The sequence below is a fragment of the Sphingobium sp. B11D3D genome (assembly GCF_025961755.1).
Lineage (GTDB): Bacteria > Pseudomonadota > Alphaproteobacteria > Sphingomonadales > Sphingomonadaceae > Sphingobium.
On the sequence record NZ_JAOQOG010000001.1, the window covers coordinates 3,062,826 to 3,118,467 of the forward strand.

Sequence of the window (55,642 nt, forward strand, 5' to 3'; positions counted from 1 at the left end):
GACTGGATCGATCGCTTCAGCCGGCTCGCGCCGCTTCCTTCCTGACCGGAGAAACACCCCCGCCCATGACTCTCACCCTCATGCTTGCTGCCGCAGCGCCGGACAATGCGCTCACTTTGTCGCCGGTGGACATGTTCCTCCAGGCGGATATCGTCGTGAAGGCGGTGATGGTCGGCCTGCTGCTAGCCAGCGTCTGGACCTGGGGCATCATTTTCAGCTTCGCCGGAAGGCTCCGGCGGATGCGCAAGGGATGCGACGAGTTCGAGCGCGCCTTCTGGCAGGCCAAGGACATGGACGCCTTCGCCAAGGAGCGCGGCCGCGAAGACCTGCCGAGCGCGCAGGTGCTCAATGCCGGCATCGCCGAATGGCGCCGCTCCACCGCCCAGCGCGGCATGAATCCGGATGGCACGCGCGACCGGCTCGCCACCGCCATGGGCTCCGCTCTGGCTGGCACCATCGACAAGATTTCGGACCGGCTGAACATCCTCGCGACCGTCGGCTCGGTGGCGCCGTTCGTCGGCCTGTTCGGCACGGTGTGGGGCATCATGCGCGCGTTCATTGCCATTGCCGGCGAGCAGAACACCAGCCTCGCGGTCGTGGCACCCGGCATTGCCGAGGCTTTGTTCGCGACCGCCATCGGCCTGTTCGCGGCCATTCCGGCGGTGATCGGCTACAATCGCCTGAGCCATGGCGTGAACCGGCTGGAAGCGCGGGTCCAGCGCTTCTCGGACGGACTCTACACCACCTTCAGCCGCGAGCTTGAATCCTGATGGGCATGAACCTGCCTTCCAACCGGCGGGGCGGGCGACGCGCGCCCATGGCGGACATCAACGTCACGCCGCTGGTCGACGTGATGCTGGTGCTGCTCATCATCTTCATGGTGACCGCCCCCTTGCTGGTGACCGGCGTGCCGGTGCGCCTGCCGGAGAGCCGCGCGAGCGCGCTGGATCAGGACAAGAAGCCCGCCATCGTCTCGGTCGATCCGGAGGGCGCGGTCTTCATCAATGACGATCCGGTGAGCGACGATGCTCTGCCGGACCGGCTCAATGCCCTGCGCGCCGGCCTGGGCCCGGACGAGCAGGTGTTCCTGCGCGCCGACGCCGCGCTCGATTATGGCCGCGTCATGCGCGTGATGGGCGAGCTCAATCGCGCCGGGCTGGACCGGGTGGCGCTCGTCACCACCGGGATCGGCATGGGCGGATCGGATCCGTCCACCGTGCGTTCAGTGACGGGCGAATAAGGGCGGGGAATGGACCAGCGCGAGCGTCTAGGACTGGGAATTTCCACGGCGGGCCATGTGCTTCTGCTCGGCGCGCTGTCGCTCGGCCTGTTCCAGAAGAGCGCCGATTTAAAACCGCCGTCGACGATCGACGTGACCTTCGCGGATGCAGTCGCGCTCGAAAGCCTCACCCGCGAGCATGCGCCGGACGTGCCGCAAACCGCCACCGCGCCGGAAATCGGCGAGGTCGAGCCCGATGCTGCGCCGCCGCCGCCCGCCGCTGCAGCGCCCACGCCGCCGGCACAGCCCGAACCGGTTGCACCGCCACCGCCCCCCCGAGCGCAGGCACCGACGCCCAAGCCGGCTCCGCCCCCGCCGCCCGCGCCCAAGCCGCGCGAACAGCGGGCCAGCACGCGCGAGACGCCGGCCGCCAAGCCCGCGCCCTCCCGCCCCGCGCGCGAGGAAGCGCCGCGTCAGCGTGCATCCCGGCTGGGCGACGATTTCCTCAAGGGCATCGACGCCGAGACGGCCTCCAGCCGCGCGACGCCCAACACCAGCGGCTCCAACGCCAAGCTCAGCCCGGTCGCGGCCCGTGCACTGAATGCGGAGATCACCCGCCAGATCAAGCCGCACTGGCGCCCACCCTCGGGCGCCGATGCCGAAAAGCTGGTGACGCTGCTCAGTGTCCACCTGACACCGGATGGGCGCATCGATGGCCGGGTCGAGGTCGTCGGGCAGGAGGGCGTGACGGCCAGCAATCGCGCCCAGGCCGATCTTCATGCCGAGCGGGCCGTGCAGGCCGTGATACGCGCCGCGCCGTTCAAGAACCTGCCCGCCGAATTTTATGAACAGTGGAAGTGGCTCCGGCCGCTCCGCATTTATGCGAGTCTGTGACCATGATGATGCTCAGCCTTCGACGCAAAACCCTGCGCGGTGCCAGCGCCCTGCTGGCCCTGCTCATCGCGATGCCCGCCACGGCGCAGCTCAGCGTGGACGTCACCAATCCGGTCGAGAGCGATCTGAGGATCGCCGTTCCGGCCATGCCGACCCAGCAGAATGTCGAAACGCCGGCCGGCTCCACCCAGTCGCTTGGCCAGCGCATCGCCGAGGTGATCGCCAACGATCTGCGCGGCTCCGGGCTGTTCACGCCACTCGGCCCCAATGGCGTGCAGGCGCCCTCCATGGCGGAAGTCACCAGCCCCGTCTTCGCGCGCTGGTCCGCGATGAATGCCGAGGCGCTGGTGCAGGGCTTCGTGCGCTCAGCGGGCGGCGATTCGCAGATCACGGTCGGTTGCTATCTCTATGACGTATCGCTCGGCACCGAACTGGCCCGACAGGGTTATGTCGTCGCGCCCCGCGACTGGCGCCGGGCTGCGCACCGCTGCGCCGACCTTGTCTATTCGCGCCTGACTGGCGAGAGCCCGTTCTTCGATAGCCGCATCGCCTACATCGCCGAGACCGGTCCCAAAGACAATCGCGTCAAGCGCCTCGCCATCATGGATAGCGATGGCGCCAACCATCGCTTCATCACCAACGGCCAGAGCCTGGCGCTCACGCCGCGCTGGTCGCCGGATTATCGCTCCATCGCCTATGTGAGCTATGTCGGCCGCAATGTGCGCATCTACATCTATGATGTCGATCAGGGCCGCCAACGCGTGCTGCTGGAAGGCAGCGGCGCCATCTTCGCCCCGCGCTGGTCGCCCGATGGGCGCACGCTGCTCTATTCGATGGCGAGCGGCGCCAATACGGACATCTACAAGATCCCCGTCGCAGGTGGTCGCCCGACACGGCTGACCAACACGCCGGGCATCAATGTCGGCGGCTCCTTCTCGCCGGATGGCACGCGCGTCGTGTTCGAGAGCGATCGCTCGGGCGGGCAGCAGATTTATGTGATGAATGCGGATGGCTCGGGACAGCGCCGCATCAGCTTCGGCGGTGGCCGTTACGCGACGCCGGAATGGAGCCCGCGCGGCGACCTCATCGCCTTCACCAAGATCGCCGGCAACTTCCGGGTCGGTGTGATGGATGTGAACGGCAGCAACGAGCGTCTCCTCACCAATGGCTGGCAAGATGAAGCGCCGACCTGGTCGCCCAATGGCCGCGTGCTGCAATTCTTCCGCACCGCAGCCGGCCGATCGGGCAATTCGTCGATCTGGCAGGTGGACCTGACGGGCGTGAACGAGCGCAAGATCGTAACGCCGGTGGACGGCTCCGACCCCGCTTGGGGGCCACTGCTTCAGTGACGGGGAACCAATAATTCATCTTTGTTTTCATATCTTCAGGTTGACTTGTCGGCAAAACGCCCCAACCATACGACGAACCGGTTTGTGTTCAGGACAGTAGGAGAAGCCCCCATGCGTACCACACCCCTGTTGCTGCTGGTTTCCAGTGCCGCGCTCGCCCTTTCGGCCTGTGCCAAAAAGGCGCCGGAGACTCTTCCCCCCGCCCCGGCTGACACGGCTCCGCCGCCAGCCACCACGCCGACGCCCACGCCGAGCGGCCCGACCCCGGGCAGCCAGGCGGACTTCGTCGCCAGCGTGACCTCGGACCGTATCTTCTTCAACACGGATGAGAGCGACATCGACGATGAAGATCGCAACGTGCTGCGCAGCCAGGCCGAATGGCTGATGCGCTACCCGCAGAAGCGCGTGACCGTCGAAGGCCATGCCGACGAACGCGGCACCCGCGAATACAATCTCGCGCTCGGTGAGCGTCGCGCCAATGCCGCCAAGAACTATCTGGCGTCGCTCGGCATCGATGCCGGCCGCATCAACACGATCAGCTACGGCAAGGAGCGCCCGGTCGCGCTCGGCTCGGATGAAGCCAGCTGGGCTCAGAACCGTCGCGCAGTCACCGTCACGGTCGACTGACACGCGCCAGAACGCCAAACAGAAAGGGCAGCTTCCAAGCGGGAGGCTGCCCTTTTCTATGATCTGCCCTGCTGGCGGACGGGCCGTCAGCCGCGGCGCGTACCCGTCATCGCCATGGTGCCGAAAGCGCCGGCATCGATGGTGCCGCTGATCTTGCCGTCGGTCACGATTGCCTCGCAGGTGAGCGTCATCGGCATGGGCATGGTCATCTCCATGGTCCAGGTCAGCCGGTTGCCATCCACCTTGCCGTTCTTCACATCCAGCGAGCCGAGCGGCCCCGCATTGGTGCCGTTGAACGTGTCTCCGTCCGTCACGACGGTGAACACGCTCGCCTGATCCCCCATCGGGGTCTTGGTGGTGCAATCATAAGCGCCGTCAACTTTGGCCATTTCATCTCTCCTTCCGGAATGAACGTTCTTCAGCGAGCGGGGGCTGCGCCGGGGGTGATCTCCGTCACGGGCAACCCCAGCGGCTTGAGCTGGTCCGCAATCTGGCTCTTGTCGCCGACCACCACCCAGCTCAGCTGCGCGGGGTCGATGAGTTGCTTCGCCGCCGCGTCGAGTTGGGCCGGGGTGAGCGCCTGATAGCGCGCCCGCAGCGTCTCGACATAATCGAACGGCCGGCCGAACAGCGCATCCGCCTGCATCTGCCCGAGCACCGCGCCGGTCGTCTCGAACTGCCCCGGCAAGCCGGCGATCTCGCCATTGACGACGCGCGCGAATTCCTGCGGCGTCACGCCCTTTTGCCCAAGGAAGCTGACGATCTGGTCCCGCATCGCCGCGATGGCGGGGCCGGTCTTGTCCGCCTGCACCGGCGCGCTGACCAGATAGGGGCTGCGCTCCAGCCGCCGGCTGAGCGCGCCGCGCACGCCATAGGACCAGCCCTTGGCCTCCCGAATGTCCGCGTTCAGCCGCGAGAGGAAATCATCGCCCAGCACGGTGTTCGCCATGTTGAACGCGACCAGGTCATCGCGCCCGGTCGCCTTGGTGACGACCCCGCCCAGAATGACGGACTGCGGCGACTGCGGCCGGTCGATGAGGTAGATGCCCGGCTTGGGCGTCGGCACCGCCACGGAGAAATCCTTGACCGGCGAGGCCATGCGGTTCTGCGGCCAATTGCCGAAGCGCGCCTCCAGCAGGGGCTTGATCTCGGCCATGGTGATGTCACCGGCGACGAAGATCTCAGCCTTGCTCGGGACGATCCAGCCGCCATGGTAATGCAGGAGGTCATCGCGCGTGATCGCCTTCACCGTGGCCTCCTCGCCCCGCGCGCTGACGACGCCATAAGGATGCTGCGGGCCATAGAGCAGCGGTGAGATTGCCCGGTTGGCAAGGCCACTGGGCTGCGTCTTTTCCGCCGCAATGCCGGCAAGCTGGATGGTCCGCAGCCGCTCGATCTCGCTCGGGGCGAAGGCGGGATTGCGGATCACGTCCTGCAGCAGGTCGAGCGAAGGCGCCAGATTGGGCTTGAGCGCGAACAGGGAGATGGACGTGCGGTCCATGCTCTGCCCGGTCGAGATGCTGGCGCCGAGCCGCTCCTGCTCCTCGGCGATCTGGATGGTCGAACGACTGGTGGTGCCGGCCTCCAGCAGGTCGAGCATCAGCGTGCCCAGCCCCATCCGGTCCCGCCGGTCACTGGCAAGCCCAGCGTCGAAATTGACCGCGATGCTGACCGTCGGCACGGTCGAGCGGGTCGCGACGTGCAGCTTGATGCCATTGCCGAGCGTCGCCATCTCCACCGTGGGGAAATCGAGGTCCGGGTTCTGCGTCACGTCCGGAATCGCCAGCGTCGGCTTGGGCGCCGCGACATCCGCCGGCGCATTCTCGCCCGGCGCTGCGACGCTCGCATCCTCATAGGCCTCCCGCTCACCGGGCTCGACCGTCAGTGCAAACACGGGGCGGGTGAGCCAGCGCTGCATCGCCGCCGTCACGGCCGTGGGCGTCGCGGCGGCGATGGCCGCCAGGTCCTTCTTGTACTGGGCAGGATCGTCCGAATATAACAGTCCCTCAGCCAAGGTGGACGCCTTGCCGCTGAATCCGCCGACCACTTCAAGCGCGGCAATCTCGCCGGCCACCTGCCGGGTGGCCACGCGGGTGACTTCGTCGGCTGTTGGGCCAGTCTTGATGAAATCGCCCATAATCTCATCGAGCCGGCGGGAGACCAGCGCCGGATCGGTGCCGGGCTTCACATCCGCCGTCGCCATGAAGAAACCGAGTTGCTCGAACTGCTGCACGCCCGCGGTCACGCTCACCGCGATCTGCTCATCGCGGACGAGGATATTGTCCAGCCGCGAGCTGGCGAGGCCGCCGAGCACCGCGCCGCCCACGGAGAGCAACGGCGCATCCTTGTCATTGCGGCCCGGCGTTACCCACATGCGATAGATGCGCGTGGTCGCCACGCGGTCCTTCATCACCTTGTCAACGCGTGCAGGCAGCGTCGGGATGGGCGCGGCAACCGGCTTGACCGCCGGCCCCGCCGCGATGCCGCCGAAATATTTCTCGACCTTCGCCTTGGCCGTGGCGACGTCGATATCGCCGGCGAGCACCAGGATCGCGTTGTTCGGCCCGTAATGATCGCGGAACCAGCCCTTCACATCCTCCAGCGAGGCGGAGTCCAAATCCGCCATCGAGCCGATGGTCGAGTGGCCATAGGGATGGCCCTTGGGCAGCAGCGTCTCAAGCTGCACATATTCCACCAGGCCATAGGGCTGATTGTCACCCTGCCGCTTCTCGTTCTGCACCACGGCGCGCTGGGCGTCGAGCTTGCCTTGCGTCACCGCGCCGAGCAGGCGGCCCATGCGATCCGCCTCCATGAACAGCGCGCGATCGAGCGTGCCCGTCGGCACCGTCTCGACATAATTGGTGCGGTCGAACCACGTCGATCCATTGGTCGGGGTGGAGCCGGCCGAGACCAAAGGCTCGTCGAAATTGGGCACATTCTCCGACCCGCCGAACATCAGATGTTCGAAGAGATGCGCAAAGCCGGTCTTGCCTTCCGGCTCATGCTTGGAGCCGATACGGTAGTAGACGGTGACGCCGACGACCGGCGCCTTGCGATCGGTATGCACGATCACGCGCAGGCCATTGGGCAGCGTGAACGTCTCGTAGGGAATGTCGACTCGCTTGATGAGATCGGCGAGCGGCGCGGGCTTGACGGCTGCGCTGGCCGTCGCGGTGGCTGCTGGACGGGGGGCGGGCTGCGCTTGCGACCAGGCCGGCACGGATGCCGTAAGGGCAAGGCTGCAAACGCCCAGATACATGAGGGCAGTCGAACGACGAACAGTCAGACGCATAGAATCTCCGACGAATATCAACAGGTCGCCACCCGTAGCAGCGACGGCCTGAACCATGGCCGGACCATAGCGGCAGGCGGCGGCCAAGCCTAGCGCCGGATCGAACCGGCCCCGGATTGAGGACCCGCCAGCGAGCTTGAGCGTTGATCATATCGAAGCTGGCATGGCATATTGGCAGCGGTCGATCATGCTGCCCGGATCGCGCCGGAGAAAAACGCACCGCCCTCTTGTGTTGCGAAATAGCAACACCATCTGTGGCGGGCGAAGGGAGATAGTATGAATCTCGAAAAGTTCACAGACCGGGCCAAAGGCTTCCTGCAGAGCGCACAGACTGTTGCGATCCGCATGAACCACCAGCGCATCAGCCCGGAGCATCTACTCAAGGCGCTGCTCGAGGATGAGCAGGGCATGGCCAGCGGCCTCATCAAGGCGGCGGGGGGCGATGCCGCGACCGCGCTGCGCGAGACCGACGCGGCGCTGGCCAAGGTGCCCGCCGTCAGCGGATCGGGCGCGCAGCAAACGCCGGGCCTCGACAATGACGCGGTGCGCGTGCTCGATTCCGCCGAGCAGGTCGCGCAGAAGGCGGGCGACAGCTATGTCACCGTCGAGCGGCTGCTGCTCGCTCTGGCACTGGCGACGACGACCGCCGCCGGCAAGGCGCTGGCCACCGCCGGCGTGAAAGCCGAGGCGCTCAATGGCGCGATCAACAGCCTGCGGGGTGGCCGAACCGCGGACACCGCATCCGCCGAAGACCGCTATGACGCGCTCAAGAAGTTCGCCCGCGACCTCACCGAGGCCGCGCGGGAGGGCAAGCTCGATCCGGTGATTGGCCGCGACGAGGAAATCCGCCGCACCATCCAGATCCTCGCCCGCCGCACCAAGAACAACCCGGTGCTGATCGGTGAGCCCGGCGTCGGCAAGACCGCCATCGCCGAGGGCCTCGCGCTGCGCATCGCCAATGGCGACGTGCCCGACACGCTCAAGGACCGCACGCTGATGGCGCTCGACATGGGCAGCCTGATTGCCGGCGCGAAGTATCGCGGCGAGTTCGAGGAGCGCCTCAAGGGCGTGCTCGACGAGGTGAAGGGCGCGGACGGGCAGATCATTCTCTTCGTCGATGAGATGCACACGCTGATCGGCGCGGGGAAATCCGAGGGCGCGATGGATGCCTCCAACCTCTTGAAGCCGGCTCTGGCGCGCGGCGAGCTGCACTGCATCGGCGCGACCACGCTCGATGAATATCGCAAATATGTCGAGAAGGACCCCGCCCTCCAGCGGCGGTTCCAGCCCGTGTTCGTTGGCGAGCCGACGGTGGAGGACACCATCTCCATCCTGCGTGGCATCAAGGACAAATACGAGACGCACCATGGCGTGCGGATCGCGGACGGGGCCATTGTCTCGGCCGCGACGCTCTCCAACCGCTACATCACCGACCGCTTCCTGCCGGACAAGGCCATCGACCTGATGGACGAGGCCGCGAGCCGCATCCGCATGGAAGTGGAGTCCAAGCCCGAGGAGATCGAGAATCTCGACAGGCGGATCATGCAGCTCCAGATCGAGCGCGAGGCGCTGAAGAAGGAGACCGATCAGGCGAGCAAGGACCGGCTGGCGGCGCTGGAAGGCGACCTCGCCAATCTGGAGCAGCAGTCGGCCGAGCTCACCGGCCGCTGGCAGGCCGAAAAGGACAAGATCGCGGGCGAAGCCAGGCTCAAGGAACAGCTCGATGCCGCGCGCATCCAGCTGGAGCAGGCGCAGCGCACCGGCGAATATGCCAAGGCTGGCGAGCTGCAATATGGCACCATCCCGACGCTGGAGAAGCAGCTCGAAGAGGCGCAGTCCGCCTCCAAGGGCGCGATGCTGCGCGAGGAAGTAACCAGCGAGGACATCGCCAGCGTCGTCTCGCGCTGGACCGGCATTCCGGTCGACAAGATGCTGGAAGGCGAGCGCGAGAAGCTGCTGGCCATGGAGGAGGAGCTGGGTCGCCGGGTGATCGGCCAGGCCGATGCGGTGAAGGCCGTCTCCACCGCCGTGCGCCGCTCACGCGCGGGTCTGCAGGATCCCAACCGGCCGCTCGGCAGCTTCCTCTTCCTCGGCCCGACGGGCGTCGGCAAGACGGAGCTGACCAAGGCGCTCGCCGAATTTCTGTTCGACGACAGCAATGCGATGGTGCGCATCGACATGAGCGAGTTCATGGAGAAGCACAGCGTCGCGCGGCTGATCGGCGCGCCGCCGGGCTATGTCGGCTATGAGGAAGGCGGCGTGCTGACCGAAGCCGTCCGCCGCCGGCCCTATCAGGTCGTGCTGTTCGACGAGGTGGAGAAGGCGCATGGCGACGTGTTCAACGTGCTCCTCCAGGTGCTCGACGATGGCCGCCTGACCGACGGGCAGGGCCGCACCGTGGACTTCACCAACACGATCATCGTGCTGACCAGTAACCTCGGCAGCCAGTTCCTCACCAGCCTTGGTGACGATGAGCCGGTGGAAAAGGTGGAGGATCAGGTGATGGACGTGGTGCGTGCGCACTTCCGCCCCGAATTCCTCAACCGGCTGGACGAGATCATCCTGTTCCACCGCCTGGGCGCAGAGCATATGGGGCCGATCGTCGACATCCAGGTCGCCCGCGTCGGCAAGCTGCTCAAGGACCGCAAGGTCACGCTCGACCTCACCGACGGCGCCCGCGCCTGGCTCGGCCGGGTGGGCTACGATCCGGTCTACGGCGCCCGCCCCTTGAAGCGCGCGGTGCAGAAATATCTGCAAGACCCGCTCGCCGACCTCATCCTGCGCGGCGAAGTGCCCGACGGCGCAACTGTGCGCGTCGATGAGGGCGATGGGGCGCTGGTGTTGACGGTGGGGTGAGGGTGCGAACGCACGTAATAAAGGAAAGGGCGGCCAAATGGGCCGCCCTTTTTGTTTCTGGCAATGGTCAGGAGGTCGTTAGAAACCGACCTTCACGCCCGCATAGAGGTAGCGTCCAACGCCCGATACCGGATAGCTGAGCTGACCGGGTTCCGGCTCGTAGTCGAACAGGTTGTTCACGCCGCCATAGAACTCGAACTTTTCGTCCACGGTAAATGCCGCACGGATATCGTGCTCCCAACGCTCCTTGAAGAAGAAATACTTGGGATCAGAGATGTCCGGATCGCCCGCAAGCTGCTCGGTCGTGTAACGACGTGTCTTGCTCCAGTAGCTCAGGCCGTAGTTGATCGAGAAGTTCTCGAGCGCCCAGGTCAGGCTGACACTCCCGCGCCAGCGGGGATTGTACCGCTCCAGCAAATCATCATCGACATCAGCTCCGAGCGTCGGCACGAAATTGATCGAGTCGAGGTAACCGCCAGCCAGACTGAACTGGAACCGACCGATGTTCGCTGCCGGCGTAACCACGTAGTTGATCGTGAAGTCCGCGCCGGCAGTCCGGAACGCCGCGACGTTTTCAGGACGTACAAGGAAGGCGTTGCGACGCAGCGGGTCGTTGCCTTGACCCAGGAAGAAGCCAAGCGTCGATCCGGGTGTCGTTTCGCGGAAGAGGTTTGGACAGTAAGGATTGTCCAACGTCGGCTGATCAACGCAAAGCTCGGCCAGTTCGGTCGCGGTCGGCGTGTTGATGGCATCGGTGATACGAATATTGTACCAGTCGAACGTTATGGACAGTCCCGGGATGAAGCTCGGCTGGAGCACGACGCCGGCCGTCCAGGTCTTGGCCGTCTCCTCCTGCAGATCCTGATTACCGCTGTACAGGCCGCGACGCGACGTATTTTGCTCAGGCACGCTGCTTGGGCTAAACGTCGCGATCTGCGTCGGCGTCAAACCAAAACCAGCGAGAAGAGCTTCGCAGTTTGCTGCCCGGTACTGGGTGCCCTGATTACGACGATTGATGTCGCACGGATCGGTAATGAAGAGGAACGTTCCGGTTTCCGGCCGGAATAGTTCTCCAATATTCGGTGCACGGACAGCCTGCGAATAGGTCGCACGAAAACGGATATCGCGGATCGGCGCATAAACACCGTCGATCTTCCAGGTCGTCGTGCTACCCACAGTCGAGTAATCCGAGAAGCGGATGGCGCCCCCGATCGACAAGCGTTCAGCGAACGGAAGATCAGCCAGAATCGGAAGATTGATCTCGCCGAAGACTTCCTTCACGTCAAATTCACCGCTGCTCGGCGCGATGGCGCTGAAGTCTCGGAAATCACCATTTTGAATCCGCACGTCAGGCGTTTCGCTGCTCTTTTCGCGACGATACTCAGCGCCGATCGCAAAACCGACGGGTCCACCTGGCAGATTGAAGAAGGCTTCCGTATCGCCCGAGATATAGCCGCTAACGACTTCCTGAGCGACGCGTGAGCGACTGACATTGTCCGCCAGGACGAAGGCGAGTGCCTCCTGGCTTGCAACACCTTCACCAAGGAGATTGAGTGGGCGACAAGCGCTGTTCGCTCCGGGCGTAAACGTCGTTGCAGGCGCGTCGAAATTCTCGGGATCAATGTTCGACGTGGGATCGAGGGTCGAACGACACACGATATTGCCCGAGACCGGATCGCGCACTGCATCAAGTGCGGCGAAGAAGCGGTCGCCAATCAGGTTCGAGGTCTGAACGAACTGCGACTTGGTACGACCGAATACATAGGAGATGTCGTAGCGCAGGTTGTCCGTAATCTCACCTTCGAGACCGACGACGATGCGGAAGGTTTCGCGTTCGGTCGTTTCACCGCGAATGCCCAAATCGAAGTTATCGCGATAAAGCCCTGCGCCGCCCGCCGCCTCATCAGCACCAAAGCGCTCAATGAGATAGGCGTTGTCAGGAGCAAGGTAGGTGCCGAAGTCAAAACTGGGCTGACCAACCGAGAAGGACTCGTTCTTTACGTATTTGCCTTCAAAGTAGAGACGGGCTGCAGGCGAGAACTCAAAGCTCGACATCATGTTGAACGAGTGACGTTCTGTCTCCGGCTGCAAGTCACCATAATAACCGGCGACGGGTGTATTCGTCCCCCCAATGGCAAAAGCGGTGCCTGGCAGCACGATGCCTTCATCATATGCTCGACCGTCGCCCAGATAGAGACCGCTATCAAGTGCGACCATCCCCGGGCGAGCGCTATAAGCCCAAGTCAGGTTATTCTGGCGAATGTTGTCGAAAACATTGGGATCGTCGACTGGATCGCCGTCTTCATTTTCAAGGAAATCATTTGGGTTCTGAACCATCACCGCCCAGCGCGACGGATCGCCTGAGTAGAGGCGTTTGGAACTGTGAAGCCGATCGGCCCGGTTGTACTCATATGCAACCGTCAGGTTTGCGCGATCATCCAGAAAATTCTTACCGGCGACCACCGAAAACAACTGGCTGCCGGCATCGCCTTTGCTGGAGATACCAGCCTGTGCACGCGCGGAGAACCCGTCATAGTTGCGCTTCAAGATGAAGTTCACCACGCCGGACACGCCGTCCGCACCGTAAACGGCAGACGCGCCGCCGGTGAGCACGTCAACCTTCTCGATCAGTTCTTGCGGGATCGTGTTAATATCGACCGCTGCCGAATTGGCGACGCCTGCGACGTGACGCTTTCCGTTGACCAGCACCAGCGTGCGATCGGTACCGAGGTTCCGCAGGTCGAGCAGGTTCACGCCCGTCTCGCCGAACCCTGCATCTGCACCGCCCGAAAGAGATGAGCCGATCGATGCGGTCAAAGCAGGGTTCCGGATCAGAATGTCCGCGATATTGGTTTGACCGGTATTCTCGATTGCAGCCGCTGTGATCGCAACAATCGGGTTGGCAACTTCGAGCTCAGGTCGCGCAATGCGCGATCCGGTAACGACGATCACCTCGCCCTCCTCAGCGGCATCCGCGTTCTGCGGCTCCTGCGCATGTGCGGCGGAGCTCAGCATGGCGAGGCCGAGCACGGCAGGTGCAGCTGCCAGCTTCAGCAATGTTTGCGATGTTATTTTCTTCACGATCCAGTCCCTTGCTCTGGAATTTGCGAACTGCGGCCGGGAACATCCGGTCGCACGAAACGCGGGGATCGTGCGTCGTCCTCTCGGTCTCCCGACGACAACACGCGTGGCCCCTGCGCTATATGGCCGTGAAACTGTGCGGATTGGTTAAAGGTGTAAAGCGCAGGTGCAGCATGAACGGGCTATTTTCCCGTACATGTCACATTCATGCAACAAGATCGTCGGTCCGGTGCCTCCGCGCCCTGCGGTCCGCTGTAACAATATTAGCGGCGATCTACACAGCACGACACAAATCGTCCCGAACCGCAGTTTTCCTAGAAACTATTTGTTAATCTTCTCACACCGCAGTTCGAATGAACATGGAATTCGTGGCGAAATCGGAGCGACCCAGGGGGTAGCTTTCCGTAGCGTCCGATGCGCCAAGAGGCATTTTAGGTCTGCCTCACCCGCCCCTGTGGCCTTGGCACATCGTGTTGCAATGCAGCAAAAGAGCCCGACGGCCGGACGCTACGGCATCCAGCCTGATTGTCGATCAGCGGGCCGCTTGACCCTGTACCAGCGGTAACGGATCAATCCGCGCATCGTTCCACTTCATGCTCCAGTGTAGATGTGGACCTGTCACCCGGCCCGTCGCGCCGATCTCGCCGAGGGGCTGGCCCTGGCGCACGACATCGCCTTCCTTCACCAGCAGCCGATCACTGTGCAGGAAGGCGCTGTTGAGGCCCATGCCATGATCGATGATGAGCAGCTTGCCTTCCAGCGTGAACGGCTCTTCGCTAGCCAGCACGACGACGCCGTCCGCCGGCGCGACATAGACCGTGCCCTGCCCCCCGGCGAGATCGAGCCCGCTATGGTAGCTGCCCGGCGTGCCCCGATAGATGCGCTGCGAGCCGAACACGCCGGAAATGCGCGCCTTCACCGGCCAGATGAATGTCTGCCGCCAGCCATTGCTCAGTTGCGGATCAGCCCGGGCGGCAACGATGCGCGCCAGTTCGCCCGCCCGCCGTTGCTGGAACTCCTCGCTGGTGGCGCTGCCCGTGATCGAGGCATTGACGTTCTGGATCTTCCAGTCGCCGCGCGCGATGGTCAGCACGCGCCGTTGCTTGCGCCCATCACGCCCGGTCGCTTCCAGCGTCATGGTGGCCGGGGCATCGCGGTCCAGCCCGATGATGAAGTTGCCCTCGGCGTCCACTGCCACCGGCACGCCATCGAGCGTAAGACCCAGCGTGCCGACGGGGACGAGACCGCGCAGCAGTGCCCCTTGCCGGGGGGCGCCGCGAACCTGCAACGTGGCCGGCCCTTGCGGTAGCGCGAGATCGGGCACGTCCTCGATGGGCAGCGCGCTGGCTTCCGGCGGCGGTGCCTGGACCGTCGCACAGCCGGCCAATGCGGCGAGCAGACCTCCCGCCAGAACAGAACGAGAGCGGAAGCGGAAACCTGTCATGCCGCACTCATGGCCGCGCGGCTGGCGCGATGCAAGGGCGCGCCGTCAGTCGAACAGGTCGGTCTGCCGCGCTGGCGTAGCGGAAGGGGCCGCCTTGCGCACCGGCCGGGGCGCGGGCGGTGGCGGCGCGGAGGACGGGAAGGCCGGCGCCGGAGAGTCGCCACCCGCCGCATCGGGCTGCGTCAGTGCGGTCACCTCATCCTGCTCGAACTTGAGCGTCACCCGCCCCGCCGCGCGCGCCTCCTCGGCGGAGCGCACCAGCCGGCCTTGCGCCATCACGCGGGCGAAGCCACGCTTGAGCGGCGCATCGGGATTGAGCGACTGCGCCAGCCGCCACAGCCCATCCAGCTGCCGCCGCGCGTCGCCCAGCCGGCGCTCGAGCACCAGCGGGGAGAGCCGGACGTTGGCAAGCTTCTGCCGTTCCCGCGCGAGGTGGCTCTGCAGCAATGAGGGTCGCAATGCGCCGGATGCGTCCGCCAACTCGTGCCGCGCCCGGCTCACCCGGTGGGAAAGCCCCCGCCGCAGCCGGTCGCCGAGATCATCCGCGCGCTGGCGGGCCTGGGCCAACAGCACATCCGGGCGCGGGAGGAGCCGCCGCTGTGCTTCCAATCGCTCGCGGCTGCGGTCCAGGCCGCGCGCCACGCAGCGCTGCATCCGCGCGCGTAGCTCAGCGACCTGCACGGCGAGGTCGGCGCGCACCGGCACGGCCATTTCCGCAGCCGCCGTGGGCGTCGGCGCGCGCAGATCGGCAGCGAAATCGCACAAGGTCGTGTCCGTCTCATGCCCCACGGCGGAAATGACCGGAATCGGCGACTCCGCCACCGCCCGCACCACGACTTCCTCGTTGAACGACCACAGATCCTCGATGGAGCCGCCACCGCGCGCCACGATCAGCACGTCGGGGCGCGGAATCGGGCCATTCGCCGGTAACGCGCCAAAGCCGCGCACCGCCGCTGCCACCTGTGCCGCCGCGCCCTCCCCCTGCACCAGCACGGGCCAGAGCAATACGCGGCTCGGAAAGCGATCGGCAAGCCGGTGGAGAATGTCGCGAATCACTGCGCCGGTGGGCGAGGTCACCACGCCGATCACATCGGGCAGCATCGGGATCGGCCGGCGCTTGGCGGGATCGAACAGCCCCTCGGCGGACAAGCGTGCCTTGAGCTTCTCGAAGAGCTGCATCAGCGCGCCCTCGCCGGCCAGCTCCATGCTCTCGATGACGATCTGATATTTGGAGCGTCCGGGATAAGTCGTGACCTTGCCGGTGACGATCACATCCAGTCCATCTTCGGGCCGGAAGGCGAGCCGGCCCGCCGTGCCTTTCCACATCACCCCGTCGATCACCGCCGCATCGTCCTTGAGGCAGCAATAGACATGGCCGGAGGCGGCCCGCTTGAAGCCCGAAATCTCGCCGCGCAGGCGCACGAAGCCGAAGCGGTCCTCCACCGTGCGCTTGAGCTGGGCGGACAGTTCGGAAATGCTGAGCGCGGTCAGATTGTCCCCCGCGCGCTCCTGCGCTAACAGGCGGCCGGACGCATCCTCACTGACGGAAAAATCGCTCATGAATATCCTTTTGCTCGGCGGTGGCGGGCGCGAACATGCCCTCGCCTGGAAGCTGGCGCAATCGCCGCTCTGCACCGGCCTGTTCGCCGCACCGGGCAATCCCGGCATAGCCGAGGCGGCGCGCCTGGTCGATATCGACATTGCCGATCATGCCGCCGTGATCGATTTTTGCCGCGCTAACAACGTCGGTCTGGTGGTCGTCGGCCCGGAAGCGCCGCTGGTGGACGGGATTGCCGACAGCCTGCGCGCCGTGGACATCCCGGTGTTCGGGCCGAGCGCCGCTGCCGCCCAGCTTGAAGGCTCCAAGGGCTTCACCAAGGATCTCTGCCGCGATGCCGCCATTCCCACGGCCGGCTATGTCCGCTGCACCAGTGCTGAGGTGGCGCTGGCGGCGCTGAGCGATTTCAGCCTGCCGGTGGTGGTGAAGGCCGATGGGCTCGCCGCCGGCAAGGGCGTCATCATCGCGCAGACGCGCGAAGAGGCCGAAGAGGCGATCCGCGACATGTTCGGCGGCAGCTTCGGCGCATCGGGCGCGGAAGTGGTGCTGGAAGAATTTATGGAGGGCGAGGAAGCCAGCTTCTTCGCCCTCACCGATGGCACGCATGTCGTCGCCTTCGGCTCGGCGCAGGATCACAAGCGGGTGGGGGAAGGCGACACTGGCCCCAATACCGGCGGCATGGGCGCCTATAGTCCGGCCTCGGTGCTCACGCCTGCCCTGCAGGATGCCGTGATGGACCAGATCATCCGCCCGACGGTGACGACGCTCGCCGCGCGCGGCACGCCTTATTCCGGTGTGCTGTTCGCGGGGCTGATGCTCACTCCGGACGGCCCCAAGCTCATCGAATATAATTGTCGCTTTGGCGACCCTGAATGCCAGGTGCTGATGATGCGGCTGACCAGCGATCTGGTTTCGCTGCTGCTCTCCGTCGCGCAAGGGGCGCTCGACGAGGCCAGCGGCCCCAGCTTCGCGCCCGACGCGGCGCTCACCGTGGTGCTGGCCGCAAACGGCTATCCCGGCACGCCCGAGAAAGGCGCGCCCATCGCGCTTCCGATGGCGCCCGAAGGCGCCAAAATCTTCCACGCCGGCACGACGCTCAAGGACGGGCAGCTCGTGGCCAGCGGCGGCCGCGTGCTGAACGTCACCGCGCGGGGGGCCACGGTCACGCAGGCGCGCGACGCCGCTTATGCGCTGGTCGATCAGGTCGATTTCCTCGGCGGCTTCTGCCGGCGCGACCTCGGCTGGCGGGAAATCGCGCGGGAGAAAGACGCGGCGGCAGGCTAGGCGCCGCCGTTCAGACGCGCGCGATCCTGTTTACGAAAAGGGTCAATACATCACGAACGCGCGCCGCCTGCTCCGGCCCACCCGGAGCGGATTGGAGAACGGCAAGGCCATGAACCAGCGCCCAGCAGGCGAGCGCAACAGCCTCGGCGTCCTCGGGCGCCAGAGCCACGACCCGATCGTACAGGACGCCGAAGGCACGCTGCCTCGCCGGACTTTCTTCACCGGCGCGTGTGCCTTCGCGGAACATCAAATCGAACAAACGTCGGTGCGTTATTGCAAATGCAAAGTAGGCCAAGCCCTGCGCAACCAGCGCAGGAGCGCCGGCCTTTGCGGCATCCGCAGCCTTGAGCTGTGCCTCAAGCATAGCAAATCCGCGCTCGGACACGGCCTCCATCAGTGCCGCCTTATTCGGGAAATGCCGATAAGACGCCATGGCGGATACGCCAAGGCGCGCCGCGAGATCGCGCAGACTGGGTTCCGGCTCGCCTGCAACCAACGTCGCCACTGTTTCGTTGACGAGGCAATTCCTCAAGGACGCGTCTTTCAAGATTGTTTACACCGTAAGCTTGATGAAGTATGTTTACACTGTAAGCATACCTTCGCGCCTTGCAACACGATTTGCCATGGAGCCTCTCAATGATCGTCCACCATCTCAACAACTCCCGCTCGCAGCGCATCCTGTGGATGTTGGAGGAGTTGGGCCTCCCCTATGAATTGCGCCGTTATGAGCGCGATCCCGAAACGATGTTCGCGCCCGCTGCGCTCAAGGCGGTGCATCCGCTCGGCAAGTCGCCGGTGCTCGAAGACGAGGGCCGCACGCTGGTCGAGAGCGGCGCGATCGTCGAATATCTGGTCGAGAAATCCGGCCAGTTCGGGCCGCCCGATGACGCTGACGGTAAGCTGCAATACCGCATGTTCCTGCATTATGCGGAAGGATCGATGATGCCGCCGCTGCTGCTCAAGCTCGTGCTCTCCCGCATTCCGCTGGTCGGCAAGGTCGCCGTCAAGCGCATCCAGCCGATGATCAACGTCCATCTCGATTATGTCGAAGCCGAGCTCAGCCGGCGTCCGTGGTTTGCCGGCAACCAGATCAGCGGGGCCGATGTGATGATGAGCTTTCCACTGGAAGCCGCGCGGAGCCGGGGCGGGCTGGACGAGAGCCGTCCCGCGACCATCGCCTGGCTGGACCGGGTGCAGTCACGGCCTGCCTATCAGCGCGCGCTGGAGGCGGGCGGGCCTTATGCCTATACCTGATCGAACGGGCGCGGGCGCGCCGGTCAGTCTTCCGCGCTGACCAGCAACTTGTCGATCTTGCGCCCGTCCATATCGACGATTTCGAACCGCCAGCCCTGCTCGCTGAAATGCTCGCCCTCTTCAGGCAGGTGGCGCAGCACGGCCAGCGCAAAGCCGGCAACGGTCGCGTAGTCGCGGTCTTCGGAGAGATCGAGGTCGATGCGCTCGGCCAGCGCGTCGATGGCCATCTGGCCGGAGACGAGCAGGCTGCCATCCTCCCGCTCCGTGACCATCGGCTGGGTATAGAGATCGCTGTCCGACGCAAACTCGCCAGCGATGGCGGACATGAGATCGGCCGGGGTCACAATGCCTTCGAAATGGCCATATTCGTCATGCACCATCACCATGGGGGCGTCGGCCTCCCGCAGGCGGTTGAGGGCGTCCATGGCATCCACCTGATCGGGCACGATGGAGACCGGGCGCATCAGCACCCGCAGATCCAGTGCCTCGCCCCGGAACAGTGCCGCCATCACGTCACGCGCCTGTACGACGCCAATAATGTCCTCCACGCTGCCCTGCGCGACCGGCAGGCGGGTGTGCGGGGTGGCGAGCAGCTTCTCGCGCAATTGCTCGGCGCTGGCATCGGCATCCAGCCAGTCGACATCGCGGCGCGGCGTCATCACTTCGCGCACCGGCCGGTCGGCCAGCCGCACCACGCCGGAAATGATCGCGCGCTCGCTTTCCTCGATCACGCCGTGCCGGCTCGCTTCCGCCACGATGAGCTGCAGTTCCTCCGCCGTCACATGGTCCGAGCCTTCGCGCTTGAGGCGCATCAGCTTGAAGATGACCTCGCTGGACTGATCCAGCACCCAGACGATCGGCGCGGCAACGCGCGCGAGCATGATCATGAATGGCGCGACGACGCAGGCCAGCGGCTCGGGATTGCGCAGCGCAAGCTGCTTGGGCACCAGCTCGCCGATGATCAGCGAGACATAGGTCGTCGCGACGATCGCAACGCCAAAACCGGTGTTCTGGGCCAGGTTCGCGGACATGCCCAGATAGGCGAAGATCGCGCCGAGCGGGCCACCGAGTTTATCGCCCGAATAGGCACCGGCGAGAATGCCGATGAGCGTGATGCCGATCTGGACGGTAGACAGGAAGCGGCCCGGCTCCGCACTGAGGCCCAGCGCCGCCCGGGCCCCATGCTTGCCATTGCGGGTCATGGCCTCCAGCCGTGGCCGGCGTGCCGAGACAATGGCCAGTTCGGACATGGCAAAGACGCCGTTGAGCGCAATCAGCGCGAGGACGATGGCGGCATCGAGCCAGGGAAAAGGCGGCATGGTCTCTTCTAAAGGGGGTTGTTGGCTGAAAGCTTAGCGGCTTTCGCTACGGAAAGCCACTTGCAACATTGCCGGGCAACATCGCAGGCCGGCAAGAGTTCCCTCGTTCAGGAACTAATCAGGTTCCCGCGCCGTTAATGGCTGGGTTCCCGCGTAACAGCGTGGGAGGCCAGACTTGAGGAGATAATCATGAGCCTTCGCAGCCATTCCCCCTTCGCCCTTGCCGGCACCGCTTTGGCGGCGCTGGCCCTCTCCGGCTGTGTGACCGATCCTGAAACCGGCAATCGGACCATTTCGAAGGCCGCCATCGGCGGCGTCGGTGGTGCGCTCGGCGGCTATCTGCTCGGCGACATTTTGGGCGGTCGCAACGACCGCACGGAGAAGATCGTCGGCGCGGGCATTGGTGCCGTGGCCGGCGCGGGAGTCGGCGCTTATATGGACGCGCAGGAGAGGAAGCTGCGCCAGCAGACCGCCGGCACCGGCGTCGATGTCGTCCGTCAGGGCGACGAATTGCTGCTGCGCATGCCCTCCGGCATCACCTTCGCGACCGACCAGGCCACGGTGCAGCCGCAGGCACAGTCCACGCTGGATCAGGTGGCCTCGACCCTTGCGGAATATCCCAAGACGATGATCGACGTGCTGGGTCACACCGATTCCGACGGCAGCGAGGCCTATAATCAGGCACTCTCCGAGCGTCGCGCGCAGGCCGTCGCCAATTATCTCGGACGTCGCGGCGTCGATCCGATCCGCATGGCGACGATGGGCTATGGCGAGACGCGCCCGGTCGCCAGTAACGAAACCGCTGACGGCAAGGCGCAGAACCGCCGCGTGGAAATCAAGATCGTGCCCGCCGTCGCGAGCTGAACGGTATGATGGGAAGGGTCGGGGAGCGTGTCTCTCCGGCCCTTCGCTTTCAAATCAGAGAATGCTCTGGCGCAAACCGTCGATCACGAACTGCACCGCGAGCGCCGCGAGAATCACACCCAGCAAGCGGGTAATGACCGCCTCCACCTGACCGCCAAACACCCGCATGATCGGGCCGACCGCCAGCAGCGCCGCCAGCATCAGCAGCAGATTGGCCGCGAGCGCGAAGAGCACGATCGCCGTCTCCTGCGGACCCGTCGCCCGCGCCATCAACAGCATGATCGTCGCGATCGACCCCGGTCCCGCAATCATCGGCATCGCCATAGGGAAGATGGCGACATCCTCGATTTCCGGCGTTTCCTTGATCTTCTGCGCACGGTCTTCGCGCCGCCGCGTCCGCGTCTCGAACACCATGTCCATGGCGATGAAGAACAGCATGATGCCGCCCGCGATGCGGAACGCCTCCAGCGTGATGCCGAGCGTCCGCAGGAACGCTTCTCCCGCCAGCGCGAAGGCCAGCAGGATGCAGGCCGCCACGATCACCGCCCGCACCGCCATGCTGCGACGCTGGGCGCCGCTCGCGCCCATGGTGAGGCTGCTGAAGATCGGCGCCGTGCCCGGCGGGTCGATGACGACGAACAGCGTGATGAACGCCGCGAGGAACAGCTCCATCATCGCGCGCCCTCCGCCGCCGTCTCCTGAATAACCCGCTCCTCATCGGCACCGCGACGCAGGAAAACCTCCAGCGTCCGCGCGTCACCTGTCACCGTCCATGTCCAGCGCAGCGACCCGTCCTCGGACTGCGCCGACCCGCTGGCCGGCGGCGGGTCCGGCAGGCGCACAATGTCGCGGTCGCGATCGCGCCGCTCCGGCCGCTCACCCCGTCGCGCGCAATCGGCAACGGAAGCCTTGATCATGCCGTCCGCCTCGCCGCTCCATGGCGTGTCGCTGGTGGCCGTCATCACCCATTTATAATCGCCCTTGCGCTGCAGGCGCCAAAGGGTGACGAACCGCCCCGCTTGCCCGTTTGCGCGCTCCAGCGACCCGGTCGCGGCGGCATAGCTGCCATCGCAGGCGATGAAGATCTGCTGCGGGCTCCAGCGCACCGGCTGGGCGGGGTCCGATTGCTGCTTGAGCCAGGCCTGCGCATTGAGCGGGCCGGGCGCGAAGATCACGGCGTCCTTGTCGGCCAGCTTGCGCAGCGCCGTCCATTGCCCCTCCTCGCGCGCCTGGCGGGCCATGCCCAGTTCGGCAGCGACGATGGCGCTCGGATTGGCGGTGCCGACGCCGACGCTCGGCATCATCTGGCGCTGACTTTGCGCAGGACCAGCCGCCACGCCCAAGGAGAGCGTGGCGAGCAAGGCAAAGGCAGCGCTGCGGATCAAAGGCCCTTGGGTGCGGGCAGACCCGCGCGAACGTGCGCGGCGACCAAAGTGTTGCGCAACAGCACCGCGATGGTCATCGGACCGACGCCACCCGGCACGGGCGTGATCGCCGCGACGTGGTTGATCGCCTCGGCGGTGGCGACGTCACCGACGATCTTGCTCTTGCCGTCCTCATCGCCCTTCACGCGATTGATGCCGACGTCGATGACCACGGCGCCCGGCTTGATCCAGCTGCCCTTGACCATTTCCGGCCGGCCGACCGCCGCGACCACGATGTCCGCGCGGTGGACCACGCCGGCCAGATCGTGCGTGCGGCTGTGCGCGACGGTCACGGTGCAGCTTTCCGCCAGCAGGAGCTGCATCATCGGCTTGCCGACGATGTTCGAACGGCCGATGACGACCGCTTCCTTGCCGGAGAGGTCGCCCAGCTCGTCCTTGAGCAGCATCAGGCAGCCAAGCGGCGTGCAGGGCACCAGCGCGGTAGGATCGCCCACCGCCAGCTTGCCGGCATTAACGACATGGAAGCCGTCGACGTCCTTGGCGGGATCGATGGTGGCGATCACCGCCTTGTCATCGAGATGGGCAGGCAGCGGCAACTGGACGAGAATGCCATCCACGCTATCGTCCGCATTCAGCTCTTCGACCAGCTCGATCAGCTCTTCCTGGCTGATCGTCGCGGGGCGCTTGAACTCAAGGCTGTTCATGCCGATTTCGACCGTCGCCTTGCCCTTAGAGCGGACATAGACGCTGCTCGCCGGGTCTTCACCCACTAGCACCACCGCGAGGCCCGGCTTGCGCCCGGTCTTCTCCACGAAACCGGGGACTGCCTCAGCCATCCGCCCGCGCAGCTTCGCCGCGAATGCCTTGCCGTCGATTTCCTTGCCCAAACTCATGTCGCGCTTCGCTCCTTCTCAGCGATCTCTCTCAAAGACTGTTCCGTGTGCGGATCAGCACCCGCAATGCGCAGGCGCTTTAGCCGGTTGGTATCCCCTGTCTCCAGCAAAATCGACGATCCGGGCACGCGCAGATGTCGGGCGAGCAGAGTCAGCAGCGCGGCATTGGCCTTCCCCTTGTCCGGCGGCGCGGTGACGCTGGCCTGCAGCCAGCGCTGCCCGGCGGCATCCGTGAACGTTCCACCAAGGCGGGCTCGCGCGGCCTTGGGCGTCAGGCGAATCGCCAGTAGCAGGTCTGCGCCGTCACGACGAAGCGGCACGGCGCACGTCCGTTCAGAGCAGCAGGCTTGCCAGCGCGGTCAGGCCCGGCCCCTGCAGGATGATGATGATGATGAGCACGACCATCGGCGAGAGATCGAGCGCGCCGAGATCCGGCATGATCCGGCGGATCGGCCGATAGAGCGGCTCGGTCAGCCGGTCGAGCGCGACCCAGATGCTGCGCACGATATCATTGCTGGTGTTGATCACGTTGAACGCGATCAGCCAGCTCAAGATGGCCTGAACGATGATGATCCACCAGGCGACATTCAGCAGGATCGCCAAGGTCTGGATAAGGGCAACGGCCATGGTTCGTCCTGTGGTGGAAAGTTGAGACAAGTCTAGCCCAGCGGGCCTAGCGGCTGCAAGTTGCTTGAGGGCGGTGATTTTCTACCGCCATAGCCCCCGCGCGCCGCGCGTTACAGATGCACCAACGTGCCGGCGCCCTGGCGGGTGAACACCTCCAGCAGCATGACATGCGGAATGCGCCCATCCAGAATGACCGCCGCTTCCACGCCGCCCTCGACAGCCTTCACGCAGGTTTCCACCTTGGGAATCATGCCGCCGGAAATCGTGCCATCCTCAACCAGACCGCCGATCTTCGGCGGAGTCAGGTCGCTCAGCAGATCCTTGTTCTTGTTCAGCACGCCCGGCACGTCGGTGAGCAGGAAGAAGCGCTTGGCGCCGAGTTCAGCGGCAATCGCGCCGGCCATCGTATCGGCGTTCACATTATAGGTGTGCCCGTCGGCGCCAATGCCGACCGGCGCGACCACGGGGATGATGCCGTCGCGCGAGAGGCTGTCGAGAATGCGCCGGTCCACCTTCACGGGGTCGCCGACGAAGCCGAGGTCCACATTGCGCTCGATGCCGCTGTTCGGGTCCGGCTCGCGCTTGCCGCCGACCTTTTCGCACAGCACCAGGCCGCCATCCTTGCCGGAAATACCGACCGCGCGGCCACCCGCCTGGGCGATCCAGCCGACGATCTCCTTGTTGATCGATCCGGCGAGGACCATCTCGGCGATCTTCGCGGTTTCCTCATCGGTCACGCGCAGGCCGTTCACGAACTTGCTCTCGACGCCGAGCTTCTTGAGCATCGCGCCGATCTGCGGCCCGCCGCCATGGACGACCACAACATTGATGCCGACCATCTTCATCAGCACGACATCCTCGGCGAAATCGCGCGCGGCCTCCGGGTCGCCCATGGCATGGCCGCCATATTTCACAACGAACGTCTCGCCGGCATAACGCTGCATATAGGGCAGCGCCTCGGTAAGGGTCTCGGCCTTGGCCAGCAGGGCGGGATCGGGTGCGTGATCGGTCATGCGCGGGCGCATAAGGCTTTGCGGCCCGCGCTGCAAGGAAGGAGGGGTCTGGAATCCCTTACCTCCCCGTTCGCCCTGAGCTTGTCGAAGGGCCGTGCTACTTCTTTCCCTCAACCAAGAAGAAGAGCGAGGCTTCGACAAGCTCAGCCCGAACGGATTACATTACCGGTCGAGCCGGCGCCCCAATGCCACGAACGCATAGATGACCGGCGGCACCAGCAACGCCGAGAGCAGAACCTTGGCGAGCATCTGCCCCACCAGCAGCGCCCCGATGGGGAAGACGCCGTAAAAGGCGATGGTGACGAACAGCAGCGTATCGACGATCTGCGAGAGCATGCTCGCCGTGCCGGCGCGCAGCCACAGCAGCCGGCTTCCCGCCTGCCCCTTGAGCGCGGCGAAGATGGTGACATTGAGAATCTGCGAAATACCGTAAGCGACGATACCGCCCGCCCAGATGCGCGGCGTTCCGGACATGATCATGGCAAAGGCTGCCTGCCGCTCCGGCGCCATTTCATGCGCGGCGGGCAGGGTCAGCACGACCACCGAGAGCAGGATCGAAACGATCAGCGGGATGAAGCCCAGCAACACCAGCCGGTTGGCAACAGCCCGGCCATGCAGTTCTGCCACTGCGCTCGAGACGACGACCAGCAGGAGGAAGGCGAAGATGCCGGCTTCCACCGCCAGTTCGCCCAAGCCAAGCGCCGAGCCAATCGCGCCGAGAGGCCCGAGCGAAACCTGTTTGTTGCCGAGAACACCGGCGATGCACACCATGCCGCCATAGAAGACGGACAGGACGAACAGAGAGCGGGCGATGGGTGCGGACGAGGCCTGAGCGGGTGCGGTCATCCCCGTCGCTTAATGACTTTGCAGCGAGGCGGGAAGAGACCCTGTGCGCGACATGCCACGGGCCGCCTTGCAACGACACCGGGCGCAGCGCAGCCGATTGCCGCGCTGCAGCGCGCCTGTATAAGCGATTCGCGCTGATGGCCCTTTGGCGGGCCATGCGAACAGGGGACAGCCGCCACTCCATGCCCATCCTCATCGGCCTCGTTGGCATCGTCGCGATTCTTGCCATCGCCGTGCTGCTCTCCGGCAACCGGCGCGCCATCCGCCTACGCGTCGTCGCCGCCGCCTTCGCCTTGCAAGCCGGCATCGCCCTGCTGGTTCTCTACGTGCCCGCCGGCAAGGCCGCCATCGCCGCCATGTCGCATGGCGTGGGCAATCTGCTCGGCTATGCGCAGGCCGGCACGAACTTCATCTTCGGGCCGCTCGCCCGGCCGGAGGTCGGCGGCACCAGCTTTGCCATCGCCGCCCTGCCCGTCATCATCTTCTTCGCGAGCCTCGTCTCGATTCTCTATTATCTTGGTATCATGCAGTTCGTCATCCGCTGGGTCGGCGGTGCTATCCAGAAGGTGACCGGCATCTCCCGCGTGGAGAGCCTGTGCTGCGCAGCCAATGTGTTCGTCGGCCAGAGCGAAAGCCCGTTGGTCATCCGGCCCTACCTCGCCAGCCTCACACCGGCCCAGCTGTTCACCGTGATGACGAGCGGCATGGCTGGCGTCGCCGGCACGATCCTCGCCGCCTATGCCTCGATGGGCATCCAGATCGACTATCTGCTCGCCGCCGCCTTCATGGCCGCGCCGGGTGGCATCTTGATGGCCAAGATCATCATGCCGGATAATCCCGATGATGCCGAGATCGAGCCGGTCATTCTGCCCGATGCCACCCATGAGGACGAGAAGCCGGCCAATCTGATCATGGCGGCGGCACAGGGCGCGCAGACCGGCGTGAAGCTGGCCGTCGCGGTCGGCGCGATGGTGCTCGCCTTCGTGGCGCTGGTCGCGCTGGCCAACGGCCTGCTCGGCGGGGTCGGCAACTGGTTCGGCTATCCCGATCTCAGCTTCCAGATGCTGATCGGCAAGCTGTTCGCGCCGGTGATGCTCCTGCTCAACATTCCTTGGAACGAGGCGCAGGTCGCGGGGGGCCTGTTCGGTACCAAGGTCGTGCTCAACGAGTTCGTGGCTTTTATTGAGCTGGGACAGGTGCAGGCCACGCTATCGCCCGCCACGGTGGCGATCACCACCTTCGCGCTGTGCGGCTTTGCCAATTTCTCGTCCATCGCCATTCAGATGGCGGTGACCGGCAGCCTGGCGCCCAATCAGCGGCCGATGATCGCCCGGCTCGGCATCAAGGCCCTGATCGCCGGCAGCCTCGCCAATCTGATGAGCGCGGCGCTGGCCGGGCTGATGCTGAGCCTCTGATCGAGCAAGGGGAGGTGTGCGGATGCTGAAGCTCATCATCGGCAACAAGGTCTATTCGAGCTGGTCGCTGCGCGGTTGGCTGGCCGCCAAGCAATCCGGCCTGCCCTTCGAGACAGTGCTGGTCCCGCTCTACGATGAGGCGTGGGAAGCCCGCAAGGCGCAGCCGGATCTCGCAGTCTCCAATGGTAAGGTGCCGACTCTGTGGGATGGCGACATCGCCGTGTGGGACAGTCTTGCCATCATCGACTATCTCGATGCGCTCTCCGGCGGCGCTCGCTTCTGGCCGCAGGACAAGGTAGCGCTGGCGCTGGCCCGCTCGATGGCGGCGGAAATGCATTCCGGTTACCAGCCGCTGCGCCAGACCTGCGGCATGAACACCCGTCACATCCTCCCCCCGCGCGATGTCGGCCCCGATGTCGCCGCCAATGTGGCCCGCATCGTGGACGTGTGGGAACAGGCCCGCACCCGGTTCGGGGCAGAGGGCGAATTTCTCTTCGGCCCCTTCGGCGCCGTGGACATCATGTTCGCGCCGGTCGTCTCGCGCTTCGTCACCTATTCCATCGCCGTGCCGCCTGCAGCGCGTGCCTATATGGACACAATCCTCGCCCACCCGTGGATGCGCGAATGGCTGGACGATGCCGCGCGGGAAAGCTGGGTCATTCCGCGGCTGGAGCCAGCGGGCGGGGTTTAAGACCCACCACCTTGCCGTTCGTGTCGAGCGAAGTCGAGACACTACGCACTGCACTCACGTGTCTCGACTTCGCTCGACACGAACGGGAGGCTTGTGGAGTAAACTGATGCATGAGCCTGCAAGCGTGCCTGAGCACCAAAGCTCCTGGGAAGGCAGGAGCCGAGGGCGCCGCAATCCGCATCCCGACATCAAGGCAATCGCTCAGTCCCATAAGGCGTGCCATCGCGATGCTGATAGCCGCCGACCGTGAAGATCATGTCGATATCTGAATAGCGCCCGCCAGCATCACGATCTCCCGCGCTCAGGCAGATGAAGGTGCAATTCGTATCGCTGCGATTGACGAGATGATGGCCATTGGCGACGCCCGCGGCCCAGGCCACGCACTCGCCGGGGTGCAGGATGGTCTCGCCTTCGTCCTCGATCAGCACCGCCTGCCCGGATAGCATGATCAGGAACTCATCCTCGCCCAGATGCCAGTGCCGCTGCGAGGACCAGGCGCCCGGCTCCAGCACTACATGGCTGGCGCCGAGATGCGTCAGGCCGGCATGGCGCCCCAGCCGCCGGTGCCAGCGCCCGGCCATAGGCTCGTTGAACGGCGGCGGATAGCCCGTGCTGTTGCTCTGCTCCACCTGCTCGATCTCGATCTTGGGCATGTCGGCTCCTCCTGTCTTGCGCCCCTCCTCGCTACCGCAGGGGGCCCATCACCGCCAGAGGGAGCGCAGGGCGCGGACCTCGCTTCCCTTGGCGCGCAAGCTTGGCTAACGCAGGCGCCATGAGCAACGCCCCGTCCCTCACCGATCCTGTCGCGCTTGCCGAAGCGCTGATTGCCTGCCCGTCCGTCACACCGGCGACCGGCGCGGTGTTCGATGCGCTGGAAGCGATGCTCACGCCGCTCGGCTTCACCGTCGAGCGCTTCATCGATGGCGAGCCGCCGCACGGGCCGGTCGAAAATCTATTGGCGGTCCGCCGGACGGGCGATGGCCCGCATGTCGCCTTTGCCGGCCATCTCGACGTGGTGCCGCCCGGCGAAGGGTGGACAAGCGACGCGTTCCAGCCCGAGCGGCGCGGCGAACTGCTCTACGGGCGCGGCGCTGTGGACATGAAGAGTTCCATCGCGGTGTTCGTCGCGGCGATCGGGCGTGCCGATGCCGAGGGCACCTCGCTGCCCGGCACGATCAGCCTGCTCATCACCGGCGATGAAGAGGGCGACGCCGTCTACGGCACGCGCGCGCTGATGCGCCACATGGCCGAGCGCGGCGTGACGCCCGATGTCTGCCTCGTGGGCGAGCCAACCTCGGTCCAGCGCCTTGGCGACATGATCAAGATCGGCCGGCGTGGCTCGGTGAACATGTGGATCTGCGTCGAGGGCGTGCAGGGCCATGTCGCCTATCCGCATCTGGCGAAAAACCCGATTTCGCCGCTGGTGCGGATTTTGTCCGCGATCGAGGCGATCGAACTGGATCAGGGCACCGACTGGTTCCAGCCGAGCAATATCGAAATTACCGACCTGCATGTCGGCAATCCGGCAACCAATGTCATTCCCGCAAAGGCCACGGCCCGTATCTCGATCCGCTTCAACGACCTGCATCGCGGCGAGGATCTCGTTGCCCGAATCCGTACGCTGGTGGAGGGCGAAGGCGGCACGCTGCGCGCCATGATCAGCGGCGAGTCGTTCCTCACCCAGCCGGGTCCCTTTTCCAGTCTGATCAGCGACGCGATCGCCGCCGAAACCGGCCTCACACCGGAACTGTCCACCAGCGGCGGCACCTCGGATGCCCGGTTCCTCTCCGCGCTTTGCCCGGTCGTGGAGTTCGGTCTGCTGAATGCGACGATGCACAAGCTGGATGAGGCGGTGTCGCTGGCCGACATCGAAAGCCTCACGCGCATCTACAAGCGGATCCTGAGCGCAGCCCCAACGCTCGGTTGACCCGGCGGCTCTAGGGCGAACCGCTCAGGCAACCTTGCGCCTCACCTGCTAAACCGCCGATCCCAAAACCAAAAGAAAACGCCGCCGGTCTCCCAACCGACGGCGTTTCCCAAATCTGTCGACTGATTGAAAATCAGGCGAAGGTGACGCTCGTGGCGCCAGCGCGGCGACGCATCACGCCACCGACCAGGCCGAGGCCGGCGATCATCATCGCCCAGGTGGCGGGCTCCGGAACCGGAACGGTCGCGAGATTGTCGATCTCGAACGAGTTGCGGCTCGATTCCAGCGTCAGGCCAACGATCTTCTCGTTACCCTCAGCGAAGATCTGGAACAGGCCATTGGTGTTCGCCAGGATCTGGTTGCCGTCGGCGTCGTTGGTGAAGTTGCCGCCCGGCGTGATCACGAAGCTGGAGCCACCGTCCAGCAGAACGGTCAGCGTGTTGTAGGCGTCGATCGAACCCCAGTCGAACTCCACCGCGCTGGCAGCGCCGAAGTTGATCGTCGCGGAACCGTTGGCGAGAACCGACAGATAGGAAGACGAACCGAACGTCGCATAGGCCGGCGGCGCGCCGGTCGAGTTGGACGGCGGCGTGTTGATCTGGAAGTTCGAGCCGGTGATGCCAGCCGTCGTGTCGAACTGGTTGATCACATTGTAGCCTGCCGTCGGTGCGGACGTGCCGGGGAAGTACAGGAAGGTCACGGCCTGCGCCGGGGTAACCGCGGCAAGGCCGAGGGCGATCGCAGACGCCTTGGCAAAGAGGTTCATGTTCATGTTCAACTCCCACATAAGAGGGGCAATTGTTAATCGATTCTTAACCCTCCGTCCAATGGGATTTCGCAGAAACGCGGTAAATTTCTGTCTCATTTCGGAGCGCGAATATGAACGAACGCAAATGGCGGTTTCCTGCCTGCCAGCGGGCGACATGCCAGCGCGGACATCCTCGTGCGCATGGCTATCCCGGGCCACGCAGCGCTGCCTAATTGCTGCGGCGCAAAATCACGTAGAGCGCGCCATCCCCGCCATGGCGGGGATGGGCCTGGCGAACGCTGGCGATGCGGTGGGCATGGGCGCTCCTCGCCAGCCAATCACCGATTTCCGCGCGAATCGCGCCACGTCGCCGGGTTTCGCCGGGCGCCGGGGCGGGCCGCGGCTTGCCGGTCACCACCAGCAGCACCCGCCAGCCCTGCGCGAGGGCATCGCCGATGGCCCGTTCCAGCCGGATATGCGCTGCCGCCAGATTGAGGCCGTGCAGATCGATGGCATGATCGGGAATAATCCGCCCGGAGCGAATGCGCTTCTCCCAGCTGCCGTCCAGCACGGGCACGGCGACGGGCGCCGGAGGGGATGGCGGCGGCGCCACGGGACGACTCGGTGGAATTCGGCCCTTCACCGGCTTGGGCGTATCCAGCGCCGCAGCAAAAGCCGCTGCCGAGACCGGCTCCACCGGTGGAAGCGGACGGACCCGCCGCAGGGGTGTCACCGTACGGGTCAGCTTGCCCCAGAGCGCGCGCTCATCGGGCGTGAGAACCCGCCGGGCCACGCTCAGCGGCCAGCGGTCAGGCGGGCATAGGTGCCGATCGGCAGCAGCAGCAGGGCGCTCCCACGGGCCGACATGCCGCCGGCGATGCCGCGAGCGCGCTCACCGGCACCCCAAAAGGTATCGAAGCGATTGCTGCCCTTGATGGCCCCACCGGTATCCTGTGCGATCCAGAGCCCGTTGGGCTCGACCCGGTCGAGCGACAGCAGCACCGGCGCGCCGAGCGGCACGAAGGTGGGGTCGGCCGCGACGCTCACCTCCGCCGTCACCGGCACGCCCAGCGCACCCAGCGGCCCGGGACCGGTCAGCTCTTGGAAGAAGACGTAGCTTTTATTCTCGTTCATGATCGACTGGCCCTGCGCCGGATTGGCGCGCAGCCAGCTCATGATGTCCTGCATCGAGCCGATCTGGATCAGCCCCCGGTCTCGCATCAGCCGGCCGATGCCGGTATAATCGCGCCCATTCTGCCCGGCATAGCCGATGCGCATGATCCCGCCATCAGGCAGGCGCAACCGCCCGCTGCCCTGCACCTCGAGGAAGAACAACTCGACCGGATCGACGGCATAGGCCAGTTCCAGGCCACGCCCGTCCAGCACGCCTGCGGTGATGGCCGCCCGGTCATCATAGGGCACGAAGCTGGAGCCCTGCACCTTGCCTCTGATGCGCCGACCCTTGAGGCTCTCGCTGAACAGGCCGAGATCGACCTCGATCAGATCGTCCGGTTTGCGATAGATCGGCGTCTCGCAGCCCGTGGCGCGCGTGCGGCAGCCGGCGATTTCCGGCTCATAATAGCCGGTCGCGAACGCCTTGCCGTCACCGACCTGCACGGCTTCGAAATAGCGACGGAAGAATTCGCGCGCGTTTGCCTCGCTCCAGCTTGCCGCCGCCGCGCAGGCCGTTTGCCAGTCGGCATTGCCAGTGAGGCCGCTCTGGTCGCGGCGACGCAGCAGCGAGGAGCAGGAGAGGCGGAAGGCGCGCAAGGCTTGCCCCATCCGCTCGGATGCGGTCGGCAGGACCGTGTCGATCGCTGGCCCTGGCGTCAGGCCGGCCGCCACGGCGGGCGCCAGCTCAGCCTGATCGGGCGCAGGGGTAGGCGCAGGGACCGGGGTAAGCGGCGGACGCGGGGTTGCCGGTTGCGGCGGCGTGGCGGGCGAAGAAGGCCGGGAGGGGACGGGTCGCTGACCAGGCCCACCCGGCGGGATCATGCTGCCGCACGCCGCAAGCGCCAGCGCGCTTGCCAGAGCGGAAAGCTGCTTGAAACGAGTCTGAAAACGAGCCGGCATGGCGATCCGCCTGCGCGCGATCAGCCTTCGTCCGTCTCCACCAGCTCCCAATTGGGATCGCGGCTGGAGAGATTGCGGCTGAACGTCCAGGTTTCCGCCGTGGAGATGGCATCGTCCAGCGATCCGGCCACAACACTGCCGTCCCGGTCGCGCGTGACGGCGGACAGATCGGCTTCGAAGTGGATCGCGATGAAGGCGGTGCCGCTCTCGACGCGCGCAGCGTCGATCCGCGCGTCCTCGATGCGGACGAGCTTGTTGTCCATGGTCAGCCCGTCGGCCTCGCGCTGGTCGATGGCGGCGCTGAACGCCTCATACACATCGTCCGCGCAATAGGTGCGCAGCGTCTCGCGGTCGCCCTTCCAATAGGCTTCGAGGATCATGCCATAGGCCGCCTTGGCGCCACCCAGAAACTGCGCGACATCGAAGTTGCGGTCGGTCGCGATGATCGCGCGCAGGCCGGGCTGGGCCGGCACTGCCACCGCATTGTCGGCCGCGCGCTGCGCGGGCGTGCGATTGTCGACCTGCCCGGAGGACGGCATGGGCGCGGCCGGACGATCGTCGGCCGGCGTGGGAAGCTGCCGCTGCTCATGACCCGTGCGCTTGCCGAGCACAGAGTAAAGCCGCAACGCCAGCAGTGCGAAGATCATGGCCAGCACGACGATGACGGTCACGAGGTCAACACCCTTCCTTCAAAATACAACCCGCAAGACATAGGCACGTTCGCGCAAAACTTCAAACGGACAACGCGCCAGATCGCCGGAACGATACCGACATTCGGTAAAAAAGCCGCCAACGCAGGCGCCCGGCCTCCTCACCCCGATTTTCGTCGGCCCCGCATGCGTTCCGCGCACCCGGGAAGCGCCACCCCATTGCCCCCGCCTTGCGTGCCTGCTAAGCGGCGCGCCGATGGACAAGGAGCGCGGTTTCGCCCGGCACGCTCGGTGTCCGGCGACTTTCCAGCTTCTAGGTCGCGGCGGTCCTGCGCCGGCGGCATGGCAGCGACCATCGAGGAACAGGATTCACGCATGACCGACACGACCGACACCGTCGCCAATGGCGCCGACACCCAGCCCCAGATCGGCCTGATCGCGCAATATGTGAAGGATCTCTCGTTCGAGAACCCGAACGCGCCGGCCGTCTACCAGTGGCAGGAGCAGCCGCAGATCGACATCAACTTCAACATCAGCAACAACCAGATTGCCGATGATGTGCACGAAGTCGCGCTGAAGGTGAGCGCCAAGGCCGTGGCCGAGCAGGGCACTGCCTTCGCCGTCGAACTGGTGTTCGCCGGCCTCTTCGGCATCCGCAACGTGCCCGAGGACCAGATGCGTCCGTTCCTCTATGCAGAGGCGCCCCGCCTGCTCTTCCCCTTCGCACGCCGCGTGCTGGCCGATGCGGTGCAGGACGGCGGCTTCCCGCCGCTCATGCTCGATCCCATCGATTTCGGCGCCCTGTACGTCCAGCAGCAGGCCCAGATCGAGGCGGCCGCGCAGGGCGAGCCCGCCGGCCACGCCTGATCATCAGCCAGTCGGCATAGAGGAAGGGTCATGCCCATGCGCCTTGCCTTTCCTCGCCTGACTGCAGCCCTTCGCCGCCCGGCCGCTCCCCAGCGTTGCCGGGCGGTTCCGTTTCGCCCGGCCCGAATATTGTCGATGCCGATACTGACGGAACAACCATGAGCCTGCTGCGCTCCACCGGCACTATTGGGGCCCTCACCCTCGTCAGCCGCGTCCTCGGCATGGTGCGGGACATGCTGATGGCGCGCTATGTCGGCGCCGGTTTCGCCTCGGACGCGTTTCTGATCGCCTGGCGCCTGCCCAATCTGTTCCGCGCCCTGTTCGCCGAGGGTGCTTTCTCCGCCGCTTTCGTGCCGATGTTCAACCGCATCATGGGCAAGGAGGGCGCCGATGATCCGGAGGCCGGGCGCGCGGCGGCGATTCGCTTTGCCGGTCAGGTGCTCTCGGTCCTCTTTCCCATTCTCGTCGCGCTCACCATCGTCATGATGCTTGCCGCCGGACCGGTCGTGTGGGCGATGACCGGCGGCTTCCCGGATGGTGGTCCTGAGAAGTTCGCGCTCGCGCGCCATCTCACCATCATTACCTTCCCCTATCTCGGGCTGATCTCGCTCACCTCGCTGCTCGGCGGCATTCTCAACAGCTTCAACCGCTTCTGGGTCAATGCCGCAGCGCCGTCCCTGCTCAACCTGTGTATGATCGGGGCGCTGCTGTTCTTCCGCGGCGACACGGAGATCGAAACGGCCGTCACTCAAGCGATTGCCGTCACCGTCTCCGGCGCGATGCAATTGCTCTGGCTGATCTGGTCCTGCCGCCGGATCGGCGTCGCCCTGAAGCTGTCGGCCCCGCGCCTCTCGCCACAGGTCAAGGCGATGCTGCTGCTGATCGCGCCCGCCGCCATCGGCCAGGGCGCCATCCAGATCAACCTGCTCATTTCCACCTCGCTTGCAGCGCGTTTCCTGCCGCAGGGCTCGGTGAGCTGGATCTATTATGCCGACCGGCTGAACCAGCTTCCGCTAGGCCTGATCGGCATCGGCGTCGGCACAGCGATGCTGCCGCTCATCTCCCGCCAGATCGGCGCCGGCGACACCCGCGCGGCCAATGAGACGCAGAACCGCGCGCTGGAACTGGCGCTGTTCCTCGCCTTGCCCGCCGCGATCGCCCTGTTCGTCTCGGCCGTGCCGATCATCCGCGGCGTCTTTCAGCATGGCGCCTTCACGGCGGAAGACACGCTGGGCGCAGCCGCCGTGCTCGCCGCCTTCGCACCGGGCGTCCCCGCCTATGTGCTCATCAAGGTGTTGACCCCCGGCTTCTACGCCCGTGCCGACACGAAAACGCCCGTGCGCATCGCCTTCATTGCCATGCTGGTCAATCTGGTCGGCAATCTCACGCTGATCTGGCGGTTCGGCGCCGCCGGCATTGCCGCTTCCACGGCTCTCTCGGCCTGGGTGAACGTCGCGCTGCTATACTGGACGCTCAGCCGCAAGGAGCACCTCACCCTCGACGCGCGCTTCCGCGCCAAGGCGCTACGCATCGTCGCAGCGGGCGCGCTGATGGGCGCCGCACTTTGGGCGGGCAACCAGCTTCTCGACGCGCATATGGCCGCCGGCTTCTGGCGCCGCCTCATCGCGCTTGGCCTGCTCTGCGGTGGTGGCGGGCTGGTCTATGCCATCGCCGCCATCGGCTTTGGCGCCTATCGCATTGCCGAACTGAAGGCGCAGTTGCGGCGCAGACCGCGCTGAGGCGCCCCCTCCCGATTGTTCGCCCGGCTTGACGCCACGCCTCACGGACGACAGAGCGGGGCTCTTCTTATAAAGCAGGACTTTCCTCATGCGCGTGCTCTCCGGCATCCAGCCGACCGGTAATCTCCATCTGGGCAATTATCTGGGCGCGATCCGCAACTGGGTGCGGATGCAGGATGAGATGGATGCGGAGTCGCACTGCTTCTTCTTTCTGGCCGACATGCACTCGATCACCGTCCACGAGACGCGCGAGCAAAGGCTGGCCAATGTGCGGGACATGGCGGCTGCGCTCGTCGCGTGCGGCATCGACCCGGATCGCTCGGTGCTGTTCAATCAGGCGCGGGTGCCGGCTCATGCCGAGCTGTGCTGGTTGCTCAATGGCACGGCGCGGATTGGCTGGCTGAACCGCATGACCCAGTTCAAGGACAAGGCGGGCAAGAATCGCGAGGGCGCCAGCGTCGGCCTGTTCGTCTACCCGGTTCTGCAGGCCGCCGACGTGCTGCTGTATCAGGCGACCCACGTGCCCGTAGGCGAGGACCAGAAGCAGCATCTGGAGCTGACCCGCGACATTGCGGTCAAGTTCAACACCGATTTCGGCGTGGAGCTGTTCACCCTGCCCGATCCGATCATTCCCAAGGAGACGGCGCGGATCATGAGCCTGCGCGATGGCACGGCGAAGATGTCCAAGTCCGACCCCAGCGACATGAGCCGGATCAACCTGACAGACGACAGCGACACCATCGTGCAGAAGGTGCGCAAGGCCAAGACGGATGCCGAGCCGCTGCCCGCCGAGGCGGCCGGTCTGGCCGGGCGGGCCGAGGCGCTCAATCTGGTCGGCATCTACGCCACCCTTTCGGGCACCACGCCCGATGCGGTGTGTGCGCAGTTCGCCCGGCAGGGCTTCGGCGCCTTCAAGCCCGCGCTGGCCGATCTTCTCGTGGCGCACCTCGCGCCGATCCGGGAGCGGTTCATTGCGTTGCAGGAAGATCATGCCGCGCTCGATGCCATATTGGAAAAGGGTGCCGCAGCGGCCGCAAAGGCAGCCGAGCCCACCCTTCGCGGCGCCTATGAGGCGATGGGACTGATGCGCTGAGCGAAGGGCCGCTGCGCCGTTTCGACACACGACACACCGATTGCAGGAACCGCATTCAACGCCAGTTCATTTGACCTAAGGTATCAAGGCGTACACTACGTCCTAGAGGGTGTATTCGCCCGAGAAACGGAACCGTCTTATGAACAGCAAGCGTCTCCTCGTCACTGCAGCGGCCTCGCTCCTTGCGCTTGGCCTCGCAGGCTGCGCCTCGCCCTTCAAGGCGGATGTGGCCCGCTTCCAGCAGCTTCCGCCCGCGCAGGGCCAGAGCTTCACGATCATGCCCGGCGAACAGGATTTGGCCGGCAGCCTTGAATTCCAGCATTATGCGGATCTGGTCGCGCAGCGTCTGGTCGATCAGGGCTATACCCGCGCGGCGGACCCGGCGAGCGCGCAGCTAGTCGTTGAGCTGGATTATGGGGTGGATCGCGGTACGCAGCGTGTCCGCTCGACCGGCTTTGCCCGCTCGCCCTTCTACGATCCCTTCTATTATCCCGGCTACTACCGTGGCTGGCGCGGCCGCTATGTGATGGGCTGGAACGATCCCTTCATGTGGGGACCGGGCTATACGGATATTGAGAGCTACATGGTCTACCAGAGCGATCTGCACATGCGGATCAACCGGGTCGGCGGCGAGCCGCTGTTCGAGGGCACCGCCCGCGCCCAGTCGCTCAGCAACAAGCTGACCTATCTGGTGCCGAACCTCATCGACGCGCTGTTCACGGGCTTCCCGGGGCAGAATGGCGAAGAGGTCCGCGTGACCGTGGCGCCCGAACCGAAGAAGTAAGCTTTCGGCAGATTATCGAACAGGCCGGTGTCCTCCCGATGGGCGCCGGCCTTTTTCTTGGGGCTGGTCAGGCGGGCGTATCGCTCCCGCTGGCGCCGAGCTTCTGCTTGCGGAACAGCGTGCGGTCAGCCTCGCCGAACGCGACCTTCCACATCAGCACGCAATAGACAGCCAGCGTGAGCGGCAGGCCGATCACCAGCTCGATCCATTCGAGCCGGCGCGGGAGCAGCGTGAAGCCAAAGCCGACAAGCCCGGCCACGACACCGCAGAGCACAAGGCTCGACCGCCAGATCGGCAGGCGCATCCCCAGAAGTCCGCCGAGCAACCGGGATTTGGCGATGGCGCCGCAGCCGAGCGCAATCGCCAGCGCCAGCGCCGGCATTGCGGCGACATAACCATCCGCCAACTCATAACGGCGCGCCACGATGAGCAGGCCCACCGTCAGCATCGCCTGCAGACCCACGGTGGCGAGTGAGAGATAGAGGTTACGCAGGCGAGCCAGATAGACCAGCGCCGCCTCGCTCACCACCGCCGGGCTCGCGAGCACTTCCGCCGCCAGCAGGCCGCCAAGCGCGGCGGCACCGATCACGAAGGTCGGCCCGACCAGTCCCATCACCGCCTCGCCCGGCATCGCCAGCGCCACGGCGACCCCAAGCTGCGCCGCGACGATCCAGAAGCCGACCTGGCTCACCTGGCGCCCGATCGCGTCATGATTGCCGAGCGCGATGTTGCGGGTGATGACCGGGCCGAGAATGGGCTCGAAGCTGGTCTTGAGCTTCTGCGGCAGGGAGGCAACCTGCTGCGCGACATAATAGATGCCGACGATCGCCGGGGACGCGAACAGGCCCAGAATGGCGAGATCGAGACGCCGCGTGCCCCATTCGATGGCGTCCGCACCAGCCAGCGGCAGATTGCGCATGGCCAGATGCCAGATCCGCCCCGGATGCGGCCGCCAGCATCGCGGCAGGCCATAATGGCGCATCAGCGGCCAGAACGCCGCCAGCATCGCGGCCGCCATCGAGGCGACATAAGCCAGGATCAGCCCGTCGCGCGGCGAATAGAAATAGAGCGCCAGCGCCGCGATACTGATCGTCCACGGCTCGACAATGGCGCGTGCCCGCACCGTCGCGGCGATGTTGTACTGATAGGCGCAGGCTGCCAGCGCGACCTCGGTCGTCGCAATGGCGATGACGATCAGCGGCAGCAGCCGGTCCAGCCCGTTGAGGCCGCTATTGGGGAACATCGCCTCAGGGAAGATGATGAGCAGGCCCGCCGCCACGGCGCTGACGAGGATGCACAGCCACATGGCATCGGCAACGACATGGGCCTGCGGGCGGCTGTCCTTCGCCAATTGCTCGGCCAGACCGCGCTTGAGCCCCATGGTGGCGAGTTGGGCGGCAAATTCGATGACCAGCACGGCATAAGCGAAGCGCCCGAGCGTCGCCGCGCCATAGAGCCGCCCGGCAATGAACAGGAAGGGAATGCGCGCCGCCAGCCGCAGCACGAAACCCAGCACATTGGCCCTGCCGCCCCGCGCCAGCGCCGAGATGTCATCGCGTTCGGCCTGCTCGGCCTCCCCACGCGCTATGGTCATGCAAGGCGCTCCCCGGCGCGGGCCGTTGCGCCGCGCCAGCCAGCCATAGGCGTTGCGATCGATGTGCGCAAAGTCTCTTGGTCCCTCATTCGGCGCGTAACGGCCGAGCCAGCAGCGCGGCGATCACATCGTCAACGCGCGACGCGCCGGAAAGAAGCGCGCAGACCGCTTCCGTGACGGGCATATCGATGCCCTGTGCGCGCGCTGCTTCGCACAGGACCGGCGCGGTCGAGGCGCCTTCGGCCACCGTATGGCGATGGGCCAGCAGCGCATCCGGGGATTGCCCTTGCCCCAGCCCATAGCCCAGCGCATAATTGCGGGAGCGGGTCGAGGAACAGGTCAGCACCAGATCGCCCAAGCCCGACAGGCCGGCCATCGTCTCCGGCCGCCCGCCCCGGGCCAGGCCGAAACGGGTCATTTCCGCGAAACCGCGCGCGATGAGGGCGGCACGGGCATTCTGCCCCAGTCCCGCGCCCTCGACCACGCCGCAGGCAATGGCGAGGACGTTCTTGACCGCGCCGCCGATCTCGGCACCGACCACGTCGTCGGAGACATAGGGCCGGAAGGTCGGTCGCGCGATCACATCGGCCAGCAGCCGCGCCAGCGCTTCTTCCTCAGCAGCGAGCGTGACAGCCGTCGGCAGGCCGGCGGCGACTTCATGCGCGAAGGTCGGGCCGGAGAGCACCGCCACCGGCGAGCCGGGCATCACCTCGCGGGCGACTTCATGCATCAGCAAGTGCGACCCGGCCTCGATTCCTTTCGAGCAGAGAATCAGCGACTGGCCCTGCGGCGCAAACTGGGAGAGGACGGCGCGCATCGACTGGGAGGGCGTCACCACCAGCAGCGCCCCGGCGCCGGCGAGATCGCCCGGCGCCTGCGTCGCCCGAATGCGCGGCGAGAGGGGCTGGCCGGGCAGATAGGTCTCATTCTGGCGGCGCGTGTTGATCGCCTCCACCACCGCGCCATTGCGCGCCCAGAGCAGCACGTCGCTGCCGCCTTCCGCCAGCACCTGCGCCAGCGCCGTACCCCAGGCGCCACCACCGAGCACGCCGATTGGCCCTGCCGCGTTCATGCCTTCACCCCCGCGCCGCGCACCGTCTCGGCGCTCGGGTCCAGCGGCCAGCGCGGGCGCGCCGCCACGGCGAGATCGTCCACCAGGCCGAGCGCGAACCGCTCCGCCCCCGCCCAGCCGATCATCGCGGCATTGTCCGTGCACAGCCAGAGCGGCGGGGCGACGAATCGCAACTCGTGCTGAGCGGCTAGCCCCTCCAGCGCGCCGCGCACGCCCGCATTGGCGGCCACACCGCCAGCGACGACCAGCGCCGTCGGCCGGTCCGTCATGGCATTCAGAGCGCGCTTGGTGCGGTCGACCAGACAATCGATCACGGCCTGCTGGAAACTCGCCGCGATGTCGGCATCCACCCACTGCCCGCTCTCGACCGCGCGCATCACGGCGCTCTTGAGGCCGGCGAAGGAGAAATGCGGCTCGCCGCTGCCCACCAGCGGACGCGGCAGCGGCACTGTGCGCGGATCGCCCTGCGCCGCCAGCGCCTCCACCTTCGGACCGCCGGGAATGCCGAGGCCGAGCAGCTTGGCGGTCTTGTCGAAGGCCTCGCCCGCCGCATCGTCGATGGTTGTGGCAAGCCGGCGATAATCGCCAACCCCGCGCACTTCGAGCAACTGGCAGTGCCCGCCAGAGACCAGCAGCAGCAGATAGGGGAATTCCAGCGAAGGATCGGCCAGACGCGGCGAGAGCGCGTGGCCCTCCAGATGGTTGACCGCGATCAGCGGCTTGCCGGCCGCATGGGCCAACGCCTTGCCGGTGACGAGGCCGACCATCACCCCGCCGATCAGCCCCGGCCCTGCGGTCGCGGCAATGGCATCGACATCGGCGAGGCTGAGCTTGGCGTCCGCCAGCGCCGCTTTGACCAGCGGAATCAGCGCCTCGACATGCGCGCGCGCCGCGATTTCCGGCACCACGCCGCCATAGGGGCCATGCGCGGCTTCCTGCCCCGCCAGACGGTGGGCAAGGATCGTGCGATCGCTGGCGACCAGCGCAGCCGCCGTTTCGTCGCAGCTTGATTCCAGACCGAGGATGATGGGCATGGCACTTTCCTCTAGAGACGTGCGCGCGCAGGGTCTATCGGCATTCGCCATCATGCCCGAGCAGTTTCCTTCGCCCACCGCCCCGTTGCGCCTCGGTACACGCGGCTCCCCCCTTGCGCTGGCCCAGGCCGACATGACGCTGGCCGCGCTTGCGCTCGCCCACGGTCTGCCGCGCGAGTCGCTGGAGATCGTTATCGTCACCACCAGTGGTGACCGCATTCAGGATCGCGCCCTGGCCGAACTGGGCGGCAAGGCGCTGTGGACCAAGGAGCTGGATCGCGCGCTTCTGGCGGGCGAGATCGATTGCGCGGTGCATTCGATGAAGGATGTGGAAACGATCCGGCCGGAGAGCATCCACATCGCCGCGATGCTGCCGCGCGCTGCGGTGGAGGACCGGCTGATCGGCGCGCCGAGCATCGATGCCCTGCCGCAGGGCGCCCTCATCGGCACCGCCTCGCCCCGCCGCGCCGCCCAGCTGCGGGCGCTCCGGCCAGACCTGCGCACGACGCTGCTGCGCGGCAATGTCGCGCGGCGCCTCGCCAGCGTGGAGGCCGGCGAGATCGATGCGACGCTGCTCGCGGCGGCGGGCCTCAACCGGCTGGGCATGGAAGATGTCGGTGCCACCGTCCCCGCCGAGGTGATGCTGCCCGCCGTCGCGCAGGGCGCGGTCGGCATCGAATGCCGCACCGATGACGAGCGCATGCGCCGCCTGCTCGCCGCGATCAGCGATGCGCCGACGCAAACCTGCGTGCTGGCCGAACGCGCGCTGCTGCTCGCACTGGGCGGCAGTTGCCATTCCCCGATCGGCGCGCTGGCGCAGCTGGCCGGCGCCGGCGTGCATCTGCGCGGGCAGATCCTGCTGGAGGACGGCAGCGAGCAGGTCTCCGGCGAGATCATGTTGCCCACCGGCGACACGGCCGGGGCCGCCGCGCTGGCCGCGCAATTGCTCGAGGGCGCCTCCCCAGCCCTGCGGAGCCTGTTCACGCCGTGAACCGCCCCTATCTCATCCTGCGCCCACAGCCGGGCAATGATGCGTCCGCCGCCAAGGCAACCGCACTCGGCCTAGAGGTGGTGCAGTTGCCGCTCTTCGAGGTGGTGCCGGTTGACGATGAACCTATGCAGCAAGGCCCGTTCGACGCCCTGCTCATCACCAGCGCCAATGGCGCGCGCTACGGCGGTGAGGCGCTGGCCTGCTTCCCGGACCTGCCGGTCTATGTCGTGGGCGAGGCCAGCGCGGACGCCGTGCGCGAGGCTGGCCACCCCAATGTCATCATCGGCGGCGGCGATGCGGCGTCCACCCTCCCCGTGATCGTCGCGGCCGGCCACCGGCGCATCCTCCATATCTGCGGGGAAGAAACGCGCCCCTTCGACCCGCTCGATCTCAGCATCACGCGCCATATCTGCTACCGCACCGAGGCGCGGGACATGCGGCGCTACACCAAGATGCTGGTGACCATGCCCCCCTCCGTCATCGCCGTGCATTCGCCCGCTGCCGGGCGCCGCCTCAACGCGCTGATGCCGCCTGCCTGCCGCAACCATTTCCTCATCGCGATCAGCCAGGCCGCGGCAGACGCCACCGGATCGGGCTGGCGCCGGGTGAGCGTCGCGCAGGAGCCGAACGATAGCGCCTTGCTGCGCCTCGCAACCTCGCTATGTATAGGCGCCTCTTGAGGGATCGGGCAGAACAGATGGACGGCAACGCACCGGAAAACGGTGTCGGTGAGATGACGGACCGAGCGCAACCGCCGCGCCGGAGCCGATTGCGGCTGATCGTCGCCTGCTCGCTGATCGCCTTCCTGCTCGGCCTCGGTGCGATGGCCTGGATCATGACCAACTGGGATCGGCTGTCCTTCGGCCCCGGCGGCGATCCGGCGGCACTCACAGACGATATGAATGCGGCCCAGAACGGCGCCGAAAGCGGGGCGAACGGGCAGGCGCCGGACGCTGCGCGGTCGCGCGGCCTCTCCGACGTCACCGAACGCCCCGAAGATCGCGTGCTGACGCTTGAGCAGCGCCTCAACCGCATCTCGCTTGCTGCGATTGCGGCCTCTGGCCATGCCAACCGGGCCGAGGCAATGATGATCGCCTTTGCTGCCCGGCGCGCGCTCGATGCCGGCCAGCCGCTCGGCTATATCGAGGGCCAGCTCCGGCTACTGTTCGGCGATGCGCAGCCCAAGGCCGTCGCCACCATCGTGAATGCCGCAGCGCAGCCGGTGACGCTCACCACATTGCGCCAGGGCCTGGAGCAGGTCCGCAGCACCGCCCAGCGCGGCGACCCGAATCAGGGCTGGTGGTCGGCGGCGATGCGGGAGTTGCGGGGTCTGGCCGTGATCCGCCACGCCGGCGATCCCTCCCCCGAGCTGGACGAGCGCATCACGCGCGCGCGGATGTTCACCGAATCCGGACAGATGGAAGCCGCCATCGATGAAATCGCGGCGCTCCCGGCCCAGCCGGAGGCCGAGCTGTGGCTGGAGCAAGCCCGCCGCTACAAGGAAGCCCGGCGCGCGCTCGATGTCATCGAAGCCGCCGCCATTCTGGAGCCGCGCGCCGCGCCCATCGTGGCGCCCGCCCCGTTGCCCACCGAGACTGAAGCAAGTCCGCAGCCCTGACCGCGCAGTGCTTCGTTAAGCCAGAAAGATTGTCGCGAGATCGGCGGGCACCCGCGCCAGCCGGCCCGTCTCCTTGTCGATCATCGCCCAGGTCGTCCGCGCATTCACCTTGGGCGCGCCATCGGCTCCGGTGAAGGCGATCAGCCGATCGAACCGGGCGCCGCGCGGCGGCTCCTCGATCCAGGTCCGCGCGAGCACCGTCTCACCTTCGGTCACATTGCCGCGATAATCGATCTCATGCCGCGTCACGACCCACACATAGCGGGCCTGCGCGTCGGGCGGCGCCAGCGATTCCCAATGGGCGGTGGCAAGCTGTTCCATCCACCGCACCCAGACAGCGTTGTTCACATGGCCCATGATGTCGATGTCTTCCGGGCCGGCCGTGAAGTGCTGCTCGAATGCCTTACCCATGGCCGCCCCCATGATCGCCGGCACCCTGCACGGCTTCCTCCATGCCAAGCTGCCAGAGGATGAAGGCGAATTCCTCCGCCGTTTCCCGGAGCGATTCCCAGCGACCGGACTTGCCGCCATGGCCGGCTTCCATATTGGTCTTGAGCAGCAGCACATTGTCGTCGGTCTTGAGCTCGCGCAGCTTTGCGACCCATTTCGCCGGCTCCCAATAGGTCACGCGCGGATCGTTGAGGCCGGCCGTCACCAGCATCGGCGGATAGGCCTGCGCTTTCACATTATCGTAGGGCGAATAGCTGGCGATCAGGTCATAGGCGGCGGCATCCTCTATGGGGTTGCCCCATTCCGGCCACTCGCCCGGCGTCAGCGGCAGCGTCTCATCGAGCATCGTGTTGAGCACATCGACGAACGGCACATGCGCAACCACCGCGCCCCACAGATCGGGATCGGAATTGACGATGGCGCCCATGAGTTCGCCGCCAGCCGAGCCGCCCGACGTGGCGATCTTGCCCGCCGAGGTGTAGCCAAGGGCGATCAGCCCCTTCGCCACATCGACGAAATCGTTGAACGTGTTGGTCCGCATCTCCAGCTTGCCGTCCTTGTACCATTGCTGGCCAAGGTCATCGCCGCCCCGGATATGGGCGATGGCGAAGGCGAAGCCGCGGTCGACGAGGCTGAGCCGCGTGGTGCCGAAGCCCGGCTCGATGGCGATGCCATAGGCGCCATAGCCATAAAGGTAGAGCGGCCGCGAGCCATCGAGCGGATGGTCGCGCCGGTGCAGTACGGAGACGGGGATCGGCGTGCCGTCCCGTGCGGTGACCGTGAGGCGCTGCGTGGCATACAGCGCCGGATCGAAGCCAGACGGAATCTCCCGCACCTTGAGGGTTTCGCGATGTCCGTCGGCCAGCCGATAGTCGAAAATCGTCTCGGGCGTGACCATCGATTCATAGCTCAGCCGCAGCGTATCGACATCATATTCGGGATTGTCATCCAGCCCGGCGACATAGCTCGCCTCGGGGAAATCGAGGCGCTTGGGCGTGTTGGTGGCGTAATCGCGGATCTCGACCTGATCGAGACCGTTCTCCCGCCCTTCCGTGACGTAGAAGCGCTTGAACAGGCTGAAATCGGTCAGGTAAAATGCGTCGGAGGCCGGCAGCACCTCTTCCCACTGGTCCGGCGTCTCGATGCGCGCGCGCGTCAGGCGGAAATTTGGGTGGGTGTCGTTAGCGCGGATATAGAGCCAGCCCTCATGCTCATCCACGTCATATTCGCGCTCGGCCACGCGAGCGGAGACGAGGATCGGCGCGGCGGTCGGGTCGCCGGCCGGCACCAGCCGCACCTCGCTCGTCACGTGATCGCCGGTGGCGATGACGATCCAGTTTTCCGCGCAGGTGAGGCCCACAGAGACGCGGAACCCTTCGTCCGCCTCGTGATACAGCATGACGTCCTGCGCCACGTCGCTGCCCAGCCGGTGGAGCATCGCGCGATCCGTGCGCCACTGGGCGTTGGCCGGGGCATAGACGAGCGCGCGATCGTCGCGGGTCCAGACCAGCGCCGAGAGCACGTCCGGAATGACGTCCGGCAGCATCTCGCCGGTTTCCAGATTGCGGATGCGCACCGTGTAGCGCTCCGACCCGTTGTCATCGATCGCATAGGCGAGCAGCCGGTCATCATTGGAAATCGCGACGCTGCCGAGCCGGAAATAATCCTTCCCCTCCGCCAGCGCCGGCTCGTCGACGATCAGTTCGTCCGCCGATCCGTCTTCCGCCGCGCTGACCTTGCGGCGCCAGTGACGGCGATATTGCTCGCCCGCCTCGAAGGTGCTCCAATAGACATAAGCCCCGTCCTTCTGCGGAACGGAGCCGTCTTCCTCCTTGATGCGGCCCTTCATCTCCGCGAACAGCGCATCGACCTGGCTCTTGCGCGCCGCCATATGCGCTTGGAAGTAATCGTTCTCGGCCGTCAGATAGTCGAGCACGTCGCGATCCGTCACCTCGGGATAGCCGGGATCGCGCAGCCAGGCCCAGGGGTCGTCCAGCGTGCGATTGTGGTGGACGGAGCGGTGGGGGCGTTGCGCCGCGCGGGGCGGCTGGAGCGTATCGGTCATCCCCGCCAGATAGGCGCTCGCACCGCCGCGCTCAATGCCGTCAATAGAGCGCCGCCAGTGCGAGGCATGTCGTCAGCCCGACCACGACGTTCATCGGCAGGCCGATGCGCAGAAAATCCGCAAAGCGATAATTGCCGGCCGCATAGACCATAGTGTTGGTCTGATAGCTGATCGGCGTCGCGAAACTCGCCGAGGCCGCGAACATCACCGCGATCAGCAAAGGGCGCGGATCGGTGCCGAGGGTCGTCGCCAGACCGATGGCAATCGGCGTCATGATCACCGCCACCGCATTGTTGCTGACGGCTTCGGTGAGCGCGCTCGACGCAAAATAGACGATGAAGAGCAGCACCAGGGGGCTGGCGCCCTCCAGCAACGGTCGCATCGCGTTGACCAGCAGGGTAATGCTCCCCGCCTGATCGAGCGCCGTGCCGACGCACAGCATGCCGTAGATCAACACCAGCACATCGCCATTGATGGAGCCCCAGGCTTCATCGCCATCGATGCAGCGCGCGGCGAGGACGATACCGACGGCGATCAGTCCTGCGACCATGATCGGGACGAGACCCAAGGCGGAAAAGACGATGGTGCCCGCCAGCGCGGCGACCGCGATGGGCGCCTTGGTCGGGCGGAAAGCCACGCCTTCGGTCTCTTCCACCCCGATGAGGTTCTGGTTCTCGCGCAGCGCATTGATGGCCGCCTCTGACCCGGTGACCAGGACCGTATCGGCAGCGCGCACGCGGCTATCGGCCAGGGTCGGCCCGGCGTCATGGCGATGCCGGGTAATCCCCAGCAGCCGCACCGGCAGCACGTTGAGAAACGGGATTTCGACCATCCGGTTACCGATGCTCGGGTGACCGGGTGAAATGATCGCCTCCACCACCAGCGGCGCGTCGGCTTTGGTGTTGCCGACCGTCGCGATGCCAAGCTCGATGTCCTTGTTCGTGCGCAGAGTCATCAGATCGGCCAACTTGGCGCGCACCACGAGGCGGTCGCCCGCCATGAACGGCTCGTCCATAGCCTCGATCAGCTGGCTGCCCCGCTGGATGCTCACCAGTCGAACCCGCTTGAGGAGACCGCTTTCGGAAAGGTTTTTGCCGATCAGGCCGCTATCCCGCACGATCCTGATCTCGCTCAGGAACACCCGGTCCGCGTCGCTGTGATAAGGGGCGCCGTCACCATCCGGGAGCAAAAAGCGCCCCAGCACCGCAAGGGCGATCGTGCCGGCGGCCGCAACGATGATGCCCACAGGCGTGATCTCGAAGACGCTGAACGGCGCGACGCCCAGATCGCGCGCGACGCCATCGACCAGAAGATTGGTCGACGTGCCCACCAGCGTCAGGGTTCCGGCCAGCATGGAGATGTAGGACAAAGGAATGAGCAGCTTCTTGGCGGAAACGTTGATCGCCGAGGCCAGCCGCAACACGATGGGGATCATGATGACCACGACCGGCGTGTTGTTCATGAATGCAGCCGCCGCGAGCAAGCCAACGACCAGTTCGATCATCGCGCGGATCGGATGCGCCTTGGCGCGGGCGACGATCCAGTTGCCGATCACATCCAGAATGCCGGTGCGGGTCAACGCGGCCGAGAGCACGAACATGGAGGCAATGGTGATCGGCGCGGGATTGGCGAATGCGCGCAGCAGCGATGCGCTGTCCAGCAAGCCCGTGACGAGGAAGGCGCAGACGCCCAGCACGGCGATCACCGTCGCCGGATAGCGCTCCCGCACGAACGCCACGAAAAGTCCCACAAGGATGACGAGCCCGACAAGGGCCTGGTTGGCGTCGATGATCGCAGAGAGCCAATCAAACATCACCCTCCCCTAACGCCCCTGTCGGACCGCGTCGAGCAGCCCCGTCGGCTATGGCAATGTCAGACCTATCGAGACGAGCGGAGCCCCGCCGTCACATCTGCGTCTCATACTCCGCCGTGACATCCTGCTTGGTGCCGGCGAGCCGCACGACACGCCGTTCGCACAGCACCGGCACGGCCGTCAGCCGCATCCAGCGCAAGGCGCCATCCGGCCGGCGCAACCGCGCATCCATGGTGAAACCGCGACGATGGCGAATCGCATAGGCCCGCAGCGACTCCATCGCCGCTCGCGAGTCCGCCAGATAGATCGATGTCGCCAGCGACCGTGTCAGCTTCTCTTCCACGGGGATGCCGAACAGATCGTAGACGGCTCTGGACCATGTCAGGCTTTCGTCGGTCAGCCGGCAGCTCCACAGGCCAATGCCCTGATTGTCCAGCGCGCTCTCCTCCCGGTTCACCATGGGCATGATCGGCAGGCGCCAGCTTGCCTCGTAAACCGGCCAGCTATGGGTGAGAAAAGGCGTTTGCCCGGTGGTCATAGGGTGATCTTTGCTCTGGTCCTGATCGCATGAGCGTTCCCGGTCTTGTTTGCCAGCAGTGGCGGCAAATGCTGGCAAGCCGTCTGGAAACGCTTATGCTGTCCGGCAGAGATTAACGAGCGCCCCTTAAAAATGAACGAATGCGGGCGCGAACAGGAACGCTTGTCCATGTCTACCCATGAAGATCGCCTGCGCGCCCTGCGCGCCCAGCTGTCCCGCCAGTCGCTCGACGGATTCGTCGTGCCGCTCACCGACGAGCATCTGTCCGAATATGTCGGCGGCTATGCGCAGCGGCTCGCCTGGCTCACCGGTTTTCTGGGCTCGGCGGGCAGCGCGGTGGTCCTGCCAGAGGAAGCCGCGATCTTCACGGATGGGCGCTATACCTTGCAGGTGCGCGATCAGGTGGATGGCGCGCACTGGCAGTTCGAGAGCGTGCCGCAAACGAGCGTCGCCACCTGGCTCGGGGTCCATGCCCCGGCTGGCGGACGGATTGGCTATGATCCTTGGCTTCACACCCGCCGCTGGGTCGAGGAGGCGACGCGTGCGCTTGCCAGCAAGGGCGCCACGCTCGTGCCGGTCGACCATAATCCCGTCGATGCCGTGTGGGATGATCGGCCCGATCCCAGCAAGGCCCGCCTCGTGCCGCATGAAGACCGCTATGCCGGGCAGAGCAGCGCCGCCAAGCGCGCCGATATGGCGGACTGGATGAAAGCGCAGGACGTGGACGCCACCGTCCTCACCGCGCTCGATTCGATCGCCTGGACCTTCAACATTCGCGGCGCGGACGTGACCCACACGCCGGTCGCGCTGGCTTATGCCCTGCTCCATGCGGACGGCAAGGCGCAGCTCTTCGTCGACCCCGCCAAGATTGATGCCGATGTGCGCGCGCATCTCGGCAATTCGGTCGACATTCTGGACCGCGCTGCCTTCAGCGATGCGCTGGCAGGGCTTGCCGGCAAGGCCGTCGCTGTCGACCCCGACCGCGCCGTCTCCGCGATCTTCGAAGCGCTGGACAAGGCCGGCGCCCTGATCAAGCCGCTGCGCGATCCCGCTGTTCTGTCCAAGGCCGTGAAGAACCAGACCGAGATTGCCGGCCACAAGTCTGCGCAGGCGCGGGACGGCGCGGCCATGGCCAAGTTCCTCCACTGGCTGTCCATCGAAGGCCCCAAGGGCGGGCAGACCGAAATCAGCGTGTCGGACCGGTTGCAGGCGTTCCGTGAAGAAACCGGCGCACTCGTGGACCTCAGCTTCGACACGATTTCCGGCTCAGGCCCAAATGGCGCCATCGTCCATTACAAGGCGAGCGAGGCGACGAACCGGCCGGTTGAGGCGGGCTCGCTGCTGCTGGTCGATTCAGGCGGGCAATATCGGGACGGGACGACCGATATCACCCGCACCATGGCCATCGGCACGCCCACGCAGGAGATGTGCCACCGCTTCACCTTGGTGCTCAAGGGCCATATCGCGCTCGCCTGCGCGCGCTTTCCTGCCGGCACGCGCGGCAGCCAGCTCGACGTGCTCGCCCGTCAATTCCTGTGGGCCGAAGGGCTGGATTATGCCCATGGCACCGGACACGGCGTCGGCAGCTTCCTCTCGGTGCATGAAGGCCCGCAGCGCATTGCGACGTTCGGCGGCGGGGATGAACCGCTGCAACCCGGCATGATCCTCTCCAACGAGCCGGGCTATTACAAGACCGGCGAATATGGCATCCGCATCGAGAACCTGGTGCTGGTGGTGGAGAGCGGCACCGGCGAAAACGGCCGGCCGTTCTTTGCCTTTGAGACGCTGAGCCACACCCCCATCGATCGCGCCCTGATCGCGGTCGCAGCGCTCACCCCGGCCGAACGCGCGTGGGTGGACGCCTATCATGCGCGCACGCTCGAGATTATCGGGCCGCAACTGGCTGGCGAGGATCTGGCATGGCTGCAGGCCGCCTGCGCGCCTCTAACCGCGGACTGACAGGAGGCTCAGGCCGCCTGCAGGCGATAGGGAATGGTCGTCGTGACCTTGAGGCCGCGCGGCAACCATTCCCGCACGAAGGTGCCGCGCAACTGGCGCTCGATGCTCAGCCGGATGAGATCGGACCCGAAGCCCTGATGATCGCCGGGCGGCGCGCTGTCGCCCTTGCTCTCCTGCCACTCCAGCCTGAGCTGCTCCGAAGACCCTGAGATCATCAGGTCCACAAATCCTTCTGGCGAGGAGAGCGAACCATATTTGACGGCGTTGGTCGCCAGTTCGTGAAACACGAGGGCGATGGGGGTCATATAGGTTTCGGCGAGCAGCACATCGTCGCCGCGAATGCGGATGCGCTCGATGCCCTCCAGATTATAGGCGGCGAACAATTCGCCCAGCAGCCCCTGCAGCGTCAGCGCCTGCGCCCCTTCGCGGGGCTGCACATAATCATAGGCCCGTCCCAGCGCCGCGATCTGGTCGCTCATTTTCGAGCTGAAGCCCTTCAGCTCCGGGACGCCCCGGCTGGAGAGGTAGAGCAGCGAGCCGATGACCGTGAAGATGTTCTTGATGCGATGGACCAGCTCGCGCGAGAGAAGCTCCTTCTGCTCGCGCATGATGCGCTGATCGTGAATGTCCGTGCAGGTGCCGAACCAGCGCACGATGTTGCCGGCATCATCCCTGATCGGCAATGCGCGCCCGAGCGTCCAGCGATACTCGCCATCGAACCGGCGCAGGCGATATTCGATTTCATAGGGATCGCCGGTGGCCAGCGAATGGCTCCACACCTCCCACGCCTTGGCCTGATCGTCTGGATGGAACTGGCCGTTCCAGCCGGTCCCGTCGGTCCGGCCGAGCTGCGCACCGGTAAATTCGTACCAACGCGCATTGTAATAATCATGATAGCCATCGGCCCGCGTGGACCAGACCATCTGGGGCATGGCGTCGGCCAGCACCCGGAAGCGCTCCTCGCTCGCCGCCAGATCGGCTTCGGCGGCATTCTCCCAAGCCCGATGCGCGAGCATGACCCGTCGGGCCTCCAGCCGCCGCATCGTGGCTTCCGCCAAGACGGTGAGGCCCTGACGTTGAATGTCGGTCAGCCCAGTGCGCGGCTCTGGTGAGATGACACAAAGCGACCCCAGCGCCTCGCCACTCTTGGATACAAGCGGCGCCCCGGCATAAAAGCGAATATGCGGTTCGCCGGTGACGAGCGGATTATCCTGAAAACGAGCGTCCTGCGTCGCGTCGCCTACGTCCATGACATCATGGCCGAGCATCGCGTGCGCGCAGAAAGACATGCTCCTGGGCGTCTCGGTGGCGTCGATCCCGGTCTTCGCCACGAACCTCTGGCGATGCTCTTCAACCAGGCTGACCAGCGCGATGGGGCAATCGCAGAGCTGGCCGGCAAACTCGACGATTCGGGTCAGTTCCTCGTCGCCGAACAGCCCGTCGATCTCATAGGCCTCAAGCGTGATGCGCTCTTCGGGCGAAACAGCGTCGCGGTTACTCTCAGCGCTCGCCATGGGCGCTCACAATCCGGCCTCGGCAGACGTAAGGCTGCGCGCTTGAAGAGGGCCAATATGTGAGGAGCAAGATCGTCATGGGGAGACACCCATGTAGGAGCGCAAAGGCGGAAGTCCATGCGGACTTTTGCGTATCTGCGGGATTTCGTCGCAGGAAGCGTCTCTCAATCAGTCATTTCTTGATCTCTGGCGCAGATTCATCCCAACCGGCGGTCGATCCACACTACCACGGCTCCGACAAGCATGAACCCCATAGCGATGAGGCCCACGGTCACGCCAACCTGCGCCCAGCCATGGCGGGAGACATCGACGAAGGGATAGGGATAGCGCCCATCGAACTGCGCGCGCCCGATGGCATAGGCCAGATAAGCCAATGGCAGCAGCGCCCAGCGCAGCGTATCGGCATAGACCAGCCGTCCCTTGGGCACGAACACGAGCCAGTAGAGCGCCACCGCAGGCGGCGCGATGTAATGGAGCAGGAGGTTCGAGGTCTCGGCGGGGCCGCTGAGGCTTTCCGTCGCGCGCAGCAGCACTGCATAGACGATGCCGATCAGTCCCATGGCCAGCATCACGCCTGCCAGCCGGCGGGGATGACTCGGTGCCTTCGCCCCCAGCGCCACGCCGAACAGCACCACGCAGCTGAGCAGATTGCCGATCACCGTGAAGAAGCGCAGCATCGTCCACGCGGCGGCCTGGGGTGAACCCGTCGTCTCCAGAGAGACGGCAAAGCGGATCGAAAGTCCGGCAAAGGCGATGAGGCCGACAAGCAGCGCCGCGATGCGCGCGGACATGGACAGCGTCTTGATGGGTGAGCGCATCTCTCGGCCTAGCTCTGGCAAGTGGGGCAGTAAAAGGTGGAGCGGCCCGAATCGACCCGGCGTTTCACCGTGCCACCGCAGGGGCAGGCCAGCCCTTCCCGCCCATAGACGCGCCAGTCCTTGGCGAAATAGCCGAGCTCGCCATCCGGCCGCGCATAATCGCGCAGGGTTGAGCCACCAGCGGCAATGGCGGCCGCCAGCACGGCGCGAATGGCCTCGACCAGCCGCGCGAGCCGCGCCCGCGATATCCGCCCGGCCGCGCGCGTCGGCGATATGCGGGCGATGTTCAGCGCCTCGCACACATAGATATTGCCCAGCCCGGCGATGATCCGCTGGTCCAGCAGCATCGCCTTGATCGGTGCCGCCCGCCCCTCCAGCGCCCGCGCCAGATAGTCAGCGGTCAGCGCATCGCCCAGCGGCTCGGGGCCGAGGGCGACGAAGGGCGGGTAGGCGCCCAGCGCATCGGTTGGTGTCAGGTGCACGAACCCGAACCGGCGCGGGTCATTGAGGGCAAGGCGGTGGCTGGCCGTCTCCAGTAGCAGATGATCGTGCTTGCCCACCTCGCTCGGGTCGATCCGCCAGCGCCCGGACATGCCGAGGTGGAAGATCATGGTGTCGCCGCGATCGGTATCGATCAGGCCATATTTGGCGCGCCGGCCCAGCCCGGTGATTCGCGCCCCGGTGAGCCGCTGGCGCAGATCGACCGGGAAGGGAAAGCGCAGGTCCGCCCGGCGCGGCTCGACCAGCGTGAGTTGCGCCCCGTCGAGCACCTGACGCAGGCCGGCAACGGTGGTTTCGACTTCGGGAAGCTCAGGCATTCCTGCAGGCATAGGCCGACGCGCGGCCTGCGCCAACAGGCATCAGAGCCAAAGTTGCCAGGGCAGCAGCAGCGGCGCGCAGAAGAGCAGCGCCAGCGCCAGCATCAGCCGCGCCTTGCCGGGCACCGCCAGTTCATCGGGCACCAGCCCATCGGGCCGCGCCCACAGGAACGGGCAGGCGAGGACAGCCAGCGCGCCCAGCCCCAGAGCCACTAGCCGAGCCCCCAGAAAAGCGCCGTCCAGCCACAGCCCCATCGCGCCAAAGGCAAAGCCGAGGGTCAGGACCCACATCAGCAGGCGCATGGTCGGGGCTCTTTGCTCATGCCCTCAAAAAACGGATCGAAGCGCCGTCTCTTTAGCGAGGAACGTGCGCGAAAACCGCTGGCTCTTCGGCGGCTTTCTCCGTAGCGAACGGCCATGGCTCTTCCCGATGACATCACCCTCGCCAATGCCCTTGCCGACGCAGCGGGCGCCGCGATCCGCCCGTTTTTCCGCGCGCCTTACGATATCGAGGCCAAGGCCGACGCCTCGCCGGTAACAGAAGCCGATCGCGCGGCGGAATTGGCAATGCGCGGCCTGTTGGAGACGCAGCGTCCGGCGGATGGCATCATCGGCGAGGAATTCGGCACCGTCCGCGAAGGCGCGTCACGCCAGTGGGTGCTCGACCCCATCGATGGCACGCGCAGCTTTATCGCGGGCCGCCCGATCTTCGGGACGCTGATTGCCTTGATGCAGGACGGCTGGCCGATCCTCGGCATCATCGATCAGCCGATCAGTGGAGAGCGCTGGGTCGGCGCCATGGGCCAGCCGACATTGTTCAACGGCAAGCCTGCGCGCACCCGTCGATGCCGGGCTCTGGAAGGCGCGCAATTGGCGACCACAAGCCCGCATTTGTTCAGCGCGCATGATGGCGAACATTATCTCGCGCTCGCCGCAGCCGTTGCCGGCGACCGACTGGGTCAGGGCCCGATCTATGGCGGCGACTGCTATAATTACGGCCTGCTGGCGAGCGGCCATGTCGACATCGTCTGCGAAACCGGCCTCAAACTCCACGACTTCGCAGCGCTCGTCCCGGTGGTTGAGGGTGCCGGCGGGCACATGTGCGACTGGTCTGGCGAACCGCTCCATGAAGCCAGCGCCGGCGACGTCATCGCCATGGGCGATCCCGCCCGCCTCGAAGATGTCATCGGCGCCCTGTCCCATCATCACGACTGACGGGCCAGGGCCGCGTTTTTAGTCGACGACCGTCCCGACCACGGCGCCAGCTGCGCCACCGACAGCCGCACCCTTGCCGACGTCATTGCCGGTCACGGCAGCCGTACCGGCGCCCGCCGCCGCGCCGATGCCGGCGCCCTTGAGGGTCGAACAACCCGACACAGCCAACGCACTGGCCGTGATGAGGCCGATCAGAACGAGTTTCATGATGCATTCCTTCCAGCAAAACTATGCTGAACAAATGCGCAAAGCCTCTCCGTCGTTCCCGATCGCTACGGCGCCGCTGCCTAGGTCTTGAGAACCGCCTGCCACTGATCGGGCTTGAAACCGACCAGCAAGGCGCTTGCTCCC

Annotated in this window: 54 protein-coding genes (2 of these 54 only partly in view); 22 read left to right on the top strand and 32 right to left on the bottom strand. The window is 65.8% G+C overall.

The window, feature by feature from the left end:
* The 6 genes from ybgC to pal all read left to right on the top strand — a co-directional run.
* A protein-coding gene (gene ybgC, locus M2334_RS14490) for a tol-pal system-associated acyl-CoA thioesterase (protein WP_264605773.1) crosses the window boundary here: on the top strand, positions 1-45 show its 3' portion. It extends 414 nt beyond the left edge of the window; only the last 45 of its 459 coding nucleotides appear in the window; the start codon falls outside the window, past its left edge; it ends in the stop codon at positions 43-45.
* Between the two features lie 20 nt (positions 46-65).
* Positions 66-770 (top strand): protein TolQ, encoded by a 705-nt coding sequence (gene tolQ, locus M2334_RS14495; protein ID WP_264605774.1) that lies wholly within the window; start codon positions 66-68, stop codon positions 768-770.
* A complete protein-coding gene (locus M2334_RS14500; RefSeq protein ID WP_181558685.1) occupies positions 770-1,240 on the top strand; it encodes an ExbD/TolR family protein in 471 nt (156 codons plus the stop codon). Before tolQ ends, M2334_RS14500 begins: the two co-directional genes overlap by 1 nt.
* 9 nt (positions 1,241-1,249) lie before the next feature.
* The gene (locus M2334_RS14505; protein WP_264605775.1) at positions 1,250-2,113 is read left to right on the top strand and encodes a TonB C-terminal domain-containing protein; all 864 of its coding nucleotides are present in this window, start codon (positions 1,250-1,252) and stop codon (positions 2,111-2,113) included.
* A 5-nt stretch (positions 2,114-2,118) separates the two neighbouring features.
* Positions 2,119-3,462, top strand: coding sequence for a Tol-Pal system beta propeller repeat protein TolB (tolB, locus tag M2334_RS14510; RefSeq protein WP_264572362.1), 1,344 nt, complete (start codon positions 2,119-2,121; stop codon positions 3,460-3,462).
* Between the two features lie 111 nt (positions 3,463-3,573).
* Entirely contained in the window at positions 3,574-4,089 is a 516-nt protein-coding gene (gene pal, locus M2334_RS14515) for a peptidoglycan-associated lipoprotein Pal (protein ID WP_264571999.1), read from the top strand.
* A gap of 86 nt (positions 4,090-4,175) precedes the next feature.
* Here pal and M2334_RS14520 read toward each other — a convergent pair whose 3' ends face one another.
* Positions 4,176-4,478, bottom strand: a complete 303-nt coding sequence (locus M2334_RS14520) for a hypothetical protein (RefSeq protein WP_181558682.1) — start codon at positions 4,476-4,478, stop codon at positions 4,176-4,178.
* A gap of 29 nt (positions 4,479-4,507) precedes the next feature.
* Entirely contained in the window at positions 4,508-7,381 is a 2,874-nt protein-coding gene (locus M2334_RS14525; protein WP_264605776.1) for a M16 family metallopeptidase, read from the bottom strand.
* Positions 7,382-7,657: 276 nt separating this feature from the next.
* On the opposite strand from M2334_RS14525, the gene clpB reads away from it, so the two are divergent.
* Positions 7,658-10,237, top strand: coding sequence for an ATP-dependent chaperone ClpB (gene clpB / locus M2334_RS14530; RefSeq protein ID WP_264605777.1), 2,580 nt, complete (start codon positions 7,658-7,660; stop codon positions 10,235-10,237).
* A gap of 78 nt (positions 10,238-10,315) precedes the next feature.
* Here clpB and M2334_RS14535 read toward each other — a convergent pair whose 3' ends face one another.
* From M2334_RS14535 to xseA, 3 genes are all read right to left on the bottom strand, one after another.
* Positions 10,316-13,318, bottom strand: a complete 3,003-nt coding sequence (locus M2334_RS14535; RefSeq protein WP_264595137.1) for a TonB-dependent receptor plug domain-containing protein — start codon at positions 13,316-13,318, stop codon at positions 10,316-10,318.
* Positions 13,319-13,850: 532 nt separating this feature from the next.
* On the bottom strand, positions 13,851-14,762 hold the full coding sequence (locus M2334_RS14540) for a M23 family metallopeptidase (RefSeq protein WP_264605778.1): 912 nt from the start codon (positions 14,760-14,762) through the stop codon (positions 13,851-13,853).
* A 45-nt stretch (positions 14,763-14,807) separates the two neighbouring features.
* Entirely contained in the window at positions 14,808-16,322 is a 1,515-nt protein-coding gene (gene xseA, locus M2334_RS14545) for an exodeoxyribonuclease VII large subunit (RefSeq protein WP_264605779.1), read from the bottom strand.
* Here xseA and purD point away from each other — a divergent pair.
* Positions 16,321-17,604 (top strand): phosphoribosylamine--glycine ligase, encoded by a 1,284-nt coding sequence (gene purD / locus M2334_RS14550; protein ID WP_264605780.1) that lies wholly within the window; start codon positions 16,321-16,323, stop codon positions 17,602-17,604. The two genes, xseA and purD, sit on opposite strands and share 2 nt — an antisense overlap.
* A gap of 10 nt (positions 17,605-17,614) precedes the next feature.
* Here purD and M2334_RS14555 read toward each other — a convergent pair whose 3' ends face one another.
* A complete protein-coding gene (locus M2334_RS14555; RefSeq protein WP_264605781.1) occupies positions 17,615-18,109 on the bottom strand; it encodes a TetR/AcrR family transcriptional regulator in 495 nt (164 codons plus the stop codon).
* A 131-nt stretch (positions 18,110-18,240) separates the two neighbouring features.
* On the opposite strand from M2334_RS14555, the gene M2334_RS14560 reads away from it, so the two are divergent.
* Positions 18,241-18,858 (top strand): glutathione S-transferase family protein, encoded by a 618-nt coding sequence (locus tag M2334_RS14560; protein ID WP_264605782.1) that lies wholly within the window; start codon positions 18,241-18,243, stop codon positions 18,856-18,858.
* Positions 18,859-18,881: 23 nt separating this feature from the next.
* Here M2334_RS14560 and M2334_RS14565 read toward each other — a convergent pair whose 3' ends face one another.
* Positions 18,882-20,177, bottom strand: coding sequence for a hemolysin family protein (locus M2334_RS14565; RefSeq protein ID WP_264605783.1), 1,296 nt, complete (start codon positions 20,175-20,177; stop codon positions 18,882-18,884).
* Positions 20,178-20,366: 189 nt separating this feature from the next.
* Here M2334_RS14565 and M2334_RS14570 point away from each other — a divergent pair, with 189 nt between their 5' ends.
* Positions 20,367-21,041: an OmpA family protein gene (locus M2334_RS14570; RefSeq protein ID WP_181558675.1), complete on the top strand. Its 675-nt coding sequence runs from the start codon at positions 20,367-20,369 to the stop codon at positions 21,039-21,041.
* Between the two features lie 54 nt (positions 21,042-21,095).
* Here the strand turns inward: M2334_RS14570 and M2334_RS14575 are convergent, their stop codons facing one another.
* The 7 genes from M2334_RS14575 to M2334_RS14605 form a co-directional block, all read right to left on the bottom strand.
* On the bottom strand, positions 21,096-21,716 hold the full coding sequence (locus M2334_RS14575; RefSeq protein WP_264574413.1) for a MarC family protein: 621 nt from the start codon (positions 21,714-21,716) through the stop codon (positions 21,096-21,098).
* A complete protein-coding gene (locus M2334_RS14580; RefSeq protein WP_264605784.1) occupies positions 21,713-22,426 on the bottom strand; it encodes a hypothetical protein in 714 nt (237 codons plus the stop codon). Before M2334_RS14580 ends, M2334_RS14575 begins: the two co-directional genes overlap by 4 nt.
* The gene (gene folD / locus M2334_RS14585; RefSeq protein WP_264584242.1) at positions 22,423-23,319 is read right to left on the bottom strand and encodes a bifunctional methylenetetrahydrofolate dehydrogenase/methenyltetrahydrofolate cyclohydrolase FolD; all 897 of its coding nucleotides are present in this window, start codon (positions 23,317-23,319) and stop codon (positions 22,423-22,425) included. Before folD ends, M2334_RS14580 begins: the two co-directional genes overlap by 4 nt.
* Positions 23,316-23,639 carry a DUF167 domain-containing protein gene (locus M2334_RS14590; RefSeq protein ID WP_264571987.1) on the bottom strand — a complete coding sequence of 108 codons (324 nt, stop codon included), beginning with the start codon at positions 23,637-23,639 and terminating at the stop codon, positions 23,316-23,318. The genes folD and M2334_RS14590 overlap by 4 nt, the downstream gene beginning before the upstream one ends.
* A gap of 13 nt (positions 23,640-23,652) precedes the next feature.
* On the bottom strand, positions 23,653-23,946 hold the full coding sequence (locus M2334_RS14595) for a YggT family protein (protein WP_181558670.1): 294 nt from the start codon (positions 23,944-23,946) through the stop codon (positions 23,653-23,655).
* A 110-nt stretch (positions 23,947-24,056) separates the two neighbouring features.
* On the bottom strand, positions 24,057-24,971 hold the full coding sequence (gene argB, locus M2334_RS14600) for an acetylglutamate kinase (RefSeq protein ID WP_264605785.1): 915 nt from the start codon (positions 24,969-24,971) through the stop codon (positions 24,057-24,059).
* A 150-nt stretch (positions 24,972-25,121) separates the two neighbouring features.
* Positions 25,122-25,805: a queuosine precursor transporter gene (locus M2334_RS14605; RefSeq protein ID WP_264605786.1), complete on the bottom strand. Its 684-nt coding sequence runs from the start codon at positions 25,803-25,805 to the stop codon at positions 25,122-25,124.
* 182 nt (positions 25,806-25,987) lie between these two features.
* Between M2334_RS14605 and M2334_RS14610 the strand changes: the two genes are divergently transcribed.
* Positions 25,988-27,220, top strand: coding sequence for a NupC/NupG family nucleoside CNT transporter (locus M2334_RS14610; RefSeq protein WP_264576590.1), 1,233 nt, complete (start codon positions 25,988-25,990; stop codon positions 27,218-27,220).
* A 22-nt stretch (positions 27,221-27,242) separates the two neighbouring features.
* Positions 27,243-27,911 (top strand): glutathione S-transferase family protein, encoded by a 669-nt coding sequence (locus M2334_RS14615; protein WP_264605787.1) that lies wholly within the window; start codon positions 27,243-27,245, stop codon positions 27,909-27,911.
* 188 nt (positions 27,912-28,099) lie between these two features.
* Here the strand turns inward: M2334_RS14615 and M2334_RS14620 are convergent, their stop codons facing one another.
* A complete protein-coding gene (locus M2334_RS14620) occupies positions 28,100-28,564 on the bottom strand; it encodes a cupin domain-containing protein (protein ID WP_264605788.1) in 465 nt (154 codons plus the stop codon).
* Positions 28,565-28,683: 119 nt separating this feature from the next.
* Between M2334_RS14620 and dapE the strand changes: the two genes are divergently transcribed.
* On the top strand, positions 28,684-29,838 hold the full coding sequence (dapE, locus tag M2334_RS14625) for a succinyl-diaminopimelate desuccinylase (protein WP_264605789.1): 1,155 nt from the start codon (positions 28,684-28,686) through the stop codon (positions 29,836-29,838).
* A gap of 133 nt (positions 29,839-29,971) precedes the next feature.
* Here the strand turns inward: dapE and M2334_RS14630 are convergent, their stop codons facing one another.
* The 4 genes from M2334_RS14630 to M2334_RS14645 all read right to left on the bottom strand — a co-directional run bounded on the left by M2334_RS14630 (position 29,972) and on the right by M2334_RS14645 (position 33,330).
* Positions 29,972-30,610 carry a PEPxxWA-CTERM sorting domain-containing protein gene (locus tag M2334_RS14630; RefSeq protein ID WP_264571982.1) on the bottom strand — a complete coding sequence of 213 codons (639 nt, stop codon included), beginning with the start codon at positions 30,608-30,610 and terminating at the stop codon, positions 29,972-29,974.
* A gap of 205 nt (positions 30,611-30,815) precedes the next feature.
* Positions 30,816-31,379, bottom strand: coding sequence for a Smr/MutS family protein (locus M2334_RS14635; protein WP_264571981.1), 564 nt, complete (start codon positions 31,377-31,379; stop codon positions 30,816-30,818).
* 2 nt (positions 31,380-31,381) lie between these two features.
* On the bottom strand, positions 31,382-32,659 hold the full coding sequence (locus M2334_RS14640; protein ID WP_264605790.1) for a murein transglycosylase A: 1,278 nt from the start codon (positions 32,657-32,659) through the stop codon (positions 31,382-31,384).
* Positions 32,660-32,679: 20 nt separating this feature from the next.
* Positions 32,680-33,330 carry a Tim44/TimA family putative adaptor protein gene (locus M2334_RS14645; protein WP_264605791.1) on the bottom strand — a complete coding sequence of 217 codons (651 nt, stop codon included), beginning with the start codon at positions 33,328-33,330 and terminating at the stop codon, positions 32,680-32,682.
* A gap of 354 nt (positions 33,331-33,684) precedes the next feature.
* Here M2334_RS14645 and secB point away from each other — a divergent pair, with 354 nt between their 5' ends.
* The 4 genes from secB (at position 33,685) to M2334_RS14665 (ending at position 37,792) form a co-directional block, all read left to right on the top strand.
* Positions 33,685-34,176 (top strand): protein-export chaperone SecB, encoded by a 492-nt coding sequence (secB, locus tag M2334_RS14650; RefSeq protein ID WP_264605792.1) that lies wholly within the window; start codon positions 33,685-33,687, stop codon positions 34,174-34,176.
* A gap of 158 nt (positions 34,177-34,334) precedes the next feature.
* Positions 34,335-35,915, top strand: a complete 1,581-nt coding sequence (gene murJ / locus M2334_RS14655; protein WP_181558660.1) for a murein biosynthesis integral membrane protein MurJ — start codon at positions 34,335-34,337, stop codon at positions 35,913-35,915.
* Positions 35,916-36,003: 88 nt separating this feature from the next.
* Positions 36,004-37,008 (top strand): tryptophan--tRNA ligase, encoded by a 1,005-nt coding sequence (gene trpS / locus M2334_RS14660; RefSeq protein WP_264605793.1) that lies wholly within the window; start codon positions 36,004-36,006, stop codon positions 37,006-37,008.
* A gap of 139 nt (positions 37,009-37,147) precedes the next feature.
* Positions 37,148-37,792, top strand: coding sequence for a DUF4136 domain-containing protein (locus M2334_RS14665; RefSeq protein ID WP_181558658.1), 645 nt, complete (start codon positions 37,148-37,150; stop codon positions 37,790-37,792).
* A 67-nt stretch (positions 37,793-37,859) separates the two neighbouring features.
* Here M2334_RS14665 and M2334_RS14670 read toward each other — a convergent pair whose 3' ends face one another.
* The 3 genes from M2334_RS14670 to tsaD form a co-directional block, all read right to left on the bottom strand.
* The gene (locus tag M2334_RS14670; protein WP_264605794.1) at positions 37,860-39,386 is read right to left on the bottom strand and encodes a lipopolysaccharide biosynthesis protein; all 1,527 of its coding nucleotides are present in this window, start codon (positions 39,384-39,386) and stop codon (positions 37,860-37,862) included.
* 85 nt (positions 39,387-39,471) lie between these two features.
* Positions 39,472-40,458: an NAD(P)H-dependent glycerol-3-phosphate dehydrogenase gene (locus tag M2334_RS14675; protein WP_264605795.1), complete on the bottom strand. Its 987-nt coding sequence runs from the start codon at positions 40,456-40,458 to the stop codon at positions 39,472-39,474.
* Positions 40,455-41,492: a tRNA (adenosine(37)-N6)-threonylcarbamoyltransferase complex transferase subunit TsaD gene (gene tsaD, locus M2334_RS14680; RefSeq protein ID WP_264605796.1), complete on the bottom strand. Its 1,038-nt coding sequence runs from the start codon at positions 41,490-41,492 to the stop codon at positions 40,455-40,457. The genes M2334_RS14675 and tsaD overlap by 4 nt, the downstream gene beginning before the upstream one ends.
* A gap of 52 nt (positions 41,493-41,544) precedes the next feature.
* Between tsaD and hemC the strand changes: the two genes are divergently transcribed.
* From hemC to M2334_RS14695, 3 genes are read left to right on the top strand one after another with little or no spacing between them, the layout of a single operon-like run.
* Positions 41,545-42,483 carry a hydroxymethylbilane synthase gene (gene hemC, locus M2334_RS14685; protein ID WP_264595430.1) on the top strand — a complete coding sequence of 313 codons (939 nt, stop codon included), beginning with the start codon at positions 41,545-41,547 and terminating at the stop codon, positions 42,481-42,483.
* Entirely contained in the window at positions 42,480-43,163 is a 684-nt protein-coding gene (locus M2334_RS14690; RefSeq protein ID WP_264605797.1) for a uroporphyrinogen-III synthase, read from the top strand. The genes hemC and M2334_RS14690 overlap by 4 nt, the downstream gene beginning before the upstream one ends.
* A 17-nt stretch (positions 43,164-43,180) precedes the next feature.
* Positions 43,181-44,101, top strand: coding sequence for a hypothetical protein (locus M2334_RS14695; RefSeq protein ID WP_264595153.1), 921 nt, complete (start codon positions 43,181-43,183; stop codon positions 44,099-44,101).
* Between the two features lie 15 nt (positions 44,102-44,116).
* On the opposite strand, the gene M2334_RS14700 is transcribed toward M2334_RS14695, so the two are convergent.
* The 4 genes from M2334_RS14700 to M2334_RS14715 form a co-directional block, all read right to left on the bottom strand.
* The gene (locus M2334_RS14700) at positions 44,117-44,512 is read right to left on the bottom strand and encodes an acyl-CoA thioesterase (protein WP_264584229.1); all 396 of its coding nucleotides are present in this window, start codon (positions 44,510-44,512) and stop codon (positions 44,117-44,119) included.
* Complete coding sequence (locus M2334_RS14705; protein WP_264605798.1) at positions 44,505-46,616, bottom strand: S9 family peptidase; 2,112 nt, start codon at positions 46,614-46,616, stop codon at positions 44,505-44,507. The genes M2334_RS14700 and M2334_RS14705 overlap by 8 nt, the downstream gene beginning before the upstream one ends.
* Positions 46,617-46,656: 40 nt before the next feature.
* Positions 46,657-48,429 carry an SLC13 family permease gene (locus M2334_RS14710; protein WP_264605799.1) on the bottom strand — a complete coding sequence of 591 codons (1,773 nt, stop codon included), beginning with the start codon at positions 48,427-48,429 and terminating at the stop codon, positions 46,657-46,659.
* Between the two features lie 91 nt (positions 48,430-48,520).
* On the bottom strand, positions 48,521-48,967 hold the full coding sequence (locus M2334_RS14715; RefSeq protein ID WP_264592731.1) for a PAS domain-containing protein: 447 nt from the start codon (positions 48,965-48,967) through the stop codon (positions 48,521-48,523).
* A 168-nt stretch (positions 48,968-49,135) separates the two neighbouring features.
* Between M2334_RS14715 and M2334_RS14720 the strand changes: the two genes are divergently transcribed.
* On the top strand, positions 49,136-50,926 hold the full coding sequence (locus M2334_RS14720; protein ID WP_264605800.1) for an aminopeptidase P family protein: 1,791 nt from the start codon (positions 49,136-49,138) through the stop codon (positions 50,924-50,926).
* An 8-nt stretch (positions 50,927-50,934) separates the two neighbouring features.
* Here the strand turns inward: M2334_RS14720 and M2334_RS14725 are convergent, their stop codons facing one another.
* The 4 genes from M2334_RS14725 to M2334_RS14740 all read right to left on the bottom strand — a co-directional run bounded on the left by M2334_RS14725 (position 50,935) and on the right by M2334_RS14740 (position 54,379).
* On the bottom strand, positions 50,935-52,440 hold the full coding sequence (locus M2334_RS14725) for a PAS domain-containing protein (RefSeq protein WP_264595158.1): 1,506 nt from the start codon (positions 52,438-52,440) through the stop codon (positions 50,935-50,937).
* A 197-nt stretch (positions 52,441-52,637) separates the two neighbouring features.
* Positions 52,638-53,258 (bottom strand): Pr6Pr family membrane protein, encoded by a 621-nt coding sequence (locus M2334_RS14730; RefSeq protein WP_264605801.1) that lies wholly within the window; start codon positions 53,256-53,258, stop codon positions 52,638-52,640.
* Positions 53,259-53,266: 8 nt separating this feature from the next.
* Positions 53,267-54,076, bottom strand: coding sequence for a bifunctional DNA-formamidopyrimidine glycosylase/DNA-(apurinic or apyrimidinic site) lyase (mutM, locus tag M2334_RS14735; protein WP_264595160.1), 810 nt, complete (start codon positions 54,074-54,076; stop codon positions 53,267-53,269).
* Between the two features lie 42 nt (positions 54,077-54,118).
* Entirely contained in the window at positions 54,119-54,379 is a 261-nt protein-coding gene (locus M2334_RS14740) for a hypothetical protein (protein WP_181558645.1), read from the bottom strand.
* Between the two features lie 114 nt (positions 54,380-54,493).
* On the opposite strand from M2334_RS14740, the gene M2334_RS14745 reads away from it, so the two are divergent.
* Complete coding sequence (locus M2334_RS14745; RefSeq protein WP_264605802.1) at positions 54,494-55,291, top strand: inositol monophosphatase family protein; 798 nt, start codon at positions 54,494-54,496, stop codon at positions 55,289-55,291.
* Between the two features lie 18 nt (positions 55,292-55,309).
* Here M2334_RS14745 and M2334_RS14750 read toward each other — a convergent pair whose 3' ends face one another.
* Both M2334_RS14750 and M2334_RS14755 read right to left on the bottom strand, forming a co-directional pair.
* Positions 55,310-55,498 (bottom strand): YMGG-like glycine zipper-containing protein, encoded by a 189-nt coding sequence (locus M2334_RS14750; RefSeq protein WP_181558643.1) that lies wholly within the window; start codon positions 55,496-55,498, stop codon positions 55,310-55,312.
* An 80-nt stretch (positions 55,499-55,578) separates the two neighbouring features.
* On the bottom strand, positions 55,579-55,642 hold the 3' portion of the coding sequence (locus M2334_RS14755) for an arsenate reductase (RefSeq protein ID WP_264605803.1). The gene runs 287 nt beyond the window's last position; the window shows 64 of its 351 coding nt (coding positions 288-351); its start codon lies beyond the right edge, outside the window — the gene reads right to left on this strand; it ends in the stop codon at positions 55,579-55,581.

What these genes read in the sequence shown, in the direction of transcription:
- tolQ (WP_264605774.1), top strand. Translation starts at nt 66, where the DNA reads ATGACTCTCACCCTCATGCTTGCTGCCGCAGCGCCGGACAATGCGCTC.
- M2334_RS14500 (WP_181558685.1), top strand. Translation starts at nt 770, where the DNA reads ATGGGCATGAACCTGCCTTCCAACCGGCGGGGCGGGCGACGCGCGCCC.
- M2334_RS14505 (WP_264605775.1), top strand. Translation starts at nt 1,250, where the DNA reads ATGGACCAGCGCGAGCGTCTAGGACTGGGAATTTCCACGGCGGGCCAT.
- tolB (WP_264572362.1), top strand. Translation starts at nt 2,119, where the DNA reads ATGATGCTCAGCCTTCGACGCAAAACCCTGCGCGGTGCCAGCGCCCTG.
- pal (WP_264571999.1), top strand. Translation starts at nt 3,574, where the DNA reads ATGCGTACCACACCCCTGTTGCTGCTGGTTTCCAGTGCCGCGCTCGCC.
- M2334_RS14520 (WP_181558682.1), bottom strand. Translation starts at nt 4,478, where the DNA reads ATGGCCAAAGTTGACGGCGCTTATGATTGCACCACCAAGACCCCGATG.
- M2334_RS14525 (WP_264605776.1), bottom strand. Translation starts at nt 7,381, where the DNA reads ATGCGTCTGACTGTTCGTCGTTCGACTGCCCTCATGTATCTGGGCGTT.
- clpB (WP_264605777.1), top strand. Translation starts at nt 7,658, where the DNA reads ATGAATCTCGAAAAGTTCACAGACCGGGCCAAAGGCTTCCTGCAGAGC.
- M2334_RS14540 (WP_264605778.1), bottom strand. Translation starts at nt 14,762, where the DNA reads ATGACAGGTTTCCGCTTCCGCTCTCGTTCTGTTCTGGCGGGAGGTCTG.
- purD (WP_264605780.1), top strand. Translation starts at nt 16,321, where the DNA reads ATGAATATCCTTTTGCTCGGCGGTGGCGGGCGCGAACATGCCCTCGCC.
- xseA (WP_264605779.1), bottom strand. Translation starts at nt 16,322, where the DNA reads ATGAGCGATTTTTCCGTCAGTGAGGATGCGTCCGGCCGCCTGTTAGCG.
- M2334_RS14560 (WP_264605782.1), top strand. Translation starts at nt 18,241, where the DNA reads ATGATCGTCCACCATCTCAACAACTCCCGCTCGCAGCGCATCCTGTGG.
- M2334_RS14565 (WP_264605783.1), bottom strand. Translation starts at nt 20,177, where the DNA reads ATGCCGCCTTTTCCCTGGCTCGATGCCGCCATCGTCCTCGCGCTGATT.
- M2334_RS14570 (WP_181558675.1), top strand. Translation starts at nt 20,367, where the DNA reads ATGAGCCTTCGCAGCCATTCCCCCTTCGCCCTTGCCGGCACCGCTTTG.
- M2334_RS14575 (WP_264574413.1), bottom strand. Translation starts at nt 21,716, where the DNA reads ATGATGGAGCTGTTCCTCGCGGCGTTCATCACGCTGTTCGTCGTCATC.
- folD (WP_264584242.1), bottom strand. Translation starts at nt 23,319, where the DNA reads ATGAGTTTGGGCAAGGAAATCGACGGCAAGGCATTCGCGGCGAAGCTG.
- M2334_RS14595 (WP_181558670.1), bottom strand. Translation starts at nt 23,946, where the DNA reads ATGGCCGTTGCCCTTATCCAGACCTTGGCGATCCTGCTGAATGTCGCC.
- argB (WP_264605785.1), bottom strand. Translation starts at nt 24,971, where the DNA reads ATGCGCCCGCGCATGACCGATCACGCACCCGATCCCGCCCTGCTGGCC.
- M2334_RS14605 (WP_264605786.1), bottom strand. Translation starts at nt 25,805, where the DNA reads ATGACCGCACCCGCTCAGGCCTCGTCCGCACCCATCGCCCGCTCTCTG.
- M2334_RS14610 (WP_264576590.1), top strand. Translation starts at nt 25,988, where the DNA reads ATGCCCATCCTCATCGGCCTCGTTGGCATCGTCGCGATTCTTGCCATC.
- M2334_RS14615 (WP_264605787.1), top strand. Translation starts at nt 27,243, where the DNA reads ATGCTGAAGCTCATCATCGGCAACAAGGTCTATTCGAGCTGGTCGCTG.
- M2334_RS14620 (WP_264605788.1), bottom strand. Translation starts at nt 28,564, where the DNA reads ATGCCCAAGATCGAGATCGAGCAGGTGGAGCAGAGCAACAGCACGGGC.
- dapE (WP_264605789.1), top strand. Translation starts at nt 28,684, where the DNA reads ATGAGCAACGCCCCGTCCCTCACCGATCCTGTCGCGCTTGCCGAAGCG.
- M2334_RS14630 (WP_264571982.1), bottom strand. Translation starts at nt 30,610, where the DNA reads ATGAACATGAACCTCTTTGCCAAGGCGTCTGCGATCGCCCTCGGCCTT.
- M2334_RS14640 (WP_264605790.1), bottom strand. Translation starts at nt 32,659, where the DNA reads ATGCCGGCTCGTTTTCAGACTCGTTTCAAGCAGCTTTCCGCTCTGGCA.
- secB (WP_264605792.1), top strand. Translation starts at nt 33,685, where the DNA reads ATGACCGACACGACCGACACCGTCGCCAATGGCGCCGACACCCAGCCC.
- murJ (WP_181558660.1), top strand. Translation starts at nt 34,335, where the DNA reads ATGAGCCTGCTGCGCTCCACCGGCACTATTGGGGCCCTCACCCTCGTC.
- trpS (WP_264605793.1), top strand. Translation starts at nt 36,004, where the DNA reads ATGCGCGTGCTCTCCGGCATCCAGCCGACCGGTAATCTCCATCTGGGC.
- M2334_RS14665 (WP_181558658.1), top strand. Translation starts at nt 37,148, where the DNA reads ATGAACAGCAAGCGTCTCCTCGTCACTGCAGCGGCCTCGCTCCTTGCG.
- M2334_RS14670 (WP_264605794.1), bottom strand. Translation starts at nt 39,386, where the DNA reads ATGACCATAGCGCGTGGGGAGGCCGAGCAGGCCGAACGCGATGACATC.
- M2334_RS14675 (WP_264605795.1), bottom strand. Translation starts at nt 40,458, where the DNA reads ATGAACGCGGCAGGGCCAATCGGCGTGCTCGGTGGTGGCGCCTGGGGT.
- tsaD (WP_264605796.1), bottom strand. Translation starts at nt 41,492, where the DNA reads ATGCCCATCATCCTCGGTCTGGAATCAAGCTGCGACGAAACGGCGGCT.
- hemC (WP_264595430.1), top strand. Translation starts at nt 41,545, where the DNA reads ATGCCCGAGCAGTTTCCTTCGCCCACCGCCCCGTTGCGCCTCGGTACA.
- M2334_RS14695 (WP_264595153.1), top strand. Translation starts at nt 43,181, where the DNA reads ATGGACGGCAACGCACCGGAAAACGGTGTCGGTGAGATGACGGACCGA.
- M2334_RS14700 (WP_264584229.1), bottom strand. Translation starts at nt 44,512, where the DNA reads ATGGGTAAGGCATTCGAGCAGCACTTCACGGCCGGCCCGGAAGACATC.
- M2334_RS14705 (WP_264605798.1), bottom strand. Translation starts at nt 46,616, where the DNA reads ATGACCGATACGCTCCAGCCGCCCCGCGCGGCGCAACGCCCCCACCGC.
- M2334_RS14710 (WP_264605799.1), bottom strand. Translation starts at nt 48,429, where the DNA reads ATGTTTGATTGGCTCTCTGCGATCATCGACGCCAACCAGGCCCTTGTC.
- M2334_RS14715 (WP_264592731.1), bottom strand. Translation starts at nt 48,967, where the DNA reads ATGACCACCGGGCAAACGCCTTTTCTCACCCATAGCTGGCCGGTTTAC.
- M2334_RS14720 (WP_264605800.1), top strand. Translation starts at nt 49,136, where the DNA reads ATGTCTACCCATGAAGATCGCCTGCGCGCCCTGCGCGCCCAGCTGTCC.
- M2334_RS14725 (WP_264595158.1), bottom strand. Translation starts at nt 52,440, where the DNA reads ATGGCGAGCGCTGAGAGTAACCGCGACGCTGTTTCGCCCGAAGAGCGC.
- M2334_RS14730 (WP_264605801.1), bottom strand. Translation starts at nt 53,258, where the DNA reads ATGCGCTCACCCATCAAGACGCTGTCCATGTCCGCGCGCATCGCGGCG.
- mutM (WP_264595160.1), bottom strand. Translation starts at nt 54,076, where the DNA reads ATGCCTGAGCTTCCCGAAGTCGAAACCACCGTTGCCGGCCTGCGTCAG.
- M2334_RS14740 (WP_181558645.1), bottom strand. Translation starts at nt 54,379, where the DNA reads ATGCGCCTGCTGATGTGGGTCCTGACCCTCGGCTTTGCCTTTGGCGCG.
- M2334_RS14745 (WP_264605802.1), top strand. Translation starts at nt 54,494, where the DNA reads ATGGCTCTTCCCGATGACATCACCCTCGCCAATGCCCTTGCCGACGCA.
- M2334_RS14750 (WP_181558643.1), bottom strand. Translation starts at nt 55,498, where the DNA reads ATGAAACTCGTTCTGATCGGCCTCATCACGGCCAGTGCGTTGGCTGTG.